Consider the following 56,163-nt stretch of genomic DNA (forward strand, 5'->3'; position numbering starts at 1 on the left):
GGCCGGCCGACGCTGACCGCGCTGGACCGCAGCGCCGTGCGCGAATCATCCCTGAATGGAGGCGACGGCTGATGGTGGTGTTGGCCCGGGAGGCGCTGCACGCCTCCGTCATCGACCCGGTCTCGGCGTCGATGAACTTCCTCAACGAGATCGCCATGCGCTACCCGGACGCGATCTCCCTGGCCGCCGGCCGCCCGTTCGAAGCGTTCCACTCCGCCGCCGACATCGACAAGCATATCCAGGTGTACCTCACCCACCTGCGCGAACGCGGCGTGAGCGCGGCCGTCAGCCGGGATCTGCTCACGCAGTACGGGCGGACGAACGGGCACATCGGCGACCTCATCGCGCGGACCCTCGACGTCGACGAGAACATCCAGGTCCCGGCGGCCGCGGTGATGGTCACCACCGGCTGCCAGGAGGCCATGGTCATCGCCCTGCGCGGCCTGTGCAGCGGGCCGGACGACGTCGTCCTGGCCGCCGAGCCCTGCTACGTGGGGCTGACCGGGGCCGCGCGCATCCTGGGTGTCGAGGTGGTCGGGGTGCCGGAGTCCGACGACGGCCTGCGCCCGGAGACGGTTCGTGCGGTCGCGGCGGCGACCAGGGCCCGCGGCAAGAACCCGAAGGCGCTGTACCTGGTCCCGAACTTCGCCAACCCGTCGGGGATCTCGCTGCCGGTCCCGGTCCGCCGGGCGCTGCTGGCGGCGGCCGCCGACGAGGATCTGCTGATCCTGGAGGACGACCCCTACGGTTTGTTCGGCCTGGACGACGAGCCCCGCCCGACGCTGAAGAGCCTGGACCGCGACCAGCGCGTCATCTACCTGGGCTCGTTCGCGAAGTCCTACTTCCCGGGGGCCCGGGTGGGCTTCCTGGTGGCCGACCAGCCGGTGGTGGACCGGGCGGGCCGCCACACGATGCTGGCGGAGGAGCTCTCCACCATCAAGAGCATGCTGACCGTCAACACGTCGGCCCTGTCCCAGGCGGTGGTGGGCGGCATGCTCATCGACGCGGGGTTCAGCCTGCGGGCGGCGAACCAGGCGAAGATCGCCTTCTACCGCCAGAACCTCAGGACGCTGCTGGCCGCACTGCAACGACATTTCGCGGGTACTGCCGTGCGGTGGAACAGTCCCAGCGGCGGCTTCTTCGTGGTCTGCACGGTGCCGGTCGACGCCTCCGAGGAGCTGCTGGAGGTCTCGGCCCAGGAGTACGGCGTCCTGTGGACCCCGATGCGCTTCTTCTACGTGGGCGGTGGCGGCACCCACGCGATCCGCCTGTCCTGCAGCGCCGTGGAGCCACCCCAGATCGAGGACGGCGTCCGCCGCCTGGCCGCGCTGCTGTCCCGGTGACGGTCGTCGAGGTCTGGCTGATCGACACCCGCCTGCCGTTCCGATCGGACCTGGACCCGGGCGAGGTCAGCCGCCGCGACGCCTTCCGCGCGCCCGACGACCGCCGCCGCTTCGACGCCGCCCACTCGGCCCAGCGCCGCATCCTGCGTCAACGACTGCCGGAGATCCACTGGAGCTACGGCCCGAACGGCAAACCGTTCTTGACCGGTGCACCGCTGCAGGTCAACCTGACCCACGCGGGGGAGTGGGCCGCGATCGCGATCACCGCCACCCGCCCGGTCGGCATTGACCTGCAGGACATCGTCAACGGCCTCGACCACACCGCGATGGCCCGCCGCTTCTTCCCGCCCGAGGAGGCCGACCTGGTGACCCGGTGCGGGCCGGAGCTGTTCGCGCGGCTGTGGGCCCGCAAGGAGGCGGTGGTCAAGGCGGCCGGCGATCGCATCCCCCGCAACCTGGGGCTCCCGGTCGCCGGCAGCCCGCCGCCGATCGTCGACCTGCACGGTGTGCCGCACGCGCTGGCCGATTTGGAAGCGCCGGAGGGTTTCCGGGCCGCGGTCGCGCTGGCCGGCCCGGACGGCTTCAGCATCCGAACGCACTGACGCACAGGTAGCGCAGCGCCGGGTCGTAGTCGGCCAGCACCACGGGGCCGTCGTCCAGCGCCGCCAGGGCCTCCCACACGCCCGTCATCGGCTGGCCGGGGTCCGCCCGCACGATCCGGTCCGCCTTGATGTCGGCCTCGTAGCCGATCAGGTGCGCCCCGAGCACGACCGTGGCCGCCGAGACGTCCCCGAGCGCGTCGAGCACCTGCACCGCGTCGGCATCGGCCAGGATACGGGGCGCAGGAATATCCACAGTGGACGGTCCGAGGTGGAGGGCGACCGCGCAGTGGGCGGCCGGGACCTCGACCGGGACGGCCGGGTCGTAAGGGAGCGACGACTGCTCGGCCACGATGAGCAGCGAGTGCTCGTACAGGCCGGAACGAGCGTAGTCGCGCAGTAGCCGCAGCGCCGTGTGCGCGCCGGCCCGGCCCTGGTCCGACACCGCGAACGCCTGCGGCGAGCCCGGGCACAGGTGGCTCAGGTAGGTGGCGGTGGCCCGGCCCGGGTGCAGGTCCGGGATGTCGTAGGCGAGCACCAGCGCCTGCACCGGCTCGGCGGGCAGCAACGCGGCCGCCATCTCGCCGTACGCCTGCCCGCCGGCCATGCCGGTCGGCGCGTCCAGCCCGTACGGGCGCACCATGTCGCCGAGGTACGTGGCCAGCAGTGCCGCGTGCGCCGGGTCGCCCGCCCGCGCGGCCGGCCCCGGGAACCGCCGCGACTCGGCGCGGCGCAACCCCCACGGCACGCTCACTCCTCCGGCAGCAGGTTGCCGGCGACGTAGTGCGCGAGGGTGCCGACGGTCTCGAAGTCGTCGCGGCCCAGGTCTTCGACGCTGATCTCGCGTTCGAGCCGGTCCTCCAGTTCGAGGACCAGCTCCAGGCCGGTGGTGGAGCTCATGCCGAGGTCGTCCATGAGCGTGGTGGACTCCGACGCGTCGGGCACCTCCCGCTTGAGCACGCGCGGCAGCAGGGCGCAGATCGTCTCCACGACGTGCTGTCGCAGCGCCGGGTCGACGGTAACGGTGTCGGACACGGTGGTTCCTCTCAAAATCAGTGCTCGAAGACCATGGCGGAGAACGTGGCGCCGCGGCCGGCCCCGGCGGCGGCGATCACGTAGCGGTCCCCGGGCCGCAGCAGGCCGCGCTCGACCGCGGTCCGGTGGTTGACGAACGCGTCGGCGCAGAACAGGTGCCCGTAGTCGGCGACGTGGTCGAGCAGCACCCGGTCGAGCGGGTACCCGATCCGTTTGCAGGTGCGCTGCCACGCGATCTGGTTCACGTTGTGCGGCAGGATGACCGCGATGTCGGCCAGCTCCAGCCCGGCTCGCGCGGCCGCCGCGGTGACCGCCTCGCCGAGGGCGTCGTGGTAGATCCGCTGATACTCGGCCGCCACCTCCTCCGCGTCGCCGTCGAACTCGCCGCGCAGCCGGGCCACATAGGACAGCAGCCGGTCCCGGTCCCCCGATGCGGATACCAGGCACGCGGCCGCCCCCTCGCCGAACATCGACGTGTCCGGGACGAACTGGGTCTCCTTCGTGAACGTCTTCTCCCCGGCCAGCACGATCGCCAGCCCGTCGTCGCCGTCGGCGGTCAGGAGCCGCCCGGCCAGATCGACCGCGAGGAGCCCCGAGGCGCAGGCCTGCTGCCCGACCGCGAACGCCTGCGCGTGCCCGAGCCCGGCCGTGTGAAGTGCTTCGTGCAAGGGATTCCGGGGGTACGGCACGACGACGGGATGGGTGCGCGCGTACAACACGTACCGGACCCGGCCGCGCTGCTCGTCGCTCAGCGCCAGGTCGGCGAGGGCCAGCGCCAGCAGCCCGGTCAGCGTCTCGTCCGACCGCGCGGCGGTGCCGAGCTTGTGGTAGCGCCGGAACACCCGCACCTGCATCGGCGTCAGGTCGAACGCTTCGGCGTAGGACTCGATGCTCACCCGTCCTTCGGGCACGAACGTCCCGACCGCGACCAGGGCCGTCATGGCGTCTCCGCAGCCGTTGCCAGCATCTGCAGGGCTTGGCGCACGGCCAGCTCCTCCGCCCGCCGGACGAACGCCTCGGCGCCGGCCGCGGGCAGCCGGGCGGCGTCCGTGAACACCGTCAGCAGCAGCCCGCGGCCGCCGCTGTCGGTGTCGCGGTCGTCGTCGATGTCGACGCTGAGCGGGTCGAACGGGTCGTCCTGGGCGACCGTCCACCGGAACGTGCCCGGCGGCGCGGCCCGGACCTCGGCGGCCGCCGGCGCGGCACCGGTGAAGCCCTGCCGGCTGGCGACCCGCCGGTCGTTGCACCACAGGCCCGCGTCCGGGTCGGCGCCCGCTTCGGCGAAGGCGGCGGTGACGGCGTCCGGGTCGAGGTAGGCGTACTTGTAGGCGCCCATCGCGGCCGCCCCGACCCGCCGCAGTGCTTCAGCGAACGGCCGCCCGGCCACGTCGGCCGCGCACAGGCCGCGCTGGGCCACCATCGCCACGACCCGCTCGAAGCCGCGCCGGAAGCGGTTGCTCACCATCGGCCGCAGCACCGCGGGACCGTCGCCGGGCAGGGCCTGGGCCAGGAGCGTCATGAGCACCTGGGAGGAGTCGGCGTCGGCCCGCTCCGACAGCACGTGCACGGCGAGGGGGAGGGCGGTGGTGCGGAACTCCCCGCGCAGGTACGGCCCCGCGCCGGTGACGGCCGGGGCGGGGACGCGGGCGATCGTGCGCCGCCAGTGCCGTACCGCCGAAGCGTTCTGGTGCTGACCGGCCGGACCGGCCTGCCAGCGGGCCTGTTCCAGGGGCGGGGTGCCGGTGTCGGCGGGAGCGCCGGCGCGATCGGCGACCTCGGCCAGGAACAGTCGCCCGCCCAGACCGTCGGTGACCAGGTGCGGCATGACGGTCGACCGGTGGCTGGGGGCGCCGCGGTGCCGGACGACGGCCATCCGCAGCGGCCACGCCTCGACCAGGTCGAAGGGGCGGGCGCGGTCCCCGGCGTCGAGGGCGATGACGAACGCCTCCGGGTCCTCGCCGTCGGGGCAGTCGTACACGTCCAGCCCGACGGTGCCGCGGTCGGCGACGCTCTGCAACGGCCTCCCGTCGGGGGCGAAGCGCAGGCGGGTGCGCATCGTGGGGTACCGCCGCAGCATCCACCGCAGCTCGTCCGTCACCTCGGCCAGGGTCGTGCCCGCGGCCAGCCGGGACCAGCCGCCGATCGGCAGCCAGGAGCGCTGCCGCCGCATCGTCAGCCAGATCTCGCGCTGCCCCCACGACAGCTCGCCGACGCCCGCCCCGGACCCGGTGAACCGCACCGGGAGCCGGAGTGCGGGGACCAGTGGCGGCGGCGGGGTGCGCAGGTCAGGCATTCGCCATCGCGGCCAGGTGCCGCTGGCGCATGAGGAACTTGCGGACCTTGCCGGTCGGCCCGACGACGAGGTCGTCGTCGGGGAAGACGACGACCTGGCGCAGCGTGGCGCCCGCGGCCGGGGTGAGGGCGCCGCGGACCGCCTCGGTGTGGTCGGCTTGCGGGTCGGCGAAGCCGCCACCGGCCGACCGCGTCTCGACCGACGAGGCCTGTGTCGCCTGACTGTCATGGAGGGAGAGCAGCACGTCGGTGACGACGCGGCCGTCCGGGGTGCGGGCGGACACGACGGTGCAGTCGCGGACCGCCGGTACCGCCCGCAGGATCCGCTCCTCCGACATCGCCGTGTAGAGCCACTCGCCGCCGCCGAGGTCGATGCTGTCGACGGCCCGGTCGACGTGGTAGTAGTAGCCGTCCTCGTCGCGGTACATGAGGTCGCCGGTCAGGTAGTAGCCGGCGAGGCGGTTGCGGTAGGTGTTGCCGTGGTCGTTCCAGTAGCCGGGGGCGAGCGTCGGCGACTTGAGGCCGAAGTGCCCGACCGCGCCGACCGGCACCTCCCGCCCGGTCTCGGTGTCGAGGAGCGCGACGTCGGCGAAGACGTGCGGCACGCCGACGCAGCGGCCGTAGCGCTCGGTGTCGCTGCGGTGCGTGATGTGGAACGCGGAGTGGCCCATCTCGGTCGAGCCGAGGCCGTCGACGAAGCTGGAGCCCTTGACCCGGCGCACCCCCTCGCGGGTGACGACATTGCGGCTGCCGGCGTTGACCAGGTTGCGGATGTGCGGCTCGTGCGCGCAGTCGCCGGTGTTGAACCACAGCGACACCGAGTCGATGCCCCGGGCCGCCAGGTCGTAGCGGGCCAGTTCCGCCCACGTGACCGCGAACCCGAAGACGCCGGATGGCCGCCACCGCTCGATCGCCTCGAGGACGGCCGCACCGTCGTCCTGTCGCGACAGGAACAGCAGCTCCGAACGGTTGCTCAGGGCATGGTTGACGGTCATGATCCCGGCCGCGTGCGGCGCCGGCAGCGCGCTGAGGATCCGCTCGGTCCCCTGCGCCCGCGGCCCGCTGAGCCGGATCCGGCGGGTGGCGTGGAAGAGGCTGGCGTGCGAGTGCACGACCGCCGTCGGCATCCTGGTCGTCCCCGACGAGTGCGTGATCGCGATCGGGTCGTCCGCGTCGTGCCGGAACGCCACCGGTGCCGTGGCCGGGTCGCCGCTGCCGGTCTCGGCCACATCGTGCACCGCGACCCCGCCGAGGTCGGCCTCACCGAGGCGCTCCCGGTGGGCGGCGTCGGTGAGCAGGGCGACGCCGCGCAGCCGGCGGATGTACTCGGCCGCGATGTCGCCCGGGATGTTGGGGTTCATCAGGGCCGGGACGGCGCCCAGCCAGGTCAGGCCCATCCAGTTGAGGAAGCAGTCGGCGGCGTTGGTCACGTAGATCGCGACCGGGTCGCGGCGGCGGATGCCGGCCGCGTGCAGCCAGGCGGCCCGGGCCGCGGCCCGCGTGTACAGCTCGCCGAGCGTCAGGCCCTGCCAGGCCGGGATGTCGTCGACCGGGGTGTCGAAGGTCATGCCGGGGCCGTCCAGCGCCGCGCCGTGCTCGATGAGCTTGTGCAGCACGTTGCCGGCCCCGACGTCCGGGTCGGCGGCCAGCGCGGCCCGGATATTGGTGGGTGCCATGCTCGACTCCTCTACTGCTTCGCGACGTCTTCGATCGCGGCGCGGATCTGGGCCCGGGACGGCTGCAACGCCAGGTCGAGGTCGCGGGCGAACGGCAGGACGGCGCCGTCCGGGCGGGTCACCCGGCGGGGCGGGGCGACCAGGCGCATGCCCTCCGCGGCCGAGGCCAGGATCTCCCCGGCCATGCCGCAGGCGCGGTTCGAGTCGTCGACGACCACCAGGCGGCCGGTGCGGTCCAGGGACGCGGCCAGGCCGGCCCAGTCGAACGGATACAGGGTGCGCGGGTCGAACACCTCGACGGAGACGGTGCCGGTGAGCTCGTCGGCGACGGCCAGGGCGTCGTGGACCAGGTGGCCGATCGCGACCACGGTCACGTCGTCGCCGGGGCGGTGGACGCGGCCGACGCCGAGGGGGACGGGGGCCAGCCGGGCGAGGTCGACGTCGGCCCGGACGCCGACCGCGCCGGCCGGTGCGAAGACGACCACCGGGTCGTCGTCGCGGATCGCGGACGCCAGCAGGCCGTAGGCGTCCGCGGGGGTGGCCGGGACGACGGTCTTCACACCGACGTGGGCGAAGAGGCTGTAGGGGTGGTCCGAGTGCTGCCCGGCCCAGCCGCCGCGGGAGCCGGAGCTCGGCAGCAGGTACGTCACCGGCACCTTCGTCTGACCGCCGGTCATCAGCGAGAACTTGTGGGCCTGGTTGGCGATCTGTTCGAAGGACAAGAACAGCAGGGCCGGGATCTGGTACTCGATGACCGGTCGCTGCCCCGCCAGGGCGGCACCGGTGGCGAAGCTGGTGAACGCCTGCTCCGAGATCGGCATGTCGATGACCCGGTCCGGGCCGAACTTCTTGTTCAGGCCGGTGGTCACGTTGCTCACGGCGACGCGGACGTCCTCGCCGAAGACGCACACCGCGGGGTCGCGCTCCATCTCGGCGGCGAGGGCCCGGTTCAGCGCCTTGAGGTATGACAGGTTCGTCATCAGACACCGGCCCGGGTGCGCAGGCCGTCGGCGTAGAGGTGCTCGAGGGCGCCGCCGGGGTCGGGGTGCGGGCTGTGCCGGGCGAAGTCGACGGCGGCGTCGAGGACCGCCTCGAGCTCGGCGTCGATGCGGGCCCGCTCCGTGGCGTCGAGCCGGTCGCCCTGGATCTCCACGGGGTCGCGGGCCGTGCCGTCGGCGACCTCGGCGTCGGTGCGGTAGCGGGGGCGGGCGGCGTGCTCCCAGGTGTGGTGGGCGTCGAAGCGGTAGGCGACGCACTCGAGCAGCGACGGCCCCGCGCCGGCCCGGGCGCGTTCGACGGCTTCGCGGGCCTCGGTCAGTACCAGCGAAGGATCTGTGGCATCGATCTTTTTGGCCGGAATGCCGAAGGCTTCCGCGCGGCCGGTGATCGTGCCCGCGACCGCGTCGGCGAGCCGGGTCGTCGTCGCGAAGCCGTTGTTCTCGCAGACGAAGACGACCGGGAGCTTCCACAGGGCGGCGAGGTTGAACGTCTCCAGGACCACGCCCTGGCTCACGGCGCCGTCGCCGAAGTAGGTGAGCGCGACCCGGTCGAGGCCGGCCCGGCGGGCGGCCCAGGCGGCGCCGGTGGCGATCGGGACGGCCGCGCCGACGATCGCGTTGGCGCCGAGGATGCCCAGCGCGAAGTCGGCGGCGTGCATCGAGCCGCCCCGGCCCCGGTTCAGACCCGTTTCCCGGCCGGCCAGCTCGGCCATGACCCGGGCCGGGTCGGCGCCCTTGGCCAGGACGTGGCCGTGGCCGCGGTGGGTGCTGGTGATGACGTCGCCGGGCCGCAGCGCGGCACAGGTGCCGGCCGCGATGGCCTCCTGCCCGAGGTACGGGTGGATGCCGCCGACGATCGTGCCGTCCCGGACGAGCTCGATGGCCCGCTCCTCGAAGCGGCGGATCAGGCGGACCGTCCGGTACAGCCCGGCGGCGTCAGTCACGTTCGTTCTCCTTCAGACCGCGACGGCTTCCGCGCCGGCGCGCGCGTCGATCTCGGCGAGGATGCCGCTCCACAGCTTCACCCGGGCGCGCAGGGCGAGGTTGATCGTCTCGGCGCACTCGTCCCACTTGCTTTCGTCGTCGCCGCACAGGTCGGTGACCATCTGCATGGCCATCGGCGTGTGCTCCTCGCCGTCGACCTCGATGTGCCGGGCCAGGTAGTCGACGAACGTGTCGAGCTGCCCGACCTGCTCGTTGACCTTGACGACCTGCTGGAACATGTCCGGGATCAGGTCCTCGCGGCCGAACGCGAACGCGGCCGCCTGGCAGTGGATCGGCGCGGTGTCGATGAGGTGCCAGGTGAGCGCGACGAACTCGGCGGCCGGCGCCGGCACCCCGGCCCGCACCATCGCGGCCGGCACCGGGGTGCCGGCCCGGAGCAGCTCGATGAAGCCGTCGATGACGGTGCGGTCGGCCCCGGACTCGGTCATGCCCTCCAGGTAGAGCTCGAAGTGGCTGATGAATCCGCCGCGCAGCTCGTCGGACTCCTCGACGAGCACGATGTCGTTGATGAGCCGGCGGCTGCCGGTCGGGCCGGTCGGCACCCACGGCACCTCGACGCAGGTGAGGTTGCGCTGCAGCGACTTCAGCAGCGACATGAAGTCCCACACGGCGAAGACGTGGTGCTCCAGGAACGTGCGCACGGCCGGCAGGTCCTGCAGCCGGGCGTAGACGGGGTGGGTGACGACCTCGGTGCGGGCGTCGGCGATCAGCTCTTCGAGCCGGTCGATGCCCGGGTGCCGGCGGCCCCAGTCGTAACGGGACATACGAACTCCTTCGGGGTGATCAGGCGTTCCGCCACAGCACGGGGCAGAACTCCGGGTCCGCGTAGTCCGGCCGCCCGTCGGGGGTGCGGCGCACGAGGACGTCGTGGTTGTACTGCACGAGGTCCCCGGTGGACAGGCGGAAGGCGCGGTACTCGTTCGCGCCCGGCTGGAGGTGGAACGAGACCGCCCGGCGGGGGTGGGCGCTCACGTTCGCGCCGCTGCCGTGATAGGTGCGGCAGTGGTGGAAGCTCATGTGTCCCTTGGGGATGACCATCGGGACCTTGCGGACCTCGGCGTGGTTGTGCGCGGCGTTGCGGGCCAGCATCACCTCGAGGTCCTCGTTGACGCGCTCGGCGAAGTGCTTCGTCGTCGAGTCGTCGGCGCCGATCTCCTGCCAGCGGTGGCTGCCCTCGACCATGGTGATGGTGCCCATGTCGAGGCCGCAGTCGTGGAACGGGATGAACGCGGTGAGCATGTCGTCGGACGTGCACGACTGCCAGTAGTGGCGGTCGAAGTGCCACGGCACGACGTTCGACCGCTCCCCGGCGATCGGCGGCTTGTAGATGAGCGTCGACTGGAAGACGCGGATCTCGTCGGCCCCGGCGAGCCGGGCCGCGACCGCGCCGATGATCGGCTTGCGCAGGATGCGCCCGATGTCGTCGCTCTCGTAGTGGATGTAGTCGTGGTGGCGCTGGACCGGGCCGTCCTCGGGCTTCCAGTAGGCCAGGCGCGGCGGGCGCACCGGCAGCTCCCGCGCGCGTTCGCCGGCGTAGAACCGCTCGCTGGCCGCGACCAGCTCGTCGACCTCGGCGTCGGTGAACAGCTTGCGGGTGAGGTAGTAGCCGGTGCGGGCGTACTGCGCGACCTCCTCGTCCGTCGGCAGGAGGGCCAGGTCGACATCCGGCGTTATCGAGGTGGTCACAGCGCGGTCCCTTCGGAGAGTGTGGTGTCGCGGACCGCGGCCAGCTCGCGCTCCTTCGCCGCATACAGCGCGGGGATGTTGCTGAGGCCGAACGTGCGCGCGCCGTGGCGGTCGATGAGCTCGTTGAAGTACGTGCGCCGGATGTGCGTCGACTTCGCGAAGATCTGGTACATCTGGCCCCAGTGGTCCCGGTCGACGAGGATGCCCAGCGGGCGCAGGTCCGCGACGGGCACGTCGGTCTCGCCGAGGCGGCCCGCGAGCATGTCGTAGTAGCTGCCCGGGGTCTGCGCGAACCCGACGCCCCGCTCGCCGAGGGTCCGCACCGCGGCGGCGATGTCGTGGGTGCTGAACGCGATGTGCTGCACGCCGGCGCCCTCGTGCCAGGCCAGGAAGTCGTCGATCTGGCCGGCCTGGCGGCTGATGTCGGGCTGGATCAGGGTGAGCGTGACCCCGCCGGACGGGCTCTGCACCACCTTGGACTGCATGCCCTGCTCGCCGACCTCGATGTACTCCTGGAAGATCATCGAGAAGCCGAAGACGCGCTCGTAGTAGGCGACCGTGGTGTCGAGCTCGCCCGCCGGCAGGCACACGGCCGCGTGGTCGATCTCGTGCAGCAGGTCGTCCTCGTGCTCCGGAACAGGATCGGCGGGCGTGGCGATCAGGCCGGGCAGGAAGTTCGGGTCGGTCCGGTCGCGCTGGACGAGCCGGTGGGTCACGTCGCCGAAGCCGGACACCTCCGCGAACACCACCGCCGAGTCGCCGTGGGTGGCCGTGCGCGGCGGTGACACGGGCGTGGCGCCGGCCGCGACCGCCTCGGCGTAGGCCGCCGCGGCGTCGGTGCAGCCGATCGCGACGATCGCGACGCCGTCGCCGTGCTGGGCCACGTACCGGCTGGCCCGGTGGCCGCCGGAGAGTCCGGAGGTGAGCAGGACCCGGATGTCGCGCTGGCCGAGCAGCACGCTGCGCTGCCCGGTGAGGCCGGTCTCCGGGCCGCCCTGCCCGAAGACCCGGAAGCCGTACTGCGCGCAGAGCTGCTCCGCCGCCACGTGCGCGTCGCCCACATACAGCTCGATGTGGTCGGTGTCGGTGATGTCCATGTGCCGTCCCTTTCGGGTTCTGTTTCGAGCGGGTCAGCCGGCCTTGGTCCACTGCGAGCTCGGCGGTCCGAAGACGAGACTGACGTTGTGCCCGCCGAAGCCGAAGGAGTTGGACAGCGCGTGGGTCACCGGCGCGGTGCGGGGTGTGCGCAGGTGGTCCAGGTCGCAGGCCGGGTCGGGGTCGTCGAGGTTGTGCGTCGGCGGCAGCACGCCGCGGCGCAGGGCCTCCACCGTCACCGCCGCCTCGGCCACCCCCGAGGCGCCGAGCATGTGCCCGGTGACGCCCTTGGTGGAGCTGACCGGCGGGGTGTCCGGGCCGAACACGGCGCGGATCGCGAGGGACTCGGCGACGTCGCCGAGCTTCGTCGAGGTGCCGTGCGCGTTGACGTATCCGATGTCGGCGGGGGCGAGCCCGGCGTCCGCGATCGCGCGGCGCATGCACTCGGCGGCGGCGGCCCCGTCGGGCCGCGGCGTCGTCGGGTGGTAGGCGTCGTTCGTCGCGCCCCAGCCCAGCAGGTCGGCGTAGCGGGCGGCGCGGCGGGCGTCGGCGTGCTCGGGCCGCTCCAGGACGACGACCCCGGCCCCCTCGCCCAGCACGAGGCCGTTGCGGCGGCGGTCGAACGGGCGGCTCGCCTGGGCCGGGTCGGCCCAGCCGCGGGCCAGGGCGCGGGCGTTGCTGAACGAGTCGGCGATCGTCCGGAACAGCGGGGCCTCACTGGCGCCGCAGACCACGACGTCGGCCTCGTCGCAGCGCAGCAGCCGCAGCCCCTCGCCGATGGACTGGGCGCCCGCCGCGCACGCGGTGCCGACGGAGGAGCTGTAGCCCCGCAGCCCGTACTGCATCGCGATGCGGGCCGCGCCCATGTTCGGCAGCATCCCCGGCAGCAGAAACGGGCTGACCCCGGCGCGGCCGCGCTTGTCCCGCAGCACCGCCTGCGCGTCGAGCGTCGCCATGCCCCCGGTGCCGGAGACGATGACGGCGACGCGGTAGGGCTCGACGTCCCGCCCGGCCACGATCCCGGCGTCGGCCATCGCGATCCCGGCCGCGGCCAGGGCCATCACGATGTACCGGTCGACGAGGCGGGCGTCAGGGCCGGGCAGCACCGACAGCGGGTCGATCGGCGGTCCGAACGCGGCCACGTCGACGCTGCCCTTCAGCGGATGCTCGTCGGGCGGGCTGGACAGCCCCGAACGTCCTTCGCACATCGCGTCGAAGACCTCGGCGGGGGTACTGCCGACAGACGTCACGAGTCCGATACCGGTGACGGCCGCATGCCCGCTCATGATGTGCCTCGTTCTGCTAGGAGGGTTCCGGAGGCGAGGTCCGCGCTGAGGTCGATGAGCAGCACCCGGCGCGCGTCCCCGTCCGCCAGGAGCCCCCGCGCGGTGTCCAGCCCGGCGGCGGTGTCGCAGACGCAGCTGACCGGCCCGTGCAGCCCCCACGTGGCGGCGATGTGCCCGAGCACCGCGTTGGGCACCGACTGGAAGAAGAACAGCGGCCCGACCCGGGCCCCGTCGTCCACGGCTTTGGCGACGTGCACGGCGCTGTCGATGTCGCCGAGGTCGCTGACGAGCACGAGGGCGGTCTGCTCGTCCTGGGTGGACACCTGCCGCAGGCACTGCCCGGCGACGGCGGCGACGAGCGGGTTGAAGTCGGAGTGCACGAACCCGGCCAGCTTCGGCGGCTCCGCGTCCGCGGGCCACTGGGCCGTGGCAAGTGCGACTAAGCCGCTCATGGCGCGGTGCCCAGCAGGAGGGCGGTGTTGGAGCCGCCGAAGGCGGCGTTGAGGCTGAGCGCGTAGGCCGGGCTCGCCTTGGTCTCGGTCAGCACCAGGTTGAGCGCGCAGTCCTCGTCGGGCTCGAGGAACCCGGCGTTGACCGGCAGGCGGCCGCCGCGCAGCGCGTGCAGGGTGACCGCCAGCTCGAGGATGCCGGAGGCCTCGAGGGCCTGGCCGTGCAGGGCCTTCGTCGACGACACGGGCACCGTCGCCGCGCACTCACCCAGAGCCGTGCGCAGGGCCAGGGTTTCCGCGGCGTCGCTCTGCGCGGTGCCGGAGCCGTGCGCGTTGACGTACCCGAGGTCCGCCGGCCCGATTTCGGCCCGGCGCAGGGCGTCGGTGACGGCCCGGGCCAGGCCGCGACCGCGCGGGTGCGGCTGGCACGGGTGGTGGGCGTCACCGGCCCGGCCCCAGCCGGCCAGCCGGGCGAGGGGCTCGATCCCGCGGGCCCCGGCGGCGGCCGCGGACTCGAGGACCACCGCCCCGGCCCCGTCGCCGAGCAGCAGGCCGCGGCGGCCGGCGCTGAACGGGCGGACGAAGCCGTCGGCGGCGAGGGCGCGGCCGGCGTCGAAGAGGGCGTACTGGTCGGGCTCGACGAGGTATCCGCCGGCGACGACGACCCGGTCGGTCTCGCCGCGGCTGATCGCCCCGGCCGCGTCGGCGATCGCCGTGCTCGCGGCGACGCACGCGGAGGTGTAGGCGCGGGCCGGGCCGAGGCCGGTGTGCTCGGCGAGGCCGGCCGCGAACGCCGAGCCGCCGTGCCGGGGCCGCTGCGCGGGCTTCGCCCGGGCCAGCCGGGGATCGCCGTGGACGGCGAGGAACAGCGGTGCCCCGGCCCGCTCGGCGGTGCCGAGCTTGGCCTCGTCACAGGCCTCGTCGACCAGCCACCACAGCTCGTCGTCGAGGTCGGGCGAGCCCGGGACGGTGGCGGCGACGCCGACCCGGCGGCCGCTGACGTCGAACCGGGTGACGGGCGCGAACGCCGGCCGGCCGGCGTCCAGGCCGGCGGCGAGCGCGCCCAGGCCCCGGCCGAACGCGCTGAGCACGGCCAGGCCGGTGATCAGCACATCCGTCTTGCCTGCCCTGGTCATCAGGTCACCGGGCGCCGGTCTCGGCCGGTAACTCGGACAGGACCGCGACGGCACCGTCCACGGTGGACATCCGGGCGAGGTCCTCGTCGGAGAGCTCCAGCACGGTGCCGTAGTGCTGCTCGAGCTGATGGATCAGCCAGGCCAGCTCGAGGGAGTCGATGCCTTCAGCCACGTCCTGCGGCCGCCGGTCCCCGTAGGTGGCCAGCATCGCGAGCACCTGATCCCGGCTTGGAGCGGCTTGCGTCACGTCAGCTGCCCGCGGTCGCGGCGGCGGACCGGCGCTCGGCGACGGCGCCGATGAACTCGCCGACCGTCATGCCCGCGAGCTTCTCGGCCTCGTCGTCGTCGAAGCGCACCCCGAAACGGTCCTCGACCCGCACCGCGAGCTCCGCCAGGGACAGCGACTCGAGGTCGGCGCCGGCCGGGCCGAGCGCGGTGTCGTCGTCGATGTCGTCGGTGCTGTAGTTCATCTCGGTCAGCGAGTCCAGTAAGAACTGCTTGATCTCGCTGTACGTCTCGTCGCTCATGTTTCGGGGTTTCCTTCCTTCACGGACGCCGCGACCAGTAGGGCGCGGTCGCGGACGAGCTTGCCGGTGGCCGTGCGGGGCAGCTGCTCGACGACCTTGAGCACGCGCGGGCGTTTGAAGGCGGCCAGCCGCACCGCCAGCTCCGCTTGGACCCGCTCGGCCGTCGTGCCGTCGCGCAGCATCACGTAGGCCTCGATGGCCTGCTCGTACGTGACGACGGCGGCGGCGACGCCGGGCAGCGCGGCGAGGGTGTGCTCGACCTCGGTGAGGTCCACCTTCAGCCCGCCGACGGAGACCTGGGAGTCGTTGCGACCCTGGATGCGGAACCGGCCCGTGGCCGCCTCGACGGTGCCGGCGTCGCGGGTGTGCAGCCAGCCGTCGGCCCAGCGGGTCGGGTCGGCGAGCCCGAGGTACGGCGACGCGGCCAGGGACACCAGCAGCTCCCCGCCCTCCTCCCGGACCCGCAGTCCGGGCGCGGGGGTGAGGGCCGGGCGGTGCTCGCCGAAGAGGTCGGTGGCGATGACGCCGACCTCCGTCATCCCGTACATGTTGCCGAGGCGGACGCCGAAGCGGTCCGTGAACGTCTCGTACACCGTGGCCCGGACCAGCTCGCCGCCGGTCGTCATCCCGGTCAGCTGGGGCAGCGCCGGCGGCCTGGACCCGGACGACAGCAGCTCGATGTGGAAGGGCACGCCGAGCAGCGTGGTCGGCTCGGGCCCGGCGGCGACGGCGGCGAGGATGCCGTCGGCGGTCATCCGGGCCGGGATGACCACCTGGGCCCCGGCGTGCAGGCCGTACAGCAGGCCGCCGACGAGGCCGAGGACGTGCACCATCGAGGCCAGGCAGACGATGCGCTCGCCCGGCTGCGGCACCCCGGCCCCGATCGCCACGTACCGCTCGAGCTCCTCGACGAGGTTGGCCGCGGTGCGCGCGATGACCTTCGACGGGCCGGTGGAGCCGGAGCTGAGCTGGACCAGGGCGTGCGGGGTGTCGGCGGGCCGGCCGGGATAGGTGGCGACGCGCTCCTGCACGTCCTGGAAGCCGCGCAGCGGGCCGCCGGTGGCGTGTTTGGCCGACACGACCGCCTGCGGGGCCAGCCGCTGCAGGGCGGCGTCGATCTCGAACGGGGTGAGCCGGTGGTCGAGCAGGGCCGCCCGGGCGCCGAGGCGCCAGCAGGCGAGGAGGTTGGCGACGAAGGCGAGGGACGGGGCCAGGCAGATCGCGACCGAGTCGCCGGGACCGCCGCGGCCGATGCCGGCGGCGGCCAGGACGGCCTGCCGCTGCTCGACGAGGCGGCGCAGCCGCGCACGGGTGACCGGGGCGTCGAGGACCAGCGCCGGGGCGTCGCCGCGGTGTTCGCCCAGCGGGCCGCCGGTCAGCAGCACGTCGTCGACCCAGCTCGGGTCGAGGACCGGTGCGGTCACCGTGACACCCTCTTTCCTGAACGCGATTCGGGCACGGCCGGTCAACGGCCGGAGGCACCGCCGTTCGCCACGTGGGGCGGGCGGTGCGCCGGGGCCGCTGGAGCTGACCGGGCGCAGGGTGGTATTGCCGAGCAGACCGGCCGTCGTCGGCCGTTCTGGTCGGCGTGGACACCCCCGTGATGAACACAGCCGCAGAAGTCGAGGCGCGTGCTGGCGCTCAGGTCCGTCGTCGTTGCCGGAACGCGAGTGCCCGCTATGCGAAAGAAATTCGGGCACCTCGACAGGGATAGACCTTACGCAATTGAAGGCGTTTTACAAGAGTGGGCATCCGGAGCATGTGACGGGATGTCCGTTCTGTCACACCACCTCCGCAGAAAACTCGTTTGGATCGTTACGATCGACATTTCGGCAACCGCACTGGTCAGGGCGGGTGGCGGCCACATGCATTGTCCGCGCAATCGGACATTCGCCCCCATGTTCGCCCGGTTCGGGTCGAGCCGAGTTGTTTCACCAGCAATTGTGGGGCCGAACGTTCGTTCACGGCCGGTGCGGATATAGGGCTTGAGCAGGTATTCGCGCGAACCGGTTACTCGGGATTGTGGAAGTTACAGGGCCCACTCAGTGGCTCATTGACAAGCGCCATCATCCCGTTCATACAATGGCCGGGCTCGCGCCGACTTCGGTTTTCGGGCTCACTTTCCCGGTACAGTAATTCGGAGATACGCGACTGTGAAAGCCGATACGGGTTCCGCATATCCGTCCGCACCGGCCGGCCCGGGCCTCAACGCCGCGGTCGAGCGCTATTACGACACCACCCTCGACCTGTACGAAGACCTGTGGGGCGAGCACGTCCACCACGGCTTCTGGGACGCGGGGGAGCGCCCCGGCAGCGACGAGGAGCGCCACGCCGCCACCGACCGCCTGGTCCGCGAACTCGTCGAGTACGCCCGCATCCCGGCCGGTGCGCGAGTGCTCGACGTCGGCTGCGGCATCGGCGGCCCGGCGCTGTACCTGGCCGGCCCGCACGGCTGCACGGTCGAGGGCGTGACCCTCAGCGCCGCCCAGGCCGCCCGGGCCAACGAGAAGGCCGCCGCGGCCGGGCTCGGCGACCGCGCGCGCTTCCATCAGCGCGACGCGCTCGACAACGACTACCCCGACGCGTCCTTCGACGCGCTGTGGGCCGTGGAGAGCCTCATGCACATCGCCGACCGGGCGGCGTTCTTCGCCGAGGCCCGGCGGCTGCTGCGCCCCGGCGGGACCCTCGCGATCGCGACCTGGTCCGTCCGCGACGGCGAGCTGAGCCCGCCGGAGCGCCGCGTCGTCGACCAGATCCTGCGCCACCAGGTGATGCCGAGCTTCTCCTCGCTCGAGGAGCACGAGCGCCTCGCCGTCGCGGCCGGCTTCACCGACGTGTCCTCAGTGGACTGGAGCGTGCACGTCGCCAACTCCTGGGAGCCGACCTTCGCCCAGGTCAAGGAGCTCGACAACGGCCGGGCCATGATGCGCGACCTGGCCCGCGACCGCGGCGTGGACGTGCTCGGCTTCTTCTACGCCGGCCCGCTGATGCTGCAGGGCTTCAGCACCGGCGCGATCACCTACGGCGCGGTCCGCGCGGTCAAGCCGGCAACCGGTGCGGTGGCCGGGCCGGCCGGGGACTGACGATGTCCACGCCGACGCAGCGGGCCGTCGCCGAACTGCTGCGTGAGGTCACCGGGGAGGACGAGGCCTGGCGGGCCGGCGTCGGACCCGCGACCCGGCTCGACGGTGACCTGTTCCTCGACAGCCTCGAGGTGGCGGCGCTCGGCGCGCGGCTGGCGGCGGTCTACGGACCCGGCGTGGACCTCGCCGGGTACCTCGCCGGGCTGTCGTTCGAGGCGCTGCTGGAGCTGGACCTGGCCGCGCTCGCGTCCTATGTGGACAGCTCAGGCGGTACCATATGAGCCGCTTCCTGTTCTTGTCCCTGCCCCTCATCGGGCACGTCAACCCGATGGCGGCAGTCGCGGCGGCCCTGCTCCGGCGCGGCCATGCGGTGCGGTGGGCCGGCTCCGAGTCGTTCCTGCGGCCGCTGCTCGGCGAGGGCGCCGACATCCATCCGATCCCGCTGCGGGCCCACCGGGGGCAGGCCGAGCGCGGGCTCGACGCCACCCGCACACGCTGGGCCGGCTACATCGTCCCGCACGCGAAGGCGACCCGCAAAGGCGTCGAGGCGGCGGTGGCCGCGTTCGCGCCGGACGTGCTCGTGGTCGACCAGCACGCGATCGCGGGCGCCATCGTCGCGCACACGCACGGGCTGCGCTGGGTCTCCGCCGCGCCGACCACCATGGAGCTGACCCGGCCGTTCCGCCGCGCCCTGCCCGGGGTCGAGGCCTGGATCCACGAGCAGATGGCGGCCGCGTGGACCGCCGCCGGGCAGCCGGGTCCGCCGCCGCACGACCTGCGCTTCTCGCCGCACGGCACGATCGCCTTCACCGCGGGTGGTCTCGCCGGGGATACGTCCGATGTGGACGGTCTGCACCTCGTCGGACCGGCCCTGGCCGCGCGGACCCCCGACCCGGACTTCCCGATGGACCGGCTGGACCCGGCGCGCAAGCACGTCCTGGTCAGCATGGGCACCCTGTCGATGGACATCGCCAAGGACTTCTACCGCCGGGTCGACGAGGCCCTGCAGCCCCTCGGCGACCGGCTGCAGGCGATCGTCGTCGCCCCGGAGCGCACCCTCGAATCGGTCGCCGACCACGTGCTCGTCCGCCACCGGGTGCCCCTGCTCGACCTCCTGCCGCACCTGCACGCGGTCGTCTCCCACGGCGGGCTCAACACCGTCTCCGAGGCGCTGGTCCACGGCGTCCCGCTGCTCATCGCGCCGATCAAGGGCGATCAGGCGCTCAACGCCGCCGCCGTGCAGCACGCCGGGGCCGGACTGCGGGTCTCCTTCGACCACATCCGCCCGGACGCGCTGCGGACCCGGCTGCTGCGGCTGCTCGACGACCCGGCCTGGGCCGCCGCCGCCCGCGCCGAGGGCGGACGGCTCCTCGCCGGCGGGGGCGCCGAGGCGGCGGCCACGATTCTCGAGTCACACCACCACGATTGAGGCGATCCCCGTGAAAGTACTGCGCGACACCTGGCTCATCTTCCAGCGCCACATCCTGCTCATGGTCCGCTCGCCGCTGTGGGTGTTCCTCGGCATCGCCCAGCCCGTGGTGTTCCTGGTCCTGTTCGCCCCGCTGCTCAAGCCCGCCATCGGCTCGGCCACGATGCTCGACGCCTACCGGGTGTATGTGCCGGGCATGCTCGTCGCGCTGGCCATCGGCGGCGGCCTGTACGTCGGCTTCGGCCTGCTCGGCGACCTCGCCAACGGCTCCATCGAACGGGCCCGGGTCACCACCGTCAGCCGGGTCGCGCTGCTGCTCGGCCGGGCCCTGCGCGACGTCGTCACGGTGCTGGTCCAGTCGCTCATCATCACGCTGCTGTCGCTGCCGTTCGGACTGATCATCAACATCGGCACCATCCTGCTCGGATACGCGATCCTCGCCCTGATCACCCTCGGCGCCGCGGCCATCTCCTACGGCATCGCCATCAAGGTGAGCAACCCCAACGTGCTCGGCCAGGTCATCAACAACCTGGCCATGCCGCTGATGCTGCTGTCCGGCACGCTGCTGCCGCTGGCCCTGGCGCCGTTGTGGCTGCGCACGATCGCCAACTACAACCCGTTCTACTGGGCCGTCACCGCCATGCGGGAGCTCTACACCGGCAACCCCGGCAACCACATCGTGGGCTCGCTCGTGTTCTGCGGCGCCGTCGTCGTCGCCGCCGTCGCGTGGTCGGCCAACCTGTTCGCCCGCTCGGTCAAGTAGGACTGGAGGACACTGCAATGATCAAGACCAAGGGCCTCAAGAAGTCCTACAAGACCAGGGCCAAGCGCAAGACCACCGAGGTCGAGGCGGTCAAGGGCATCGACCTCGACGTCGCCGAGGGCGAGATCTTCGGGTTCCTCGGCCCCAACGGCGCCGGCAAGACCACGACCCTGCGGATGCTGGCCACGCTCATCCCGATGGACGACGGCGAAGCCACCATCGCCGGGGCGAACCTGCGCACCGAGCCCGGCAACGTCCGCCGCGCCATCGGGTTCGTCGCACAGGGCGGCAGCACCTCCGACGACGTCACCGCCCGGGAGGAGCTGATCCTGCAGGCCCGCATGTACGGCCTGGGCCGCTCCGAGGCCGCCCAGCGGGCCGCCGAGCTCATCGAGTCCTTCGAGCTGACCGAGTTCGCCGACCGCAAGTGCAAGACCTACTCCGGCGGTCAGCGCCGCCGCCTCGACATCGCCCTCGGCGTCATCCACCGCCCGCGGGTGCTGTTCCTCGACGAGCCGACGACGGGCCTGGACCCGCAGAGCCGCGCACACATGTGGGACGAGGTGCGCCGGCTGCGCACCGAAGGCATGACGGTCTTCATCACCACGCACTACCTCGACGAGGCCGATGCCCTGTGCGACCGCATCTCCATCATCGACCACGGCGAGATCGTCGCCGAGGGCACGCCGGACGCGCTCAAGCGGGAGATCTCCGGTGACGTGGTCACCGTCGGGGTCGGCGACGACCTGGCCGAGAAGGCGGCCGAGGTGCTCAAGGGCCAGGAGTTCGCCCGCGAGGTCGACCTGCGCGACGACGGCGAACTGTGGCTGACCGTCGAGTCCGGCGACACCGCGATCCCGCAGATCATGCGGACCCTCGAGGGCGCCGGGATCTCGCTGACGACGATCGAGCTGCACCGCCCGACCCTGGACGACGTGTTCCTCACGAAAACGGGCCGCTCGCTGCGCGACTGACGGCTTGCGGTTCTTTGGATCTCGCGGACCTTAGGGGTCTCTCCCGGATGCATCTGGGTCGATCTCGCTGCGAGGGTCGGGGGCATGACAGCCATTCCCCGCCGCACCCTGCTCGGCGCGGCCGTCGCCGGCGGCTTCCTGCTGGCGACCGGCCGCCCCGCGCTCGCGGCCGACCAGCCCTGGTACACCCCGCTGGAGCAGGCGATCGCCGGACTGCCGGACGGCAGCGCCACCGCCGCCCAGGTCCGCATCGCCCGCGCCGGGCAGTGCTGGGCGGGCCGCTCCGGCGTGGCCGACCTCGCGACCGGGGCGCCGGTGCCGGCCGGGGCCCGGTTCCGCATCGGCAGCGTCACCAAGGTGTTCACCGCCACCGTCGTGCTGCAACTCGCCGCCGAGGGCCGGCTGCACCTCGACGCGCCGCTCAGCCGGTACCTCCCGGGCTTCTTGTCCGTGCCCTACGACGCCGTGACCGTGCGGCACCTGCTCGACCACCGCACCGGGCTGCCCGCCCCGGACCTGTCCGACGACATCGAGTGGCAGATCGCGCACCGCTTCGACCACTACACGGCCGAGCGGCTGGTGCGGATGGCCCTGACGGGCGAGCGGGAGTTCGCGCCCGGCACCGCGCAGCACTACACGAACATGGGGTACATCGTCGCCGGGGTCCTGATCCGCCGCATCACCGGACACTCCTACGCCGACGAGATCGCCCGCCGGATCCTGCGCCCGCTCGGCCTGCGCGGCACCGCGTTCCCCGGCGACGACCCGGCGATCCACGGGCCGCACGCGCACGGCTACCAGGTGGTCGGGGCCGACCTCGTCGACGTGACACTGTGGAACCAGTCCATCACCCCGGCCGCCGGCGACCTGATCTCGACCGCTGCGAACCTCGACACGTTCCTGCAGGCACTGCTCGGTGGCCGGCTGCTGCCGCCGGCACAGCAGCGGGAGCTGTTCACCCGGCCGCCCGCCGATGTCCTCGAGTTCGGGACGGGCGCCGTAGCCACCTACGGCGCCGGCCTGAACCGGCTCGTCGTCCTGCCCGACGGGCGCGAGATCTGGGGCAAGTCCGGGGCGCGGTACGGCTACAGCGCGGCCGTCGCGGGGACGGCCGACGCTGCGTCACGGCTGGTGTACTCGGTCAACTCGACGGACGCCAAGGCTTCTGGGCAGGCGGCGGCCATCACCCGCATCACGCTGGCGGCGCTCGGCCTGCTCTGAGTGCTGTTCAGCGGCCCGGCGGCCGGTCCGAACCGCGTCTGGCGTGAGCCTCGCGCGCCCGGCTGCCGGGCCGTTTCACGGATGAGCTTCGTCCTGCCCGGCCGGGGGTGTCAATCACGGCTTTTTCAGTTAACTGTCGTGATCGTCGTCCACTGTGGACGCCTCGGCTCGGCGGCGGTCAGGGGAGCCGGACCGACTGGGGGTGGTGAAAGACATCCTGCGGGTCGTACTTCGCCTTGATCTGGCGCAGCCGCGGGTAGTTGGCGCCGTAGTAGGCCGCGGCCCAGTCGCGCAGCTCCCGGTCGGCGTAGTTCTGATACACCTCACCGGTCAGGTGCGGCCGCAGCGCCTCGTGGAAGTCGTCGACCCAGGCGACGTTCGCCTCCGTCTCCTCCTCACCCGACCACTGGGCGATGATTGACGCGTAGTGGAGGGCGTCGCGGTGCACGAACGCGGTAGCGTCCTTCGGGACCCGCTTGACCGCGCCGCCGGCGAGCAGGTCGAAGCGCACCATGGAAAACCCGGACGGCGCCCGCCGAAACCCCTCAATGAGTACGGCGAACGCGTCCTCGTCGAAGCCGTCCTCCGCGAAGTAGCCGCCGAGCCACTTCGACTGCAGTCCGTAGACGATCTCGTCACCGAGCACGGTCATCACGTCGAGGTACGTGGTCTCGCCGATGCTGCTGAACAGCGGATCGCCCAGGCTGAGCACTGGGGCAAAATGTTCGTGGGCCTCTTCGGGCGGCCCCACGTACATGCCGTACATGGCGATGACGGGCTCGCCTTCCGGATACGGCTCGGTGGTGAGCAGCAGGCAGAGGGCCAGCCGCTCGTCGGCGCGGTCGGCGTAGAGGTCACGGTAGGCGGCGAAGATCTCACGGCCGCGGTCGAGGGGCCAGGCGACGATGCCGCCGATGACGGTGTCGGGGATAGGGTTGAGGCGGTAGGTGAGCGAGGTGACCACCCCAAACCCGGCGCCGCCGGCACCGCGGAGGGCCCAGAACAGGTCCGCGTGCTCGTCCTCGCTGACGCGCAGCGTCCGCCCGTCGGCGTCGACGATCTCCACCCGTTCGAGGTGGTCACATCCGAGCCCGAACGTGCGCCCGAGCGGTCCGTACCCGCCGCCGAGGCTGTACCCGGCGTTGCTGACGGTAGGACACTCCCCACCGGGCCCGACAACTCCGTAGGGCACCGTGACCAGATCAATATCCCGCCACCCAACCCCAGGCCCAACGGTGACGGTAGGTGAGCCGGTACCGATCTCGCCGTCTTCAGCGGTACCAGCGTTGGCAGTGCTTGCGTTAGCAGTACCAGCGTCAGCGGTATCTGCGTTGCTTGCGTCGTTGATACCTGCGTTGCTTGCGTCGTTGGCTTTTTGCCCCGTCTTGGTCGGATTCGCCGTTTTTGCATCTTTCGCGCGGTCTATCGCCGGGTTGAAGGAGATCTCCCGCATCCCCCCGACGTCAATGACCACGCCACCCTCCACAAGGGACAACCCACTCGCGTTGTGCCCCCCACCCCGAACAGCGATCGGCAACCGCTGATCCCGCGCAAATCGGACGACCGCGGCGACGTCCCCGGCATCGGCGCAACGAGCGATCAACGCCGGCCGAGTCCGGATACGGGCATTGAAAAGCCCCCGAACCGCCTCATACTCGGTGTGGTACGGCGTGACAAGCAATCCGCGAAACCCGTCCAACGGCGAGAGATCAAGGCGCACGCGGCCGATCTTGTCACCGGGAGGGATCGACGGCAACCACAGCTTCGAACTCAGCCACGAGCTGTCCGCGAAACCCGTCCAACCGCGAGAGATCAAGGCGCACGCGGCCGACCTTGTCACCGGGAGGGATCGACGCAACTACAGCTTCGAATTCAGCCACGAGCTGTCCGCGAAACCCGTCCAACCGCGAGAGATCAAGGCGCACCCGGCCGACCTTGTCACCGCGAGGGATCGACGGCAACCACAGCCTCGAACTCAGCCACGAGCCGCCGCAATCGCCCCACAACGGGCCGATTCCCGAGCTTCCCCTCCAGGATCTTGAGCACTTCCCGGTAGTTCCACAGCAACTCCCCAGCGCTGCGCACACTACCCCCGAACAACTCCGGCCCGAACCGGTGCAGATCGTCCACAAGGGACTGCAAGCTGCACACTTTGTCGGCCGCGATGACCAGCAGCGACTCGGGCCCAGCCTCGCTACTCATCCGCCCGAGGTGCTCCCGCTTGCGCTCCCACCACGTCAACCGGTCCCGCTCGTCGACGTCGGCATCGGTGCAGTCGTGCACGATCTTGTACACGTCATCCCCGAACGCCGCCCGCAACGCCCCCCGCCCCGTCGGCTGATCTTCGAGCACGTCGTGCAGCAGCGCCCCGATGGCCGCCGTCTCGCCGCCGCCTTCTTCGAGCACGATCGCGCACGTGGCGAGCAGGTGCGACACGTACGGCGTGCCGGTGTTGTGCCGAACCTGGCCACCGTGCCGGCGTGCGGCGTACGCCAACGCCTCCTCAAACCGCGGCGACAGCACCGGCCGTCCCCCTCGCACGTGAGTCCTGCCGTCCCCCTCGCACGCCAGTCCTACCGTCCCCCTCGCACGGGAGTCCCACCGGACGCACGCCAGTCCTACCGTCTTCCTCGCATGGGAGTCCTACCGGACCATTCTCACCCGGCGGTGCGATTTGACGTGGTTCGGGCGAATTTGGATGTCTGCGATCGGCCTCCGCGCGCCCCTTTTTCCAAGCTCAAGCCTAGCCGACCCGTCCTAATCGATCTTTTAGTTGATCTCCGCTGGGTCGCGCTGGGTGATTGGCCCGTTACCCGAGCATTGTTGCTATGGCCTGCAGTTGGTGGACCACCTCGGTGTTGGTCAGGCGGTGGCCCAGTTGCAGGCCGCCTCTTGGGGATGGTTCGTCCGGGCGGTAGTACACCTGGGATGTTCGCTTCTGCCTTGGGCCGCGTAACACCAGCGTTGCGCACGGGTGGGTTCGGTCGGTCACGGCCTGGTGGACTGTTGTTGCCGTGGTCTCGTATTGGCCGTCCAGCGGGGCTCGGGTCACCGTGCGGAACGGTTCCAAAGCTACGGTTCCCCTGGCGCGGACGTACGCTATCCGGCCGCCCGCGTATGGCTGGTAGGTGTAGCGGCGCCAGACCGGGGACCCGGGCGCGGGAGTGGGGGACTCGGCCAGTTCGATGAAGTGTTGGCTGCCGCCCAGGAGGATGGAGCTGAACGGGAAGCGGTGGTCGTGAGGGCGGGAGATGTGTTGGCGTTGGGGTGGGTCGGCCGGCCAGTAGTGCAGGGTCAGGCGGCTGCCGTCGTCGTGCTCGGCGGCGACGATTTTGGTGAAGCCGTTGACGTGGCGGTATGGGCGGCCGGCTGGGGGGTGGCCGGACCGGAAGTCGGCGGTCAGGCGGTCCAGCAGGGCGGCGACATCGTAGCGTTCTAGCAGCAGCGTGGCACCCACGGCGCATCCCTACTCATGGTGCGGTGGAGTTGATATCCGAGAACCCAGGCCTCAGATATACAACTTCGACCGGCGGCTATGAGAGGGCGGGGCGGTTACCGCTTGGTGAAACGCTCGGCGGCTTCCTGCACGCGCTTGAAGGTGTCGCCCGTCGCTTCGCGTAGGAGGCGGGCGGGGCTGCGGCCGGCGATGCCGGCGGCGCCTACCTCGCGGAGCCAGCCGGCGGCGGCGCCCAGGCGGTTGGCGCGGGCGAAGGTGTCGGCCACCTCGACGGCGCCCTGGAGGCGGGTGCCGAAGTCGGACCAGCGGCGGCGGTCGGCACGCCACAGGCGGAACTCGCGCACGGTGCCGGCGCCGGCGATGTATGCGGTCAGCTCTTCGCCCAATAACGAGACGCAGCGGTCGATGCCGCTCGTCGACAGGACCCCCACGGTCATGCCCTAAACGCTACCTGTCCTGCGCCAACTCGGCGAGCGCCAAAAACCGGAGCCGGACAAAGCACCCGAAATACGCAGAGAGTATCCGGGACAAAAATACCCCGTCGGGCGATAAATCCGACATGTCGCGGCGCGGAGCGCCCGACATGTCGTCGTCCGGATGGGTGTGTGAGCGCGGTGTCGTGATGTGGAGCGCCCGACATGTCGCCGCCGGCCGAGTGTCCGAAGGCGGTGTCGTCGTGCGCGGCGGCCCGGCATGGCGGTAGTGGTCGGGCCGCGTCAGGTCAGCCGAGATAGAAAGCTGAGACGTCCGACGCCAGCAGATCCAGGACCGGGAGGCCGCTGTCCAGGGCGGCCGCGAACGCCGACCACGAGTCCAGGTGGAAGCCGCCGACCTCGGGAAACGCCTCGCCGGTCAAGTATCGGGGGAGCAGCAGCGCATTCTGCACCAGCCAGTGCACATAGCCTCCCTCCTCGCCCCAGCCGGGCAGGCCGCGGGTGGAGGAGAGGTAGGCGCGTAGTTCGTCGGCGCTGGTCCAGCGGACCATCCGGGACTCGTTGGTCAGGTGCTTGATGTACGGGTTGAACAGCAGGGTGCCGCCGAGGCCGAAGTGTTCGCGGAACTGCTCCCACAGCAGCCGCTCGTCGCTGCCGGCGTAGGCCATCACCTCGGCGGCGGGTTCGTGTTCGAGCAGGGAGTGCAGGTAGGACCAGGTGGTCAGGGGGGTGAGGAGGCGGTTGGCGTCCTTGCTGAGCAGGGTCTGGACGATGGCGCCGGCGTTGCGTTCCAGGTCGTGCAGGGCCAGGTGCGGGACGACCTTGATCGCGGCGAGGACGCTGTAGAGGGACGGGTTGCGTTCGCCGTAGAAGACGCGGGCGACGGACCACGGGTCGGTGGGGCGTTCCAGGGAGACCTGGGCGGTGGCGACGTAGTCCTGCAGGGAGGCGACCTGCGGGGCGGCGGCCGGGTCGACGCGGCGCATCCAGCGGGTCAGGTCGGCGGCGAACTGGGCGCCGATCGTCTCCCGGTCGGTGACGCCGAAGTCGTCGAGGCAGACGACGACGCGCACGCCGCGGGCGCTCAGGGCCGCGGCGGTCAGGGCCTGGACGGCGTTGATGAGGCTGGCCCGGGCGCGCAGGCGGACCGGCCAGAAGAGCAGCCGCGGGCGCTGCGGGTCGGCGGCCCAGTCGACGCCCCAGCCGTAGCGGCGTTCGAGCTGGCGGAGCAGTGGCAGTACCCCTTCCGGGGCCGTGTTGCCGGGCTGGGAGAACAGCTGGCGCTCCCAGTCCAGGTGGCGCACCCGCCGCCGGGGGTCGACGCGGGGGCCCGCGGCGGGGATCTCGAGGCGGTCGGCGAGGCCGGTGAACAGGTCGTCGCCGTGGATGTCGGTGAAGAACTCGACGAGGCCGGCGAGGCGGTCGGGCAGGCGGATCGGGGCGGCGTCGTGAACGGCCCACAGGACGCGGACGGGGCGGTTGGCGGCGACGGCGCGCAGGGCGCCGGCGACGGTGTCGTCCCAGCCGCTGTATCCGACGACGACCACGACGTCGCCGGTGATCAGTTCGGCGAGGGCCCGCGAGGTCGGCTCGGAGGCGTCGGCGTCGGGGGCCGGGTCGTGCAGCAGCGGCGAGCGGACCTCGTCGCTGACCGGGCGCCAGAACCCGTGGAGGTGGAACACCTGCACGGCGCCTTCGCCTTCGGGGCGGCGGTCGGGGCGGCCGTCGGGGTTGACGGGGACGCTGACCGCCTGCCGGCCGGTCTGGCGGACGGCGACCTCGAAGAGCGGGTCGAAGTTGGTGGTGAGGATGCTGTTGCCGAACTCGTCGGGGCGCCCGGCGAGGAGCCGGCCGACGGCGCGGACCCCGGCCGGCAGCTCCCACCAGTCGAGGCTGTTCTCGACGCGTTCGCCGAGGCGCAGGTCGACGCGCTGCCAGATGCCGTGAGTGGCCAGGGGCGACAGGCTGAGGTCGGGGGTGCGGTAGCCGGCGAGGACGGCCTGCTGAGCGACGACGTCGAACTCGCCGGGGGAGCGGCGGGCGGTGAAGACGCGGCGGTACGCGAGGTAGATCTCGATCGGCAGGGCGTGCGGGTCGAGCGACTCCCGGGCCTGGCGCAGCGACTGGGTCAGTTCGCCGTCGTCGCCGAGGCCGGCGGCGTAGCGGTCGGCCAGTTCCACGAGCTCGTCCAGCCCTGGTACGGCCGGCATCGTCATCCCGGCCCCGAGGATGAGGGTCACCGTGCCGCCGTGGCGGATCGCGGACACGACCTCGTCGATCAGGCGCAGTTCCATGACACGCTCCCCGTCACTCTCCGGCCGCCCGGGCGTGCAGGGTGGTCCACAGGTCGCGCGGGCGGCTGGACAGCGCCTCGCGCACGTCGACGTCGCTGAGCAGGAGCAGGCCCCCGTCGATGTCGGCCTCCAGCTGGTCGGGGCCCCAGCCGATGTATCCGGAGAACAGCCGCATCCCGGCGATGACGGGTGCGAGGGGCTGGGGGTCGGCGGACAGGGCGATGACGCCGAGCCGGTCCCGCACGGGGCTCCAGCGCAGCGGCGGCTCGACGTCGGGGCGCAGCCGGGCCAGGGCGATGAACCCTTCGTAGCGGCTGAGCGGGCCGGCGTCGAAGAGGACCGCCGGGGTGGTCAGCAGCCGGCGCCAGCCTTGCGGGATGTCGGCCGGCAGCGGGTCGACGGTGGGCCGGTTGATCCGCACGCCGACGGCGCCCTTGGCCCGGTCGTGGCGCAGGATCAGCACGGCGGCCTGGCGCAGGTCGCGGTCCTCGACGGCGGCGGTGGCCACGACGATCCGTCCGACGAGGTCGCGGTGGTGGCGGGCGGCGTTGTGGACGAGGGCCAGTTCGTCGCCGGCGGAGCGCAGTTCGGGCAGTTCGAAGCCGCGTTCGCGGAGCCGGAGGGTGACTTCGCGCCAGACGGTCCGCACGTCGAGGGGGGTGGGCCGGTCGGGCAGGCCGCCGCGCAGGACGCGCAGGAGCTCGCCGGTGAACGCGGTGTAGGGCTCCCCGGGCGGGGCCTGGGCCGTGCGGTTGCGCGGCGCGGAGACGAGCAGGCACGTGTCGTCGCTGCCGGCCTGGTCGGCGACGGCCTGGGTGCCCGACTCCCCGGCGGCCAGGTGGCCGGCGGCCCGCCCGGCGTAGCAGCAGTCGAGGATGACCAGGCGGCGCCGGGCGCGGCTGCCGGCGACGGCGCGGCGGATGTGCTCGAACGGCAGTCCGGCCTCATACGGTACCGCCGGATCCGTGTCTCGCAGGCCAAGGACGAGACTGCCGTCGACCGGGTCGACGAGCCCGTGCCCGGCGAAGTAGACGACCAGCATCCCTTCGGGGGCGGTCTCCTCCGCGGCCCGGCGCAGTTCCCGGGAGACCTCGCGGGCGTCGTCGGGGTCGTGCAGCACCGTGCAGTGCTCGGGGGCGAGCCCCCACAGGTCGGGGTCCTGGAGGACCCCGGCGAGCCCGTTGAGGTTTCTGGTGATCGCCGGTACTTCGGGCAGGGTCGCGTATCGCGCGCCGCCCACGAGCACTGCCCGCGACGCCCGCGGGTCGGCCAGTTCCACCACGGTGCCGCCCGGCTCAGCCGTCGAGGGCCCGGGCCGCGGCGGCGACGGCCGCCGGGTCGGCGGACTCGATGCGCACCGACGTGCCGTCGGGGTCGATGCGGGTCAGGATGACGGCCGGGGCGGCGGGGCGGGTGCTGCGCCACTGGGAGACGGCCAGCAGCAGCTGCGCGACGGACAGGCCGGTGCCGAGGACCAGGCTGATGATCTCGACCGCGCCGGACAGCTGCCCCTCCTCGGCGCCGGTCGACAGCCCGACCTCGGACTGGACGATGCCGGGCTCGCCGACCAGCCAGCGCTGGAGGTTGAGCAGCTCATCGATGTCGGATGCGGGACCGCCGGCTATGGGCTCGAGGTGGATCTGCAGCTGCACGACTTCGAACAGTATCGAACCCCCGCACCCGTGTCACCCGCACCTCACCCGTAGAGGGCCCGGGCCGCCTTGCGGGCCCGGCGGCGGACCCGGGGCAGGTCCTCGAGGGCGCGGCGGCCCTGTTCGTCGATGCGGGCGTGCAGCAGGCCGTAGGTGAACGCGTTCTCGCCGGCGCCGTAGGCCTTGATGCCGTAGGCCTTGAGCAGCTCGCCGGTGACCGTCGCGTCCTGGTGGGTGCCGAGGGTGTCCTGCAGGTCGGTGACCCGGTCGGCGAGGGCGGTGGCCTTCTTGCCGGCGAGCGGGGTGACCAGCTCGGCCGCGTATCGGGCCCGCTTGTAGGCCTTGCGGGACTCGTGCATCTCCACGTCGGAAGTGGCGGCGTCGAGCCGGCTGTCGGCCCGCCGCAGCGCCTTGTGCGCGCGCCGCATCAGCCGTTTGCGCGGGGCGGGGCGGGTGCGGCCGACGAGCGCGTCCACGTCGCTGAGCAGGGCCGTGTAGCGAGGACTGTCCAGGCCCGCGGTGAGCGCCCGGCGGGCCTCGGCGGCCTGGGCCGCCAGCTGGGACGTGATCCGGGCCGCGACCGGGCCGAGGACCAGCTCCGGCGGCTCGGCACGGATGAGGTGGTCGAGCCGCTCGCCCATCACATCGGTGTCACGGACGCCGCCGAGCAGTCCGGTGACCCACTTGACCTCCTCGTGGAGGGTGTCGAGGTCGCCGGTGAGCTCCGCGCTGAACGAGCGCAGGGTCGAGCGCAGCCGCCGGGTGGCGACGCGCATCTTGTGGACGGCCTCGGCGTCGCCCTCGCGGACCTGGGGGTCGTGCTCGATGAGCGCGTCGCGCTGGGCGGCGAGGTACGCCGCCAGGGCGGAGTCAGGCGCCTTTTCGGCCAGGGGGTAGTCGGGCCCGAGGGCCTGCTGCAGCTTCGAGGCGCTCTTCGACGGTTTGGCGCCGGCCTTGCGCAGGGCGGCGTCGAGGCGTTCGAGGGCCTTGGTGTCGCCGTCGACGAGCTCGACCTCGAGCTCGTGCCACTCGCGGGCGGCACCGCCGTTACGCAGCGACTCGGTGCTGACCGTGTCGTCGGCGAGCAGGGCGAGGGTGCGCCCGTCGGCGGCGCGCAGGGCCCGTTCGACGCGGTGGGTGCGGATGCGGGCGACGGGGGCGAGGGCCTCCCCGCGGGTCAGGGCCCGGACCTGGTCGGCGACGGCGCGGGGCGGGGTGCGCTGGGTCTTGTTCGCGGGCACCTGCAGCTCGCTGCGGTCGCCGCCGGCGGGGCGCTTCAGGTGCCAGCCGGCGTCGTTGCCGCCGGTGCGGCGGCGCAGCGTGACCCGGCCGCGGGCCAGGTGCAGCTCGGCGGTGTCGTAGTAGACCGCGTCGAGGCGCTGGTCGTCCGGCTCGCCGACGGCCGCGACGCCGCCGACCCCGGTGAGGTCGGGCATGGCGAAGCCGTCGGGCAGTTCGTACTTTCGTTCAACTTCAAGCTTTGCGGCCATGTGAGCCATTCTCGCAATGAACCTGTCACTACGCCCAGATGAACGTGGGATAAACAAGGTGTGCACCCCGACTTGCTCTCGCTGCTCGACGCGCACCTCGCCGAGATGACGGCGCTCCGCCACGTGCTGTCCGCCCCGCGCCCCGTCCACCCCGGCGAACGGTGGGCGGCGGCCGAGGAGACCGTTCGCTCGGCCGAGCGGTACCGGCTGGCGGTGGAGGCGGTGCTGACCCCCACCACGTAATCTTGCGGCGTGGGGGTCGTCGCTGCGCGGATACGCTTCGCGATCCAGTTGCTGCGGGACTGGCGGCTCACCGTCGCGTGGGGCAAGTCGCTGCTGCGCTCGGGCGTGACCAGCTTCGCCGTCCTCGCCGTGACGTTCTGGGCGCTGCCCGGCGTGCGGGCCAGCGGCGGACCCTGGGCCCTGGTCGAGCTCACGGTCCTGCTCGCCGCCATCGGCACCGTCATGCGGCTGGTGCTGCTGGGCGTCGCGGTGCTCGTCGGCGGGATCGGCGTCCTGGCCGTCGGGGTGATCATCCAGGCCGTCGTCATGTTCACCGCGCTGCGCATCGCCGACGGTGTCAGCGTCGACTCGTTCACCGACGCCTGGATCGCCTCCTGGCTCGCGGCCGCGCTCACCGCGCTCGTCAACTGGCTGGCCGACGCCGGCTCCGAGGACGTGTTCCTCGGCCAGGCACTGCGCCAGATGGCCCGCCGGCACCGCGGCCGCCCGGCCACCGAGCCGGGCGTGCTCATCGTGCAGCTCGACGGGCTCTCCGCGCCGCTGCTGTCCTGGGCGGTCAAGGCCGGCAACCTGCCCAACCTCGGCAAGTGGGTGCGCACCGGCACCCACGCGATGCAGGCCTGGCACACCGGCCTGCCGGCCACCACCCCGGCCAGCCAGGCCGGGATCATGCACGGGGACTTCGCGCAGATCCCGGCGTTCCGCTGGTACGAGAAGGACGAGGCCCGCCTCGTCGTCACCAACCGGCCCCGCGACGCCGCCGACATCGAGGCCCGCATCACCACCGGCCGGGGCCTGCTCGCCGACGGCGGCGTCAGCATCAGCAACGTCTTCTCCGGCGACGCCCCGACCAGCCTGCTCACGTTCAGCAACGCCGCGCTGCCGGGCCGCTCGGCCCGCGGCTACCTCGCGTTCGTGGCCAGCCCCTACGGCTTCGCCCGGGCGCTGGTGCTGTCCGTCGGCGAGATGCTCAAGGAGATCCAGCAGGCGCGGCGGCAGCGGTTCCGCAACGTGTATCCGCGGGTGCCCCGCACCGCCGCCTACGTCGCCCTGCGCGCCGTCACCAACGTGCTGCTGCGGGACCTGAACGTTTCACTGATCGCGGAGCAGATGAGCCGCGGCGCCCCGGTCATCTACTGCGACTTCGTCGACTACGACGAGGTCGCCCACCACGCCGGCCCGCTGCGCCCGGAGGCCCTGCAGACCCTCGAGGGCCTCGACCGGGTCCTCGGCACGCTGCACAAGCTGGCCCGGGTCGCCGGCCGCGACTACCGGATCGTGGTGCTCTCCGACCACGGGCAGAGCCAGGGCGCCACGTTCAGCCAGCGCTACGGCGTGACCCTGGAACAACTCGTCGCCGACCTCTCCGGCAACAACATCGCCTCCGCCACCCCCGGCCCCAACGACGAGGAGTGGGGCCGGGCCAACACCCTGCTGGCCGGGGTGTCGCACCAGACCCGCTCGTGCGGGCCGATAACGCACGGCCCGCGCGGCGAGGTGGTCACGATCGCCTCCGGCAACCTCGCCATGCTGTACCTCACCGGCGTCCCCGGCCGCGCGCTGCTCACCGACGTCGAGGCGCTGCGCCCCGGGCTGATCGAGGGCCTGGCCAAGCACGCCGGCATCGGCCTGGTCGTCGTCGCCACCCCCGACGGGCCGGTCGCGATCGGGGCCGGCGGCAAGCACTTCCTGCGCGACGGCGAGGTCGAGGGCGACGACCCGCTGCTGCCCTACGGCCCGCACGCCGCCGCCGACCTGCGGGCCCACCAGGAGATGGCGCACGTCGGCGACCTCGTCGTCGTCAGCCGGGTCGACGCCGGCACCGACGAGGTCGCCGCGTTCGAGGAACTCGTCGGCTCGCACGGCGGCATCGGCGGCTGGCAGACCGAGGCGATCCTGGTGTATCCGGCTGAGTGGCCGTTGCGCGCCGCGCCGCCGCCGGGAGCGGTCGCAGTACACCTGCAGCTTGTGGCTTGGCTCGAAGCACTCGGCCTCCGGGCGCCCATGCCGGTGCCGCCGGCCCACGACAAAGACCTTCCCTTGTCGGCCAAAGTTCGAGGTGTTTAGATGCACGCATGTCTGAGGCCGCGTTACGCCCCTGGAATTGGGAAGATCCGCAGGAGCTGGCCGCCACGGTCGACTCGTTCACCGAGGACCTGGCCCGCGTCGCGAAGCTGGAGCCGCTGCTCGCGTTCGAGACACTGGACCGCGGCCACTTCGACCAGCTCGGCCTGACCGGCATCGAGTTCGCGGCGTTCAAGACCAACCACCCGCAGGCGCTCGGCACCGACCTCGTCTCCCTCACCGCCGAGGACGGGACGACAAGCCAGAGCCGGCAGGTGTACCGGGTGGACGGCGCGTCCGTCTTCACCGAGCTGGACATCACCGGGCCGCTGCCGATCGCCGACGACACCGCCGGCTGGGTCTACGCCGAGCATCTCATCGAGCACGTGACCCTGCGCGCCGGGATCGCCTGGCTGACCGAGGTCAAGCGGGTCCTGCGCCCCGGCGGCCTCCTGCGCCTCACCACGCCGGATCTGCGGGTGTACTGCGAGAGCTACGTCAACGGCGACGGCTTCTTCGGCAAGCACCGCCGCCGCATGAACCGGGCCCTCACCGGCGTCGCCCCCGCCATGCCGGCCCGCGGCGCGTTCATGTTCAACCAGCTGTTCTACGTATATGGGCACGCGTGGCTCTACGACCGCGAGGAGCTCACCTACGCGCTCACGACGGCCGGATTCGCCGAGGACGGGATCACGGTGCGGGCGTATCGCGAGGGCGCCCTCCCCGACGTGGCCGACCTCGATCAGGTGCTGCGCAACGACGAGACCATCTACATCGAGGCTACGGCGTGACCTCCGCGCTCGCTTTCTTGGTGCGCTTCTTCTCGACCCAGCTCGCGACCTGACCGGCGACCAGCACGATCACGATCGCGCAGACCACGCCCTGCCACGGCTGCGGGAAGACGTTGCGGCTCAGCAGGCCGATCGCCGAGTAGGTGGCCGACCACAGCAGGGCCGCGGCGACGTTGGAGACGATGAAGGTACGCCACGAAAGCCCGACGATCGCGGCCGCCAGCAGCACCGGAATCCGGCCGCCGGGCACCAGCCGGGACACCAGTAACGCCGACACCGGCCGTCGCCGCAGCCGCTCCCGCACCGTCTCGGCCAGCTTCCACTCCGTGCGCAGCAGCCGCAGCCGCCGGGTCAGCGCCTCCCCGCCGGCCCGGCAGATCGCGAACGTGACGGCATCGCCGAGGTAGGCCCCGAGCCCGCCGACCGCGATCACCACCGGCACCGCCAGGGGACTGTAATGCGCGCCGAGGACCGCGGTCGCGCTCACCGCCGCCCCGGTCGGCAGGACCGGCAGGATCGACCCGACGGCCACGACCCCGAACATGATCGCGACCGCGGCCACCAGCCCGCCGAAGGTGATCAAAGTGCGAGACTCTCGCCGGGCGCGAGCACGCGCACGTCCGTCTGCGGGGCCGCGCTCCTGGTGTACTCCGCGAACTCGGCCCCGGGCCGCTCGAACCGGTCCGGTTGTATCCGCTTGCAGCCGATCGGCCAGAGCGTGCCCCAGTGGATCGGTACCGCCTGCCCGGGCTCGACCAGCCGCATGGCCTCGGCCGCCCGCGCGGGGTCGAGGTGCCCGGGCCCGAGGGTCCAGCCCCAGCCCCAGACCGGCACCAGCGCCAGATCCACCGGCCCGAGCTCCTTCATCTCGTCGAACAGCCCCGTGTCGCCACCGAACCAGGCCGACTTGTCGCCGCTGACCACATAGCCGAGCGCGACCGCCCGGACCCGCGACTTCGGCGTCCGCCCCCCGTCGTGCGCGGCCGGCGCCGCCCGGACCGTCACCTCCCCGACCCGCGTCTCCTGCCCGGCTTTGAGCTCGACGAAGTCCCGCTCCCCGAGCCGCCGCCGCAGAAACCCGGCCGCCCCGTGCGGCACGATCAGCCGCGTCGAAGGGGGCATTGTCCGCAGCGACGGCAGGTCACAGTGGTCGGCGTGCAGGTGCGACACGACAACCGCATCCGGCGCCCGGTCGAGCCGCGGCCGCGGCCCCCGCCGCCGGTGCAGGTGCGCGAGCCGGTCCCGCAGCACCGGATCGGTCAGGATCGTGACCCCGCGCTCGCGGATGGCCACGGTCGCATGCCCCCACCAGGTGACGTCCATCCAGCCATTATGGTCCCGGCAACCCGCACGCTCCGCGTTACGCCACGTGGGGGCCCGGTGACCGCCCCGCCCGCGCACATGAACGTTGCTTCTCCGCCGTAGGCCCGCGCCCCGCTACCACCGAATGACGACCACGACGAACCCGCCGGTTGATTCGCGGACCGCAACTGACGAACCGCGGCCAGACTACATAGATGCGGTGCCCCTTCAACCGGGGGTGGGGCCAGCGTTATACGGGCTCGGCCACAGGCTCGGTGGCCGGCTTCTGGGTTTCCCAGGCGGGGCGAGCGGCGCGGACCACCAGGAGCACGAGCACGCCCGTGGCCAGAGCGACGAAGCCGGCGATGGCGACCACGTGGTTCACCGCGTCCGTCGGGGCGTGGTGGGACTCGAGGCGGTTGGCGAAGATGGAGCCGAACACGGCCACCCCGAGGGCGAAACCGAGCTGCCGGAACGTGTTCAGCGCGCCGCCGGCCATGCCGCTGCGCTCGTGGGGGACGGTGGCCAGGGCGGCTGAGGCCATGGTCGGCAGGACCGCGGCCACGCCCAGGCCGACGACGATCAGGCCCGGGATCAGAGCCGTTCCCGTCGACGAAGGGGTCAGCCTCGCCTGCAGGAGCGCGCCCGCGCCGATGAGCAGCATGCCCAGGCCGATCGTCCAGCGCGGGGACACGCGCTGCAGGAAGCGGCCCGCGAACGCGCCGCCGACGAAGGAGGCCGCGCTCATCGGCAGGGCGCCGAGGAGGCCGGCGTCGACGGGGCCCCGGCCCAGGAACTGCTGCAGCCAGACGGTGGTGAACGGCAGGTACGCGAACGCGGACGCCTGGGCCAGGAGGCCCGCGAGCATGAGGACGCTGAACGAGGGTTTCGCGAACAGGTGCAGGTCGAGCATCGGGTGGTCGGTGCGGCGTTCGAGGACGATGAACGCGACCAGGGCCACGGCCGAGACCGCGAACGCGGCCAGGGTGCTCGGGGCGGCCCAGCCGGTGTCGCCGCCGCGGATCAGGGCGAACGTGACGGCGGCGGCGCTGAGGGTGAAGGTGACGGTGCCGGGGAGGTCGAGGCGGGCGTCGCTGCGGCCGCGGGACTCGGTGACGCCGCGGACGGTGAACCAGATGGCCAGGAGGCTCACCGGCAGGTTGACGAGGAAGATCCAGCGCCAGCCGAGGTGTTCGGTGAGCAGGCCGCCGGCGATCGGGCCGGCCGCGGCGGCGGCGCCGTTGACCGCGCCCCAGACACCGAACGCGACACCGCGGTCGCGGCCGGTGTAGGCGACGCTGAGGATGGCGACGGTGGTGGCGAGCATCGCCGCGCCGCCGAGGCCCTGCAGGAACCGGGCCGCGATGAGCAGGCCGGCGTTCGGGGCGGCCGCGCACAGCAGGGAGGCGAGGGCGAACACGACGGTGCCGCCGAGGTACACCTTCCGCCGTCCGTGGCCGTCGGCGAGGGCGCCGGAGGCGAGCAGGACCGCGGCCAGGGCGAGGGCATAGCCGTCGAGGACCCACTGCAGCCCGCCCAGCGACGCGCCGAGGTCGCGGGAGACGGCGGGCAGGGCGACGGTCACGATCGTGACGTCGACGAGCAACATGAACGTGCCGATGGACACGGCAGTCAGGGCAGACCATTTACGCATGCCGTGTAGATTCCCGGCTGCGCCCGCTTCCTCATATGAAAGTGGCCGCACCTAGCGGATCTCGACATGCGCTACCGTGTAGTGGTGGAATTCGACATGCTGGACCGCCAGGTCATCGACGCGCTCCGGCTGGACGGGCGGGTGTCGTTCAGTACCCTCGCCGAAGTTCTCGGCGTTTCCGACCAGACGGTGGCCCGGCGTTATCGGCGGCTGCACGACGCGGGTGTGCGGGTCGCCGCCCTCCCCGACGGGGTCCGGCTCGGCTACGACATGTGGATGATCCGGCTGCAGACCGCGCCGGACAGCGCGGGCGCGATCGCCGACGCCCTGGCCCGCCGGCCCGACACCACCTGGGTCACGCTCGGCTCGGGCGGCACGGAGATCACGTGCATGGTGCAGAACCCGGGCACGGCCGACCGCGAGGCCCTGCTGCTGCAGAAGCTTCCGCGCACCCCGCGGCTCGTGTCGGTCCGCGCGCACTGCCTCATGCACCACTTCGCCGGCGGCCCGGTCGGCGGCGAGGCCCGCGCCAGCACCCTCACCGTCGAGCAGTCCGAGCGGCTGCGCTACCGGCCGTCCCGGCTCGACACGCCGCCCGAGCTGGCCGCCGAGGACGGCCCGCTGCTGGCCGCGCTCAACCGCGACGGCCGGCTGGGCTACCCGCAGCTGGCCGCGGCCACCGGCTGGTCGGAGTCGACGGTCCGGCGGCGCCTGGATCACCTGCGGGCGACCAGCGCGGTCTTCTTCGACGTCGAGCTCGACCCGGCCACGATGGGCTTCAAGGCGCGGTTCGTGCTGTGGCTGACGGTGACGCCGGCGCACCTGGCCGCGGTCGGGGCGGAGCTGACCCGGCACCCGGAGGTGGTGTTCGCGGCCGCGACGACCGGCGAGACGAACCTCGTGGCCATCGTCATCTGCGACAACATGGCCGACCTGTACGGCTACGTGACCCATCGGATCGGGCCGCTGCCGGGCGTTGAGCGGCTCGAGTCGGTGCCCGCGCTGCGGCACGTGAAGCAGGTCGCCGCCGTCGGCGGTTAGTGCCGCACGGCGAGCCCGGCGAAGGCCGGGGCCGGGGACGTGGCGTGCGCCGCCAGGGCGTCCGGGGCGAGGGGCCGGGAGAACAAAAAGCCCTGCCCGAAGGTGTACCCCAAGTGGCGCAGCATCCGCGCCTGCGGCTCGGTCTCGATGCCTTCCGCGACCGTGCTCAGATCCAGCGCCTGAGCCATCCGGATCACGGCCGTGGCCACCGCCTCCTGCCGGGCCACGGTGGTGATCGCGTCGACGAACGAGCGGTCCAGCTTCAGCGTCGTCACCGGGCAGGTCAGCAACAGGCCCAGCGACGACGCGGCCGTGCCGAAGTCGTCCAGCGCGATGCGGATGCGGCGCTCGCGCAGCTCCTGCAGCGTGGCGATCGCGGCCGCGTCGACCACCGCGGTCTCCGTCACCTCGATCGTGAGGTGGACCGGGGCCAGGTCGGCGTCGGCGAGGGCGCTGAGCACGTCGGTGACGAAGTCGGCGTCGGTGAGCTGGCGGCCGGCGACGTTGACGGAGACGTAGGACGGCGCGGCGGCGCCGAGCTCGCGCTGCCACCGGGCCTGCTGGGCGCAGGCCTCCCGCATGACGAACCGGCCGAGCGGCACGACCAGCCCGGTCTGCTCCGCGGCCGGGATGAAGTCGCCCGGCGGGATGGTCCCGAGCTCCGGGTGGCGCCAGCGCACGAGCGCCTCGGTGCCGACGGTGCGCCCGTCGTCGAGGCGGACGATCGGCTGGTACTCCAGGTAGAGCTGCCCGGCATCGATCGCGTCCCGCAGCCGCGCGCCGAGCTCGGCGTGGGCGACCATGCGGGTCGTCATGCCCGGGACGTAGACGAAGTGGCCGCCCTTGCCGCGGTCCTTGGCCGCGTACATGGCGAGGTCGGCGTTGCGCAGCAGGGTGTCGACGTCGTCGCCGGGGTCGGAGGTGGCCACCCCGACCGAGGCCCGCACCAGCAGTTCGTGCCCGGCCGCCCGCACCGAGCCGGCGAGGGTGTCCCGGATGCGCTCGGCGACCCGGACCCCGGCCTCGGCGGTCACGTCGTGCAGTATCGCCGCGAACTCGTCGCCGCCGAGGCGGGCGATCACGTCGTCGTGGCGGACGGCGGCCCGCAGCCGGTCGGCGACGGTGGTCAGGACCTCGTCGCCGACGGCGTGCCCGAGCGTGTCATTGATGAACTTGAAGTCGTCCAGGTCGATGAGCAGCACGGCGGTCGGGGCCGGCCGGTCCAGGGCGGAGCCGAGCAGCTCGGTGAAGTGGGCCCGGTTGACCAGGCCGGTCAACGCATCGTGGGTGGCCTGGTGGCGCATCCGCCGCTCGTGGGTGCGGACCTCGGCGAGCAGGCGCTGGTTGTCGCGGAGGGCGACCAGCTGGCGGACGCCGACGACGGCGCTGACCGCGATCGCGCCGGAGGCCACGGCGGCGATGTCGCGGTGGTCGGTGTACGCGACGAACGCCAGCAGCACCAGCGTGCCCCCGACGGCGAAGTACGGCAGCTTGCTGTACGCGCGCGGCGGCCGGACCGGGCTCCGCAGCTCGGCCGGGCGCCACTGGGCCCGGGCCGCGCACGCCACGATCAGGGCCGAGATCAGGTTCAGCACCGGCTGGACCCCGGCCCACTGGGGGCGCTCGGCGATCAGCGGCGACACCGCGGAGCTGAACCCGCCGACGACGAGGGTGGTGGCGAGCAGGGCCATCGAGCGGCGGCTGACGGTACCGCTGCCGAGCATCACGACCTTCAACACGGCGGCCAGGGTGATGAGCAGGGCCGTGCCGACGATCGACAGCCCGATGACGACCCGCAGGTCGCCGTTGTGCTCGGCCACCGGGCGCAGCGCGAGGTGCCACAGGAACAGGGCCGTGGTGATCAGGACGGTCAGGCCGTCCAGGGCCAGGCGGGCCCACTCGGCCCGGGTGCGGGCGTGCACGGGCAGGCGCAGCAGGGCGTACAGCGTGACGAAGATGCCGGCGACGAGCAGCGGCGAGGCGATCTGCAGCAGCCGCGGCGCCCACGCGGCGTCCGGGTTCATCCGGGCCGGGGTCATGATCGCGGTACCGACGGTGACCCACGCGCTGCCGATCCCGAGCCGGCGCCAGAAGCGGCGGGCACTGCCGGCGATCCCGGGCGCGTCACCGGTCAGCCAGCCGGCGAGCGCCGAGAACGCCAGGCCGAGCGGGCACAGCACGCATACGATCCACATCGGGGCCGCGACGCCCCCGGCGTAGAGACCCGTCCACGCCACGGCGGCGAGCAGGCAGGCGACGACCGCCAGGAGTGCCCGCCGCGTTGCCGTGTCCGCTGCCACGTTCTTCCATCGGCAGGTGAGTTTGCTCAGTTGAGCACACGGGCGGGCCGATAAGACGCCGTGAGCTTCAACGGCCGCCTGTTCACATGGGTGTCCCTGGTGGCCGTGGGTGTCGTCGACAGCGTGTTGCTGGCCACCTGGGGCAACCCGCACGGCTCACCCGGGTGGATCGTCCCGGTCGCGGCGCTGCTGCTCAACGGCGTGGTACTCGGGCGGCAGGCGTTCGCACTGAAAGTACACACGCGGACTTTGCAGCGTTTGGACGGCACACTCGCAGCGCTGCGCAAATCGATGGTCCGCGATCAGATCCTGGCCGACATCGGCACCGGCCTGCTGACCGCGCCCGACACCACGGCCGTCCACGAGCTCGCCGTCGAGGGCGCGGCGGCGCTGCTGGCCGACACGCCCGACGCGCTCGCCGTGGTGCTCGTCCCCGACGTCGACGAGCTGGTCGTCACGGCCGCCGCCGGAACGGATCTCGACGGTACCGACACGGGCCTGGTCGGCCGCCGCCTGTCCCCGCCACCGGCGCTGCGCACGCTCATGCAGTCCGGCGAGGTGCTCGGCGTCGGCTCGATCGCGGAGCTGGGCGTGCCCGGGGTGGCGTCCGGGCGCACCGCCCTGATCCTGCCGCTGGTCGTGAACGGCCGCTTCTTCGGCGTGCTGGCCACCACGTCGGAGCGCACCTTGCACGCCGACCTGCGCCGGGCCCTGGAAACCCTGCGCACCCAGGTCGCGCTGGCCCTGGACGGGGCGGCGCTGACGGCCGAGCTGACCGTGCGCGCGCTGCACGACCCGCTCACCGGCCTGGGCAACCGGGCCCTCATCGGCGAGCGGCTGACCCAGGCCCTGGCCCGCGCCCGCCGCACCAACCGCCGCGTCGGTGTCCTGCTGATCGACCTCAACGGCTTCAAGCCGATCAACGACACGCTCGGTCACGAGGCCGGCGACGAGCTCCTGCGCGCGGTCGCGGGCCGGCTCACCCACTGCGTGCGCCTCGAGGACACCGTCGGCCGGCTCGGCGGCGACGAGTTCGTGGTGGTGCTCGAGGACCTGCCGGACCTGGCCGCGGCCGCGACGGTGGCCGAGCGGGTGGTCGAGGCGATCGGCACCCCGATCGTCGTCGGCGGCCACCGGCTCCCGGCCAGCGCCAGCGTCGGCGTCGCCATGTCGAACGAGGCCTCGCTCCCCGACGAGCTGTTGCGGCAGGCCGACAGCGCGATGTACGCCGCGAAGAGGGCTCGTCGCACGGGGGCGTTCGAGATTTACACTACCGTTCTTTAGTACGATCTCGTATATTACGAATCCGTGGTACCTCTGTTGCTCGACCTGCAGCGCGCGACCCACGTGACCCTCCACCACCTGACGACCGTCCTGGCCGACCTGCGGCTCTCCCCGTCGGAGCTCAACGCCCTGGCCAACCTGGCGGTCTTCCCGGACGGCGCCGGCACGGTGTCGGAGCTCGGCGCCGCCGCCGGGGTCCGCCCCACCACCCTCACCGGCATCGTCGACCGCCTGGAGCAGCGCGACCTGCTCACCCGCGAGCCACACGCCCGCGACCGCCGCACCGTCGTCCTGCGTCTGACTCCCGCGGGCACCACGGCGGCCACCAGGGTCCTGGACGCGATGACGTCACTGGAGCGGCGGGCCCTGAGCTCGCTGCCGTCCTCGGCTGCGGCTGATTTCGCGGTGGTACTGCAAGCGCTGTCGGACGGTGCCGCATGACGTTCGACGCGCTGTTCGCCGTGGTGACCACCGCCTCCGGCGGCCGTTTCGCCCATCGGGACCACGTGTACCTGACGTGGTTGGCGATCGGCGAGGTCGGTGCCTCAGCGGCCGTCGACCTGGTAAGCGCCGGAATTCAAGAGACGGCGCGGTACGCGGGCCAGCCGAGGAAGTACCACGCGACGATGAGCCGGGCCTGGGTCGAACTCATCGCCGCCCGCATGCCCGCCGAGCCCGAGCCGTTCGACGCCTTCGTCGCGCGTCACCCCGAGGTCCTGGACAAGCGCTTGCTGAACACGCTGTACCGCCCCGGAACTCTGGCCACGGAAGCAGCACGCACAGGCTGGGTCCCGCCGGACAGGCAATGAGCCCGGACGGCCGGCATCGGCCGGGTCGTCACGAAGCCGACGGTGCCGGGACCTCAATAGACTCCGGCCGTGACCTCCTCGAGTGCCTTCTGGATCGCCGCGGTGCGAGCCCGCGAGACCGGACGCGGTGACGCGCTGTTCACCGATCCCTTCGCGCAGCATCTGGCCGGTGCTCACGGCCACGCCATCATGGCCGCGTCGGAACGCGCAGGCGGCGGGGAGAACGCGTTCATTCCGGTGCGGGTCCGGTGGTTCGACGACCTCACGATGACGAGCGCGGCCGCGGGTATCCGCCAGATCGTCCTGCTCGGCGCCGGCCTGGACACCCGGCCGCACCGGCTCGACCTGCCGGCCGACGTCGACTGGTACGAGGTGGACCGCCGCGAGATCTTCCAGCACAAGGAGCCGCTCCTCGCCGGGCATGCCCCGCGATGCCGACGCCACACCGCTATCGCCGACTTGGGCGGCGACTGGGCCCCGCCGCTGCGGCAAGCCGGCCTGGACCCGACGGCCCGCACCCTCTGGCTCGCCGAGGGCCTGTTCTTCTACCTGACCGAACCGATGATCGTTGCCATGCTGCACACCGCCGCGGCACTATGCGGACCCGCCAGCATCGTCGCGGCCGACATCACCGGCACGACGGGCCTCGACTCCCCGGCCATGCAGGGCTACCGGGACTGGTGCGACCGCAACGGCGTCCCGCCACCGTTCGGCACCGACGAGCCGGCGGCACTGCTCCACGCCGGCGGCTGGCGAGCCGACCACATCTCCACGCCTGGAGCACCGGACGCGAACTACGGCCGGCTACCCGCCCAACCCGGCGGCCCCCAACCCGGACGCACCCATCTCGTGACCGCCGTCGTCGCACGACGCTGAGGCGAGTGCCGGCCGGCTCGCCGGCCTGTGCCAAGTTCACGGCAACACACGTCGAGGACCGCAGCCGTCCGTACATGACCTCCCAGCCCGCGCTCGCCCAGCCCCGCGGCCGGCCGGGCGGTCACGGCCTCGGGACGTGCTCTGGTGCCGTCCTCGTTGCGGTGCTGCCGGTTCAAGGCAGTGCCGCGCCGGGAAATCCCCGTCCGGTATGGACTTCGTAGGTGAAGATGCCGGCGCGGACGCCGGGGTCGTCGTCCATGATGGCCCGCACGGTGTCGGTGTCGGCGGCGAAGATGCCGATGCCGCTGAGGGCGGTCTCGTCGATGACGGGGACGACGACGGCGAGCAGGCCGGCGTCAACGAGGGCCATGTTGCGGCGGCCGTGCTCCCAGATGATCGGGTCGACGTCCGGGCGGACGCATCTGTCGGTGGCGTGCAGCAGAATGGGCGTGTAGGCGGCGGTCTTCTGCAGCCGGCCGCGCATGGCGTCGTCGGTCGGGAAGACGAGCGGCCGGCCCGCCGCCGCGTTGGCGGCGTCGATGCGGCCCGCGAAGCCGTCCAGCGACCAGCCGCCGGCCACGGCGTCGCGCATGCCCTGCCAGCCCTCGCCGTGCCGGTCGAGGTGGCGGTGGGTGAGCACGACCCGGGTCCGGTCCGGGGCGAGGGCGGTGAAGACGATCTCGATCTCGCTGGCCTTGGCCGGATCGGTCTCGAGCTGCCAGTGCGGGGTGATGTCCCAGCTGAAGCAGACCCGGAAAGGCGGCTCGTAGGCCAGCACCCGGGCCCATCGGCATTCGCTGCCGTCGGTGCCGCGGTCGATGATGTGCCCGCCGACGTACGGCTGGAACTCCATCTTGGCGAGGGGGGCCGGCAGGATGTGTTTGTCCTTGTCCCACCAGGTGCCGATCTCGGCGGTGAACACGTGAAAGGCACGTCCGATCGGTACGTCGACGTCGGTGGCGACGCGCACGGTGGTGTCGTCGATGCGGCTGTCCATGGTCATTGGCTGCTCTCCGGGCGTCCGGCGGCATCCCGGAAGGCGGTCAGGGACCGGCGCCAGAATGCATCGAAGTAGGCACGTATCTCGGCTACCGCGTCGGGGTCCACGCGGTAGACCCGCCTGGTTCCCTCGGCCCGGTCGAGGACCAGGCCGACGCCCTTGAGGAGCTGTAGGTGCTGCGACACCGCCGAGCGGGAGATCGGCAGATCCCGGGAAATCTCGGTAACCGAGGCCGGCCCGAGCGTCAGCCGTTCCAGGATCGTGCGCCGCATGGGCTCCGCCAGGGTCTCCAGCATCACGGATACGTTAGTCATCACTAACGATAGTAGTGACTAACGGAATAGGGGCGCAAGAGGCGTGACTCGCCCCGGCCCGCAGGCGGAGCGCATCATGACCAACCTCGACGCCGTCCATGTGACCGCCGCACACGAGGCCCTGAAGCGTGCGCCCGCCTGAGCCGGAGAGCCGGCACACGTGCGGGGCGGCCGGTCGGGTTCCCGCGGTTCACGTCTCGCCGTCGCACCACACCCAGCGTGCGGTTCACGACCGGGGCGATCCGGGCCGAGCCCGACGGGATGCACGTGGTGCTGCCCCGGCTGGTCCGGCTGAGGCTGACGAGTCCGCCCGCAAGCTCGCTCGCCGTCTCGACAACAGCAGCGCGCGGATCGTATCCGCCACTGTGCGCCGCGACGGCGGACGCCGGCACGTGTCGTTCACCGTCGAGGTCGAGCGGACCGAACGCACACCCGCCCGACCGGGCAGCGTGGTCGGTGTCGACGTCGGGATCAAGCACCTTGCGGTGCTGTCGACCGGCGACTGATCGACAACCCGCGTCACCTGATAGCAGCGCAGCAGCGGATACGCTCGATCGGCGGGGCGCTGTCGCGTAAGACGGGCCCGGACCGACGTACCAGCCGCCGCGCCTCGAAACGCTGGGAACGGGCCGCTTCCGGCTCGGCCGCGCGCACGCCCGGGTGGGCCATCTGCGCCGCGAGGAGCTGCACAAACTCACCACCCGCGTGGCTGCCGAGCACGGCACGATCGTGGTCGAAGACCTCAACATCACCGGCATGCTCGCCAACCGCGAGCTGGCCCGGCACATCGCCGACGCCGGGTTCGCCGAGATCCGCCGCCAGTTGGCGTACAAGACCGGATGGAACGGCGGGTGGCTGCTGGTTGCCGACCGCTGGTATCCGTCCTCCAAGGCCTGCTCGGGCTGCGGCACGGTGAGAACCGAGCTGGCCCTGCACGAGCGTGAATACGAATGCGAGGCGTGCGGTCTGGGCATCGATCGAGACCGCAACGCCGCGCTCAACCTGGCCGCACTCGCGGCCGAGTTCGACACCGCCGGGAGTGGCCCGGTGACTGGACGTGGAGCCGACCAGAAGACCCGCGTACGCGGGCAGGTAGCCGTAAAGCGTCAACCCGGCACGACGCCAGTCGGTCAGACCGGAGCCGTCCCGCCGCCAGGCAGGACTATCGATCGTGCGCTCACTCAAGCGGGCTGAGAGGCAACGGAATCATGGCAATGGCAGCCAGGCGAGTACGTCGCGGATCTTCGCGTCCCAGAACTGCCAGTCGTGGTCGCCGGGGGAGAAGTCGGTCTTCAGCGGGACGCCGTGCTCCGCGCAGGCGTCGCGGAATCGCAGGTTGGAGGAGTACAGGTGGTCTTCGGTGCCGCACGTGGAGTACAACCGCGGAGGATTTTGCACGGTCTTGAGCAGGTGCAGCAGGTCGTTGTCGGTGCCCTCGATGATGGGCGGGTCGCCGAAGATGCGGTCCCACATCTTCGGGTCGTCGGGTGCGAGCATTTCGCGGGCGCGGGTGGCGATGTCCAGGACGCCTGACAGGCTTGCGGCGGCACCGAACCGGTCGGGGTGGCGCAGTGCGAGCTTGAACGCGCCGTATCCACCCATGGAGAGTCCGGCCACGAACGTCTTGGCGGGATCGTCGGAGAGGCGGAACAGGGCGCGGGCCGTGCGTGGCAGCTCCTCGGCGATGAACGTCCAATATGGACGGCCCCAGACCTCGTCGGTGTAGAAGCTGCGCTGGACCTGGGGCATGACGATGGCGAGCCGCATCTCTGCGGCGTAGCTCTCCAGTGCTGTGAACCGGGTCCACGCCGTGTCGTCGTCGCTGAGTCCGTGCAGCAGGTAGAGCGTCGGGAGCTCGGCCGGCCGGTCGGAGGATGCCGGTTTGGGCAGGAGAACGGTCGCCGACGTGGCGAACCCGAGGGCGTCGGAGAAGAAGTCACATCGAATGCGGGCCATCGGCATGCTCCCATCGTAACTCATTTTGGTGGTAGCTGTCTGCCCCGGCGTTTGACCGTGAGGCGGCGAGCTTTCACGCGGGCGCCGCAGTCCGCCATCGCGCACCAGCGGCGCGAGTGGTTGCGGCTGCGGTCGAGGAACAGCCAGCCGCAGCCACCCTCGTCGAGCGGGCATCGGCGCAGGTCCTCGACGTTTTCGGCGGTCATCAGGTCGACGGCGATCGCGGCCAGGCGGTCCTGGACGGCGAATGCGGCGACATCGCCGACCCGCAGCCGGCCGATCGTCGCGGCGTCGGCCGGCAGTGTCATGCCGCCCCTGGCCACCGCCGCCGCGTAGCGTGTGCCGAGCTGCTCGAGGGCTGGCTGAACAGGCAGAACAGGTGCTGTTTCGTCGTCCAGCCGATGCAGCAGTACCGCAAAAAGGGCCTCTCGAATCGCCAGGACGGCGGCCAGCGCCGCGTCACCCTGCCAGGCGAGGCGGATCTCGGGAGCCTCCCGCGCCTGCACGACGCCGGCGTGCTGGGCCCATCCCAGCAGCTCATCGGGGGTGCTGAGATGCTCCTTCTCCGGCTCGGCCCCCGGCACCCGCGGCTCCACCGTGTTCACCAGGTCGAGCCCGGTGTGCCCGCCGACGAGGCGGAGCGCGGGGTTGTCCGTCGCATCCATGTGTGAGAGGCTACCACCGTCACCGCAGATACTGGAATCATCGGGATGGGAGAGCTCGCATGCTCGAACACCGACGCGCGAACCTGGCCCTGCTCGCTCTGTCGATTTCGACGTTCACGTTCGTCACCACCGAGGTGCTGCCCGTCGGGTTGCTGACCCTCATGGCCGACGACCTGCACCGATCGAGATCGCAGGTCGGACTGCTGATGACCGGATACGCCGCGGTGGTCGTGCTCATGTCGATCCCGCTCGCCCGCGTGACCCAGCACGTCCCGCGCAGACTCCTGCTCGGCGCGACACTCGGCGTGTTCTCCGCGGGGACCCTGGTGTCCGCGCTGGCCCCCGGCTACGGGGTGCTGCTCGGTGCCCGACTTGTCGTCGGGCTCAGCCAGGCGCTGTTCTGGTCCATCGTCGCCTCGACCGCGACCAGCATGTTCCCACCGTCGCGGCGCGGCCGGACCGTGGCCCGCATGTCACTCGGCGCCGCACTGGCCCCGGTGCTCGGCGTACCGCTGGGGACCTGGCTCGGCCAGCAGGCGGGCTGGCGCGTCGCGTTCCTCGTCATGGCCGCGGTCGGCGTCGCGACCTGCGTCATGGTGGTCGTGTTCCTGCCCAAGGTGGCGCCGGAGGCCGAGTCCGCATCCCGCGGGGTGACGCCGTCCATGCGGCGCTACGTCGTGCTGATGCTCGTCACGGCGATCGGGGTGACGGGCGCGATGACGTCACAGACCTACGTCACGCCATACCTGCTCGACGTCACCGGCTTCGCGGCCGCCACCCTCGGCCCCTTGCTGCTGCTGACGGGCTCGGCCGGTTTCCTGGGCGCGGCAGTGGTGGGACGGTTCCTCGATCGGTACCCGTGGTATGCGCTCCTCATCCCCTGGGTCCTCATCGCCTTGTCGTTGCTGCTGCTCTACTCGCTCGGCACGCTGAAGGTCGTCGCGGTCGCGGCTCTGGCCCTGGTCGCGTTCGGTTACAGCGCCATGGCCGCGGCCGTGCAGAACCGCATCCTCCTGGTCGCCCCGGGCAGCACGGACGTCGGCTCGGCGGGCGGCAGCTCCGCGTTCAACGTGGGCATCGCCACGGGCTCGTTCCTCGGCGGCGCCATCATCGACTCCAGCGGTGTCCGGATGGTCGCCCTGGCCGGCGCCGTCATCGCCGCCGTCGCCGTGCTCGTGCTCCTGGCCGAGCCCCGCATCGCCCGGGAGCGCGGCAAAGCGGGCCGATCGGCAGCTCCGGCCGCGGAGGGCGAATCCGCGGCGGTGTTGCGGGAGGCGGTGGTGTGAGCGACGCGTGAGAGGACGGAGAGGGCGGTCCAGCGCTCCGCCGGAGACGGTGTCATGACCGTGGTCGGCAGTGGTGGATGGTGGTGTTGTGCGCGGGAGTACACGCGCCTTGGCTCGGGTTCCGCGACGGTCCGGGCGACTGTGGACTTCGCGTGCGGCGTTGACTCGGTGGCGTCGCGTGGGCGTCGTGCGACCCCGTCGTGGGTGCGGTCCAGGCGTTGTAGCTGAGCGGTGGCTGTGCGTGGGAGTGTGGGCTTCGACCGGCGTCGGACTGGCTGGGCTGAGCTGCGTCCGGGCTCGTGAGGGGAGTTGGGCCTTTGGGAGCTGTGTTTTGGCTCGGCATTGTCGGTGTCGAGCGCCGCTGCCGAAGTGACAGCACCACGAGCGACTTCAAGGGCCGCGGGCGGCTTGGCCGGGTCCTCGGCCCGCAGTTCCATGAGCACCTCGCCGGCGTGGGCCGGGTCGCCCGGTTTACGGTGCAGGATGATCCCGCCCTGGCGCCAGGTGACCCCGCTCCGGCCTGGCGCGTTCTGGCCTGGGGTCGGTCGAGCCGTTTCCGTCCGCGTCAGTTGAGCCGCTCGGGCCTGCTTCGAGCCGTTCCGGTCCGGCGTTGGGCGAGCCGCTCCTGCCCGCTTCGGTCCGGCGTCGGTGGAGCGGCTTCGGGCCGGTGTTCGGCTGGGCCCGCTCGGGCTCGGTGCCAGTGAAGTTTGACCTGCCGTCCAGTTGAGCTGGGCCTGCGGTGCGGGCTGGAGGTGTAGCGCGGCGGGAGGGGAGGGTGTCGCTTGGTGGTGGGCGTACTGGGGCGTGACTCGCTGCGAAGCTGGCGTGGCGGATCGCAGCGGGGCCGGGACAGCGGCCGGCTGGTGGGGATGGGGTGCGGTGGGGAAGGGAAGGGGGCGGGGGGAGGGAGAGTATTCAAGGTTGGAGGCTTGTCGGGCGGTGCTGATACGTCACGCGACGGTTGCTGGTTGTCGGGTTTTCGACACTTCTCGGGGTATTTCGGGCGGCACTGGATTGGTTCAAGAAAGAGATCCGGAAAGGGGCTGTCGGATCTGTTACATCCTGGGGGTGATCCGGCGCGGTGGGAGCGGGTAAAAGCGGCGCTGAGCTGCGGAAATGTGGGTTTGGCGGTGATTGGTTAACGGGCCGTTCGGGTGGTCCTCGTGATCGCATTCTGTGCCTACCATCGGCATTGCGTGGGCGGCTTGGGTCGTCCTGGGTCGTAAAGGTTTCTGTTGACAAGATCGGAGGCCGGGTCGTTGCTGGACACCGCCGCGCCCCGATCGGTTGCCGCCGGGGGCGAGAACGCCGCCCCGACCCGCAAAGCGTCCCGCAAAGCGCGGCGGGCTGAGCGGCGGCGGGGCAAGGCTGAAGCCAAGCAGGCGCAGACGCACCGGGCCTACGAGGACTGTCACGAGCTCGCCGGGCCGCTGACCACGCCGAAGAGCGCCCAGCACCCCGTCGTGTGGAAGCACGTGGGGGGTGCGTGGCGGCGGGTCATGCTCTCGCTGCTCATCGGGGCCAACCTGCTGACCGGTGTCGTGTTCGCCGGGTGGCTGCTGCTGCCCGAGCACATCCCGACCGGCGACCCCACGGACTGGCACATCATCGTGGCGCGGGTCGCGTTCTGCTTCGTCGTGCTCGTCGAGGCCGTGCGGATGCTGCAGAACCTGGCGGTCTGGGTGTTCGCCTGGAAGGCGCGCGACCCGGTGCCGATGGTGCCCGAGAAGGGGCTGCGCATCGCGATGCTCACCACGATCGTGCCGGCGAAAGAGCCCATCGACGTGGTCGAGCGGTCGCTGAAGGCGATGCAGCGGGTGCGCTACGACGGCCAGGTCGACATCTGGATCCTCGACGAGGGCGACGACCCCCGCGTCAAGGCCATGGCCAAGCGGCTCGGCGTCAACCATTTCTCGCGCAAGGGGCGGCCCGAGTTCAACCAGGAGCACGGCGCGTTCCGGGCCAAGACGAAGTCCGGCAACCACAACGCCTGGCGGGCCACGCACGAGCACGTCTATGACGTCGTCGCGCAGATGGACCCCGACCACGTGCCCCTGCCCAGCTTCCTCGAGCGGACCCTGGGCTACTTCCGCGACCCCGACGTCGCGTTCGTCGTGGCGCCCCAGGTGTACGGCAACATGTACGCCAACTGGGTCGTGCACGGCGCCTCGGTCCAGCAGTACCTGTTCTCCGGGCTCATCGAGCGCGGCGGCAACGGGCTCGACGCGCCGCTGCTCATCGGGACCAACCACCTGTACCGGCCGCTGGCGTGGGCGCTGATCGACGGCTACCAGGACTCGATCATCGAGGACCACCTCACCAGCATGGTCGTGATGGGCGCGAAGAACCCGCTCACGGACCGCAAGTGGAAAGGCGTCTACACGCCCGACGTGGTCGCGATCGGCGAGGGGCCGACCAGCTGGACCGACTACTTCAACCAGCAGAAGCGGTGGGCCTACGGCGTGTGGGAGATCCTCCTGCGCAAGGCGAAACCGCACCTCAGGAAACTCAACGCCCCGCAAAAAATATGCTACGCGCTGGTCCAGTCCTACTACCCGAGTGTCGCGCTCTCCGCGGTGTCCGGGATCGTGGCCACCGGGGTCTACCTCACGCTCGGCATCAACGCGGCCACCATCGAGTGGCGGTGGTGGCTCGGGCTGTGGGGCGCCAGCATGGGCAGCTGGGCGATCCTCTGGTTGTGGCTGCGGCGCTACAACCTCGCCCGCCACGAGCGCAAAGAGATCGGCGTGCACGGCATGTTCCTCGCGCTGTTCGCCGTGCCCGTCTACGCCGCGGCCGGGCTCGCCGCCCTCGCCCGGCGGCCGCTCGCCTACGCGGTGACGGCGAAGGGGCGGCTGCGCAGTGTCGACGGGCCCCGGACGTTCCGGACCCACGCGGTGTGGGCCCTCGTCGGCGTCGCGCTCCTCGTGACGAGCACGCTCATGGGGTACAACTCCATCGCCCTTCGCTTCTGGGCCTCGCTCAGTGTCGTGGTCGGCGTCGTCCCGCCGCTGCTGGGCTATGCGTCGTATCTGCGCCATCGCGGCGACGAGGAGCCCGCGGAGGACCCGGTGACCGCCGGCATCCTCGTCACCATCCGGGCCACCGCGGCCAGCGGCGTGGCGATCGACGACCTGCCGACGGTGCACGGCTTCCCGGCGGTGCCCCACGCGGGCTTCCCGATCATGCGACAAAACCATGAGAACCTGCGACAGAACCCCGAAACCATGCGACAGCAAGGAAACCACGAAAAGCAACAACCACAGGGGAGTCCGGCGTGATCACCCTGCCGCGGCTCATGCTGGTCGCGCTCATGGTCATCGGCGGCTACGTGTTCGTGGTGGCGCCGCGGGTCGAGGCCTACACCAGCTCGACGACGACGTGGCAGGAGCAGGTCGACGAGCCCGTGCCCGTCTTCACCCAGAAACACGAGCAGCCGCCGGAGATCTTTCCGCAGGACAACAAGGCGTTCTTCGGCATCTTCACCGAGAAGGGCCCGGGCGACCTCACCGACTACAACGGCTTCGTCAAGGCCGCCGGCAAGCCGCCGCAGGTGATGATGTTCGCGTCCGGCTGGGGCGCGGAGCAGCACTTCAACCGCCAGCCGTTCGACCGGATCGTGAACCGCGGCATGCTGCCGATGCTGGGCTGGGAGCCGTGGAACTACCGGGCCGAGTCCAAGACCGACAAGGACCGGGGCACGCAGCCGCAGTACCAACTGAGCAAAATCAGCGCCGGAAACTTCGACGGCTACATCACCGAGTGGGCCAAGGGCATCAAAGCGCTCGGCTATCCGGTGGCGGTCCGCTTCGCGCACGAGATGAACGGCTACTGGTATCCGTGGTGCGAGTCCGCCAACGGCAACCAGCGCGGCGACTACGTCAAGGCCTGGCGGCACGTGCACGACCTGTTCGAGCAGCTCGGCGCCGCGAACGTCATCTGGGTCTGGAGCCCCAACGTCGTCTACGAGAACGCGACGCCGCTGTCGCAGCTGTACCCGGGCGACGACTACGTCGACTGGGTCGGGCTGTCCGGCTACTACGGCACCGCGGGCATGGAGACATACCAGACGTTCGACCAGATCTACCGGCCCACGCTGAGCGAGCTCAAGACGCTCAGCAAGCGCCCGATCGTGGTCACCGAGACCGCCGCCACCGATGCGCAGGGCCGCAAGGCCGAGTGGATCGCCGACCTGCTGCGGACGCTGCCGCGGCACCCGGAGATCATCGGTTTCCTGTGGTACGAGTCGGTTAAGGAGACGGACTGGCGCATCGCCGCCTCGCCCGCCGCGTCGGCCGCTTTCGCCAAGGGCGTCGACCAGCCATACTTCGGGGCCAAGTGGGACCCCGACATGACGACGCGCCGGCTGGTCCCCAGTCGTGATTGATAGAGGAGCAACACCGTGGTGAGCGGTTATGTCGTCGGTATCGACCTCGGCACGTCCAACACGGTCGCCGTGATCCGCTCGCCCGACGGGCGGCGGCGCCCCGTGCTGTTCGACGGCGCGCCGCTGATGCCGTCGTCGGTGTTCCTCACCGACAACGGGCAGCTCGCGGTCGGCCGGGACGCCCAGCGCCTGGCCCAGCTCGACCCCGGCCGCTATGAGCCGAACCCGAAGCGGCGCATCGACGAGTCCTCGGTGCTGCTGGGCTCTTCGGAGATTCCGACAGTGCATATGCTGGCGGCGGTACTGCGTGCAGTGGCCGTCGGTGTCGCCGAAGTGACCCGATACGCGCCGCCGGTCGTGCTCACCTACCCGGCCTCGTGGGGGCAGACCCGGCGCAAGGCGCTGCACGACGCCGCCATCACCGCCGGGTTCAACGACGTCAGCATGCTGCCGGAGCCCGTCGCCGCGGCCCGATACTTCATCAGCGCCCTCAACCACCCGCTGCCCCCGGGCCAGGCCGTCGTCGTCTACGACTTCGGCGGCGGCACCATCGACATCGCCGTGGTCCGCAACGACCCGGAGGGCTTCACCGTCATCGGCTCCGGCGGGCTCGAGGACGTCGGCGGCCTCGACCTCGACGCCGCCCTCGTGGAGCGGCTCGGCGAGGTGCTCGCGGCGTCGCAGCCGGAGGTGTGGAAGCGCCTGCAGGACCCGCGCACCGCGCAGGAGCGCCGCGACCGCCGGCTGTTCTGGGAGGACATCCGCGGGGCGAAGGAGATGCTGTCCCGCACCACCGTGGCCCCCGTCTCCGTCCCCGGTGTCGAGTCGGCGCTGCACCTGACCCGCGACGAGCTCGAGCAGAAGATCGGGCCGATGATCGCGCGCACTGTCGCCGAGACCGCCCGCGTCGTGCGCGACTGCGGCCTGACCGCGAACGGTCTCGCCGGCATCCTGCTCGTCGGCGGCTCGTCCCGGGTCCCGCTGGTGGCCCGCATGCTGCACCGCGAGCTCGGCGTCGTCCCGACCGTCCTGGAGCAGCCGGAGCTGCCGGTCGCCGAGGGCGCCGTCGTCCACCCGTCGGAGCTCACCAACGACGGCCGCCTGGCCGTCGCCACCGGGACCGCCTCGGTGCCGGTGAGCGCCCCGCCGTCGGGCACGCAGTCGATGATCTACCCGGTGTCCGGGGTGCCGATGTCGGCGGTGCCGATGTCCGGGCCGCCCGCCTCGGCGCCGCCGGTGTCGGGGCCCCCCATGCCGGTCTCGGCCGCGCCGGTCTCGCCGGCCGTCAACTACACGCCGCCACCGCCGCCGCAGCCCCCGGTGATGAACCCGCCGAAGAAGAGCCGCCGGGCCGCCCTCATCGCCGGGGTCGGCGCGGCGGTGCTGCTGCTCGCCGGCGGGGCGTTCGCGCTCAAGGCCTACAACGACAACAAGACGACGCCGACCGACAAACCTTCGCAGGTCGCGCAGATCGGCCAGTGGAAGGACGTCACGAAGATCCCCGGCAGCTACACGATCGAGGGCGCCGGAGCCGCCGTGGTCAAGGACCAGCTGTATGTCATCGGCGGCTACACCGGCGAGGCGCCGCGGACCCAGATCGACAACGTGACCATCTACGACCTGAACCGGGGCAGCTGGACGAACGGGCCGAAGCTGCCGAAGCCGCTCAGCCACATGGCCGTGGTGCAGGACGCCAACCTGAGCATCTGGGTGCTCGGCGGCTGGGAGACCAGCGGCGCGTCCAAGAAGACGTGGCAGCTCAAGCTCGGTGCGACCGCGTGGGAGGAGGGGCCGGACCTGCCGGAGGCGCGCCAGGACGGCGCCGCGGTCGAGGACAGCAAGGGTCTGGTGTTCGCCGGCGGCACCGGCCCCGACGGGACGCCGAAGTCCGACATCTACGCCCTGGGCACCACCGGCTGGACGACGATCGGGCAGCTGTCGGTGGCCCGCGGCAAGCTCAGCGCGGCCACCGACCGGGCCACCACGATCTGGTTCATCGGCGGGCGCAGCCAGGACGGCGACACCACCAACACCTACGACACCATCGACCGGCTGATCAACCGCAAGCCCGACAAGAACGCGAACATCAAGCTCGACACGCCGCGGGAGGCCCCCTCGGCCGTCTGGATCAGCGGCATCGGGCTGTGCGCGCTCGGCGGCAACAAGGGCTCGAAGGTCTACGACTGGTGGTGCGAGAACGCCGACAACACCGCCAAACTGCCGAAGCAGGTGCTGCCGCGGGCCGGGATGGCGGTCGCGAACGTCGG

54 protein-coding genes (1 of these 54 running past the window's edge) are annotated in these 56,163 nt (G+C 71.9%); 21 read left to right on the top strand and 33 right to left on the bottom strand.

Annotated elements, in window-relative coordinates:
* The first annotated feature begins 71 nt into the window (after positions 1 to 71).
* Positions 72 to 1,343, top strand: coding sequence for a PLP-dependent aminotransferase family protein (locus tag ACIA8L_RS18845; RefSeq protein ID WP_395905995.1), 1,272 nt, complete (start codon positions 72 to 74; stop codon positions 1,341 to 1,343).
* Positions 1,340 to 1,945: a 4'-phosphopantetheinyl transferase family protein gene (locus ACIA8L_RS18850; RefSeq protein ID WP_395905997.1), complete on the top strand. Its 606-nt coding sequence runs from the start codon at positions 1,340 to 1,342 to the stop codon at positions 1,943 to 1,945. The genes ACIA8L_RS18845 and ACIA8L_RS18850 overlap by 4 nt, the downstream gene beginning before the upstream one ends.
* Here ACIA8L_RS18850 and ACIA8L_RS18855 read toward each other — a convergent pair.
* From ACIA8L_RS18855 to ACIA8L_RS18930, 16 genes are read right to left on the bottom strand one after another with little or no spacing between them, the layout of a single operon-like run.
* Positions 1,926 to 2,690 (bottom strand): 2-hydroxy-acid oxidase, encoded by a 765-nt coding sequence (locus tag ACIA8L_RS18855; protein WP_395905999.1) that lies wholly within the window; start codon positions 2,688 to 2,690, stop codon positions 1,926 to 1,928. The genes ACIA8L_RS18850 and ACIA8L_RS18855 overlap by 20 nt on opposite strands.
* 2 nt (positions 2,691 to 2,692) lie before the next feature.
* Positions 2,693 to 2,977 carry an acyl carrier protein gene (locus ACIA8L_RS18860; protein ID WP_395906001.1) on the bottom strand — a complete coding sequence of 95 codons (285 nt, stop codon included), beginning with the start codon at positions 2,975 to 2,977 and terminating at the stop codon, positions 2,693 to 2,695.
* 17 nt (positions 2,978 to 2,994) lie between these two features.
* A complete protein-coding gene (locus tag ACIA8L_RS18865; protein WP_395906003.1) occupies positions 2,995 to 3,918 on the bottom strand; it encodes a 3-oxoacyl-[acyl-carrier-protein] synthase III C-terminal domain-containing protein in 924 nt (307 codons plus the stop codon).
* Entirely contained in the window at positions 3,915 to 5,270 is a 1,356-nt protein-coding gene (locus ACIA8L_RS18870) for a condensation domain-containing protein (RefSeq protein WP_395906005.1), read from the bottom strand. The genes ACIA8L_RS18865 and ACIA8L_RS18870 overlap by 4 nt, the downstream gene beginning before the upstream one ends.
* On the bottom strand, positions 5,263 to 6,945 hold the full coding sequence (locus ACIA8L_RS18875; RefSeq protein ID WP_395906007.1) for an AMP-binding protein: 1,683 nt from the start codon (positions 6,943 to 6,945) through the stop codon (positions 5,263 to 5,265). The genes ACIA8L_RS18870 and ACIA8L_RS18875 overlap by 8 nt, the downstream gene beginning before the upstream one ends.
* 11 nt (positions 6,946 to 6,956) lie before the next feature.
* A complete protein-coding gene (locus ACIA8L_RS18880) occupies positions 6,957 to 7,925 on the bottom strand; it encodes an alpha-ketoacid dehydrogenase subunit beta (protein ID WP_395906009.1) in 969 nt (322 codons plus the stop codon).
* Positions 7,925 to 8,887 carry a thiamine pyrophosphate-dependent dehydrogenase E1 component subunit alpha gene (locus ACIA8L_RS18885; RefSeq protein ID WP_395906011.1) on the bottom strand — a complete coding sequence of 321 codons (963 nt, stop codon included), beginning with the start codon at positions 8,885 to 8,887 and terminating at the stop codon, positions 7,925 to 7,927. Before ACIA8L_RS18885 ends, ACIA8L_RS18880 begins: the two co-directional genes overlap by 1 nt.
* Positions 8,888 to 8,899: 12 nt before the next feature.
* Positions 8,900 to 9,712 (bottom strand): DUF3050 domain-containing protein, encoded by an 813-nt coding sequence (locus ACIA8L_RS18890; RefSeq protein WP_395906013.1) that lies wholly within the window; start codon positions 9,710 to 9,712, stop codon positions 8,900 to 8,902.
* A 19-nt stretch (positions 9,713 to 9,731) separates the two neighbouring features.
* Positions 9,732 to 10,634: a phytanoyl-CoA dioxygenase family protein gene (locus ACIA8L_RS18895; RefSeq protein ID WP_395906015.1), complete on the bottom strand. Its 903-nt coding sequence runs from the start codon at positions 10,632 to 10,634 to the stop codon at positions 9,732 to 9,734.
* The gene (hppD, locus tag ACIA8L_RS18900) at positions 10,631 to 11,731 is read right to left on the bottom strand and encodes a 4-hydroxyphenylpyruvate dioxygenase (RefSeq protein WP_395906017.1); all 1,101 of its coding nucleotides are present in this window, start codon (positions 11,729 to 11,731) and stop codon (positions 10,631 to 10,633) included. The genes ACIA8L_RS18895 and hppD overlap by 4 nt, the downstream gene beginning before the upstream one ends.
* A gap of 33 nt (positions 11,732 to 11,764) precedes the next feature.
* Entirely contained in the window at positions 11,765 to 13,015 is a 1,251-nt protein-coding gene (locus ACIA8L_RS18905; protein ID WP_395906019.1) for a beta-ketoacyl-[acyl-carrier-protein] synthase family protein, read from the bottom strand.
* On the bottom strand, positions 13,012 to 13,467 hold the full coding sequence (locus ACIA8L_RS18910) for a beta-ketoacyl synthase chain length factor (RefSeq protein WP_395906021.1): 456 nt from the start codon (positions 13,465 to 13,467) through the stop codon (positions 13,012 to 13,014). Before ACIA8L_RS18910 ends, ACIA8L_RS18905 begins: the two co-directional genes overlap by 4 nt.
* Entirely contained in the window at positions 13,464 to 14,600 is a 1,137-nt protein-coding gene (locus ACIA8L_RS18915; protein ID WP_395906023.1) for a beta-ketoacyl-[acyl-carrier-protein] synthase family protein, read from the bottom strand. Before ACIA8L_RS18915 ends, ACIA8L_RS18910 begins: the two co-directional genes overlap by 4 nt.
* 4 nt (positions 14,601 to 14,604) lie before the next feature.
* Positions 14,605 to 14,847, bottom strand: coding sequence for a hypothetical protein (locus tag ACIA8L_RS18920; protein ID WP_395906025.1), 243 nt, complete (start codon positions 14,845 to 14,847; stop codon positions 14,605 to 14,607).
* Position 14,848: 1 nt separating this feature from the next.
* Positions 14,849 to 15,127, bottom strand: coding sequence for an acyl carrier protein (locus tag ACIA8L_RS18925; RefSeq protein ID WP_395906027.1), 279 nt, complete (start codon positions 15,125 to 15,127; stop codon positions 14,849 to 14,851).
* Positions 15,124 to 16,551: a class I adenylate-forming enzyme family protein gene (locus ACIA8L_RS18930; protein ID WP_395906029.1), complete on the bottom strand. Its 1,428-nt coding sequence runs from the start codon at positions 16,549 to 16,551 to the stop codon at positions 15,124 to 15,126. Before ACIA8L_RS18930 ends, ACIA8L_RS18925 begins: the two co-directional genes overlap by 4 nt.
* Positions 16,552 to 17,280: 729 nt before the next feature.
* Here ACIA8L_RS18930 and ACIA8L_RS18935 point away from each other — a divergent pair.
* The 6 genes from ACIA8L_RS18935 to ACIA8L_RS18960 all read left to right on the top strand — a co-directional run bounded on the left by ACIA8L_RS18935 (position 17,281) and on the right by ACIA8L_RS18960 (position 22,597).
* Positions 17,281 to 18,210, top strand: coding sequence for a methyltransferase domain-containing protein (locus ACIA8L_RS18935; protein WP_395906031.1), 930 nt, complete (start codon positions 17,281 to 17,283; stop codon positions 18,208 to 18,210).
* 2 nt (positions 18,211 to 18,212) lie between these two features.
* Positions 18,213 to 18,491, top strand: a complete 279-nt coding sequence (locus tag ACIA8L_RS18940; protein ID WP_395906033.1) for a hypothetical protein — start codon at positions 18,213 to 18,215, stop codon at positions 18,489 to 18,491.
* A complete protein-coding gene (locus tag ACIA8L_RS18945; RefSeq protein WP_395906035.1) occupies positions 18,488 to 19,639 on the top strand; it encodes a glycosyltransferase in 1,152 nt (383 codons plus the stop codon). Before ACIA8L_RS18940 ends, ACIA8L_RS18945 begins: the two co-directional genes overlap by 4 nt.
* Before the next feature lie 10 nt (positions 19,640 to 19,649).
* Positions 19,650 to 20,402, top strand: a complete 753-nt coding sequence (locus tag ACIA8L_RS18950) for an ABC transporter permease (RefSeq protein ID WP_395906037.1) — start codon at positions 19,650 to 19,652, stop codon at positions 20,400 to 20,402.
* Positions 20,403 to 20,419: 17 nt separating this feature from the next.
* Complete coding sequence (locus ACIA8L_RS18955) at positions 20,420 to 21,376, top strand: ATP-binding cassette domain-containing protein (RefSeq protein ID WP_395906038.1); 957 nt, start codon at positions 20,420 to 20,422, stop codon at positions 21,374 to 21,376.
* A gap of 84 nt (positions 21,377 to 21,460) precedes the next feature.
* Entirely contained in the window at positions 21,461 to 22,597 is a 1,137-nt protein-coding gene (locus tag ACIA8L_RS18960) for a serine hydrolase domain-containing protein (RefSeq protein ID WP_395906040.1), read from the top strand.
* Between the two features lie 178 nt (positions 22,598 to 22,775).
* Here the strand turns inward: ACIA8L_RS18960 and ACIA8L_RS18965 are convergent, their stop codons facing one another.
* The 9 genes from ACIA8L_RS18965 to ACIA8L_RS19005 form a co-directional block, all read right to left on the bottom strand.
* Positions 22,776 to 24,317 carry an FAD-binding oxidoreductase gene (locus tag ACIA8L_RS18965; protein ID WP_395906330.1) on the bottom strand — a complete coding sequence of 514 codons (1,542 nt, stop codon included), beginning with the start codon at positions 24,315 to 24,317 and terminating at the stop codon, positions 22,776 to 22,778.
* A gap of 13 nt (positions 24,318 to 24,330) precedes the next feature.
* Positions 24,331 to 24,522 (bottom strand): hypothetical protein, encoded by a 192-nt coding sequence (locus ACIA8L_RS18970; RefSeq protein ID WP_395906343.1) that lies wholly within the window; start codon positions 24,520 to 24,522, stop codon positions 24,331 to 24,333.
* A gap of 13 nt (positions 24,523 to 24,535) precedes the next feature.
* Positions 24,536 to 25,120 (bottom strand): HD domain-containing protein, encoded by a 585-nt coding sequence (locus ACIA8L_RS18975; RefSeq protein WP_395906042.1) that lies wholly within the window; start codon positions 25,118 to 25,120, stop codon positions 24,536 to 24,538.
* A 286-nt stretch (positions 25,121 to 25,406) separates the two neighbouring features.
* A complete protein-coding gene (locus ACIA8L_RS18980; RefSeq protein WP_395906044.1) occupies positions 25,407 to 26,054 on the bottom strand; it encodes a hypothetical protein in 648 nt (215 codons plus the stop codon).
* Positions 26,055 to 26,149: 95 nt separating this feature from the next.
* Entirely contained in the window at positions 26,150 to 26,491 is a 342-nt protein-coding gene (locus ACIA8L_RS18985) for a hypothetical protein (RefSeq protein WP_395906046.1), read from the bottom strand.
* A gap of 284 nt (positions 26,492 to 26,775) precedes the next feature.
* Positions 26,776 to 28,782: an SIR2 family protein gene (locus tag ACIA8L_RS18990; RefSeq protein WP_395906047.1), complete on the bottom strand. Its 2,007-nt coding sequence runs from the start codon at positions 28,780 to 28,782 to the stop codon at positions 26,776 to 26,778.
* A 13-nt stretch (positions 28,783 to 28,795) separates the two neighbouring features.
* A complete protein-coding gene (locus tag ACIA8L_RS18995; RefSeq protein ID WP_395906049.1) occupies positions 28,796 to 30,064 on the bottom strand; it encodes a YqgE/AlgH family protein in 1,269 nt (422 codons plus the stop codon).
* A 13-nt stretch (positions 30,065 to 30,077) separates the two neighbouring features.
* On the bottom strand, positions 30,078 to 30,434 hold the full coding sequence (locus tag ACIA8L_RS19000; RefSeq protein WP_395906051.1) for a hypothetical protein: 357 nt from the start codon (positions 30,432 to 30,434) through the stop codon (positions 30,078 to 30,080).
* Positions 30,435 to 30,478: 44 nt separating this feature from the next.
* Complete coding sequence (locus ACIA8L_RS19005) at positions 30,479 to 31,924, bottom strand: CHAD domain-containing protein (protein ID WP_395906053.1); 1,446 nt, start codon at positions 31,922 to 31,924, stop codon at positions 30,479 to 30,481.
* A gap of 60 nt (positions 31,925 to 31,984) precedes the next feature.
* Here ACIA8L_RS19005 and ACIA8L_RS19010 point away from each other — a divergent pair, with 60 nt between their 5' ends.
* From ACIA8L_RS19010 to ACIA8L_RS19020, 3 genes are read left to right on the top strand one after another with little or no spacing between them, the layout of a single operon-like run.
* Complete coding sequence (locus tag ACIA8L_RS19010; protein ID WP_395906055.1) at positions 31,985 to 32,167, top strand: hypothetical protein; 183 nt, start codon at positions 31,985 to 31,987, stop codon at positions 32,165 to 32,167.
* Between the two features lie 9 nt (positions 32,168 to 32,176).
* On the top strand, positions 32,177 to 34,234 hold the full coding sequence (locus ACIA8L_RS19015; protein WP_395906057.1) for an alkaline phosphatase family protein: 2,058 nt from the start codon (positions 32,177 to 32,179) through the stop codon (positions 34,232 to 34,234).
* 8 nt (positions 34,235 to 34,242) lie between these two features.
* A complete protein-coding gene (locus ACIA8L_RS19020; RefSeq protein ID WP_395906059.1) occupies positions 34,243 to 35,022 on the top strand; it encodes a class I SAM-dependent methyltransferase in 780 nt (259 codons plus the stop codon).
* Here the strand turns inward: ACIA8L_RS19020 and ACIA8L_RS19025 are convergent.
* The 3 genes from ACIA8L_RS19025 to ACIA8L_RS19035 form a co-directional block, all read right to left on the bottom strand.
* Positions 35,012 to 35,605 carry a DedA family protein gene (locus tag ACIA8L_RS19025; RefSeq protein ID WP_395906061.1) on the bottom strand — a complete coding sequence of 198 codons (594 nt, stop codon included), beginning with the start codon at positions 35,603 to 35,605 and terminating at the stop codon, positions 35,012 to 35,014. The genes ACIA8L_RS19020 and ACIA8L_RS19025 overlap by 11 nt on opposite strands.
* Positions 35,602 to 36,345, bottom strand: coding sequence for an MBL fold metallo-hydrolase (locus ACIA8L_RS19030; RefSeq protein WP_395906063.1), 744 nt, complete (start codon positions 36,343 to 36,345; stop codon positions 35,602 to 35,604). The genes ACIA8L_RS19025 and ACIA8L_RS19030 overlap by 4 nt, the downstream gene beginning before the upstream one ends.
* Before the next feature lie 229 nt (positions 36,346 to 36,574).
* Positions 36,575 to 37,978 (bottom strand): MFS transporter, encoded by a 1,404-nt coding sequence (locus tag ACIA8L_RS19035; protein WP_395906065.1) that lies wholly within the window; start codon positions 37,976 to 37,978, stop codon positions 36,575 to 36,577.
* Between the two features lie 84 nt (positions 37,979 to 38,062).
* Here ACIA8L_RS19035 and ACIA8L_RS19040 point away from each other — a divergent pair, with 84 nt between their 5' ends.
* Entirely contained in the window at positions 38,063 to 39,019 is a 957-nt protein-coding gene (locus ACIA8L_RS19040) for an Lrp/AsnC family transcriptional regulator (RefSeq protein ID WP_395906067.1), read from the top strand.
* Here the strand turns inward: ACIA8L_RS19040 and ACIA8L_RS19045 are convergent.
* Positions 39,016 to 41,319, bottom strand: a complete 2,304-nt coding sequence (locus ACIA8L_RS19045; RefSeq protein ID WP_395906069.1) for an EAL domain-containing protein — start codon at positions 41,317 to 41,319, stop codon at positions 39,016 to 39,018. The two genes, ACIA8L_RS19040 and ACIA8L_RS19045, sit on opposite strands and share 4 nt — an antisense overlap.
* A 60-nt stretch (positions 41,320 to 41,379) precedes the next feature.
* Here ACIA8L_RS19045 and ACIA8L_RS19050 point away from each other — a divergent pair, with 60 nt between their 5' ends.
* The 4 genes from ACIA8L_RS19050 to ACIA8L_RS19065 all read left to right on the top strand — a co-directional run bounded on the left by ACIA8L_RS19050 (position 41,380) and on the right by ACIA8L_RS19065 (position 44,288).
* Positions 41,380 to 42,603 carry a diguanylate cyclase domain-containing protein gene (locus ACIA8L_RS19050; RefSeq protein ID WP_395906070.1) on the top strand — a complete coding sequence of 408 codons (1,224 nt, stop codon included), beginning with the start codon at positions 41,380 to 41,382 and terminating at the stop codon, positions 42,601 to 42,603.
* 24 nt (positions 42,604 to 42,627) lie between these two features.
* The gene (locus ACIA8L_RS19055) at positions 42,628 to 43,044 is read left to right on the top strand and encodes a MarR family winged helix-turn-helix transcriptional regulator (RefSeq protein ID WP_395906072.1); all 417 of its coding nucleotides are present in this window, start codon (positions 42,628 to 42,630) and stop codon (positions 43,042 to 43,044) included.
* Entirely contained in the window at positions 43,041 to 43,412 is a 372-nt protein-coding gene (locus ACIA8L_RS19060; RefSeq protein ID WP_395906074.1) for a hypothetical protein, read from the top strand. The genes ACIA8L_RS19055 and ACIA8L_RS19060 overlap by 4 nt, the downstream gene beginning before the upstream one ends.
* 69 nt (positions 43,413 to 43,481) lie before the next feature.
* Entirely contained in the window at positions 43,482 to 44,288 is an 807-nt protein-coding gene (locus ACIA8L_RS19065) for a class I SAM-dependent methyltransferase (protein ID WP_395906076.1), read from the top strand.
* Between the two features lie 172 nt (positions 44,289 to 44,460).
* Here the strand turns inward: ACIA8L_RS19065 and ACIA8L_RS19070 are convergent, their stop codons facing one another.
* Both ACIA8L_RS19070 and ACIA8L_RS19075 read right to left on the bottom strand, forming a co-directional pair.
* A complete protein-coding gene (locus ACIA8L_RS19070; protein ID WP_395906078.1) occupies positions 44,461 to 45,291 on the bottom strand; it encodes a hypothetical protein in 831 nt (276 codons plus the stop codon).
* Complete coding sequence (locus ACIA8L_RS19075) at positions 45,288 to 45,584, bottom strand: ArsR/SmtB family transcription factor (RefSeq protein ID WP_395906079.1); 297 nt, start codon at positions 45,582 to 45,584, stop codon at positions 45,288 to 45,290. The genes ACIA8L_RS19070 and ACIA8L_RS19075 overlap by 4 nt, the downstream gene beginning before the upstream one ends.
* A gap of 636 nt (positions 45,585 to 46,220) precedes the next feature.
* Between ACIA8L_RS19075 and ACIA8L_RS19080 the strand changes: the two genes are divergently transcribed.
* The gene (locus tag ACIA8L_RS19080; protein ID WP_395906332.1) at positions 46,221 to 46,796 is read left to right on the top strand and encodes an RNA-guided endonuclease TnpB family protein; all 576 of its coding nucleotides are present in this window, start codon (positions 46,221 to 46,223) and stop codon (positions 46,794 to 46,796) included.
* 12 nt (positions 46,797 to 46,808) lie between these two features.
* Here the strand turns inward: ACIA8L_RS19080 and ACIA8L_RS19085 are convergent, their stop codons facing one another.
* A complete protein-coding gene (locus tag ACIA8L_RS19085) occupies positions 46,809 to 47,558 on the bottom strand; it encodes an alpha/beta hydrolase (protein WP_395906334.1) in 750 nt (249 codons plus the stop codon).
* Between the two features lie 20 nt (positions 47,559 to 47,578).
* Positions 47,579 to 48,223, bottom strand: a complete 645-nt coding sequence (locus ACIA8L_RS19090; RefSeq protein WP_395906081.1) for a CGNR zinc finger domain-containing protein — start codon at positions 48,221 to 48,223, stop codon at positions 47,579 to 47,581.
* Between the two features lie 59 nt (positions 48,224 to 48,282).
* Here ACIA8L_RS19090 and ACIA8L_RS19095 point away from each other — a divergent pair, with 59 nt between their 5' ends.
* The 4 genes from ACIA8L_RS19095 to ACIA8L_RS19110 form a co-directional block, all read left to right on the top strand.
* On the top strand, positions 48,283 to 49,509 hold the full coding sequence (locus tag ACIA8L_RS19095; protein ID WP_395906083.1) for an MFS transporter: 1,227 nt from the start codon (positions 48,283 to 48,285) through the stop codon (positions 49,507 to 49,509).
* Positions 49,510 to 50,744: 1,235 nt separating this feature from the next.
* Positions 50,745 to 52,790 carry a glycosyltransferase family 2 protein gene (locus ACIA8L_RS19100; protein ID WP_395906085.1) on the top strand — a complete coding sequence of 682 codons (2,046 nt, stop codon included), beginning with the start codon at positions 50,745 to 50,747 and terminating at the stop codon, positions 52,788 to 52,790.
* On the top strand, positions 52,787 to 53,896 hold the full coding sequence (locus ACIA8L_RS19105; RefSeq protein WP_395906087.1) for a glycoside hydrolase family 26 protein: 1,110 nt from the start codon (positions 52,787 to 52,789) through the stop codon (positions 53,894 to 53,896). Before ACIA8L_RS19100 ends, ACIA8L_RS19105 begins: the two co-directional genes overlap by 4 nt.
* An 18-nt stretch (positions 53,897 to 53,914) precedes the next feature.
* A protein-coding gene (locus ACIA8L_RS19110; protein ID WP_395906089.1) for an Hsp70 family protein crosses the window boundary here: on the top strand, positions 53,915 to 56,163 show its 5' portion. Its footprint extends 88 nt past the window's final position; 2,249 of the gene's 2,337 nt are visible here — the first part of the coding sequence; the start codon lies at positions 53,915 to 53,917; its stop codon lies beyond the right edge, outside the window.

The organism is Dactylosporangium sp. NPDC051541 (genome assembly GCF_044454505.1).
Lineage (GTDB): Bacteria > Actinomycetota > Actinomycetes > Mycobacteriales > Micromonosporaceae > Dactylosporangium.

What these genes read in the sequence shown, in the direction of transcription:
- ACIA8L_RS19005 (WP_395906053.1), bottom strand. Translation starts at nt 31,924, where the DNA reads ATGGCCGCAAAGCTTGAAGTTGAACGAAAGTACGAACTGCCCGACGGC.
- ACIA8L_RS19090 (WP_395906081.1), bottom strand. Translation starts at nt 48,223, where the DNA reads ATGGATGCGACGGACAACCCCGCGCTCCGCCTCGTCGGCGGGCACACC.
- ACIA8L_RS18925 (WP_395906027.1), bottom strand. Translation starts at nt 15,127, where the DNA reads ATGAGCGACGAGACGTACAGCGAGATCAAGCAGTTCTTACTGGACTCG.
- ACIA8L_RS18910 (WP_395906021.1), bottom strand. Translation starts at nt 13,467, where the DNA reads ATGAGCGGCTTAGTCGCACTTGCCACGGCCCAGTGGCCCGCGGACGCG.
- ACIA8L_RS19035 (WP_395906065.1), bottom strand. Translation starts at nt 37,978, where the DNA reads ATGCGTAAATGGTCTGCCCTGACTGCCGTGTCCATCGGCACGTTCATG.
- ACIA8L_RS19075 (WP_395906079.1), bottom strand. Translation starts at nt 45,584, where the DNA reads ATGCTGGAGACCCTGGCGGAGCCCATGCGGCGCACGATCCTGGAACGG.
- ACIA8L_RS19095 (WP_395906083.1), top strand. Translation starts at nt 48,283, where the DNA reads ATGCTCGAACACCGACGCGCGAACCTGGCCCTGCTCGCTCTGTCGATT.
- ACIA8L_RS19060 (WP_395906074.1), top strand. Translation starts at nt 43,041, where the DNA reads ATGACGTTCGACGCGCTGTTCGCCGTGGTGACCACCGCCTCCGGCGGC.
- ACIA8L_RS19030 (WP_395906063.1), bottom strand. Translation starts at nt 36,345, where the DNA reads ATGGACGTCACCTGGTGGGGGCATGCGACCGTGGCCATCCGCGAGCGC.
- ACIA8L_RS19070 (WP_395906078.1), bottom strand. Translation starts at nt 45,291, where the DNA reads ATGACCATGGACAGCCGCATCGACGACACCACCGTGCGCGTCGCCACC.
- ACIA8L_RS18865 (WP_395906003.1), bottom strand. Translation starts at nt 3,918, where the DNA reads ATGACGGCCCTGGTCGCGGTCGGGACGTTCGTGCCCGAAGGACGGGTG.
- ACIA8L_RS18880 (WP_395906009.1), bottom strand. Translation starts at nt 7,925, where the DNA reads ATGACGAACCTGTCATACCTCAAGGCGCTGAACCGGGCCCTCGCCGCC.
- ACIA8L_RS18870 (WP_395906005.1), bottom strand. Translation starts at nt 5,270, where the DNA reads ATGCCTGACCTGCGCACCCCGCCGCCGCCACTGGTCCCCGCACTCCGG.
- ACIA8L_RS19020 (WP_395906059.1), top strand. Translation starts at nt 34,243, where the DNA reads ATGTCTGAGGCCGCGTTACGCCCCTGGAATTGGGAAGATCCGCAGGAG.
- ACIA8L_RS18960 (WP_395906040.1), top strand. Translation starts at nt 21,461, where the DNA reads ATGACAGCCATTCCCCGCCGCACCCTGCTCGGCGCGGCCGTCGCCGGC.
- ACIA8L_RS18955 (WP_395906038.1), top strand. Translation starts at nt 20,420, where the DNA reads ATGATCAAGACCAAGGGCCTCAAGAAGTCCTACAAGACCAGGGCCAAG.
- ACIA8L_RS18845 (WP_395905995.1), top strand. Translation starts at nt 72, where the DNA reads ATGGTGGTGTTGGCCCGGGAGGCGCTGCACGCCTCCGTCATCGACCCG.
- ACIA8L_RS18905 (WP_395906019.1), bottom strand. Translation starts at nt 13,015, where the DNA reads ATGAGCGGGCATGCGGCCGTCACCGGTATCGGACTCGTGACGTCTGTC.
- ACIA8L_RS18945 (WP_395906035.1), top strand. Translation starts at nt 18,488, where the DNA reads ATGAGCCGCTTCCTGTTCTTGTCCCTGCCCCTCATCGGGCACGTCAAC.
- ACIA8L_RS18940 (WP_395906033.1), top strand. Translation starts at nt 18,213, where the DNA reads ATGTCCACGCCGACGCAGCGGGCCGTCGCCGAACTGCTGCGTGAGGTC.
- ACIA8L_RS18875 (WP_395906007.1), bottom strand. Translation starts at nt 6,945, where the DNA reads ATGGCACCCACCAATATCCGGGCCGCGCTGGCCGCCGACCCGGACGTC.
- ACIA8L_RS18915 (WP_395906023.1), bottom strand. Translation starts at nt 14,600, where the DNA reads ATGACCAGGGCAGGCAAGACGGATGTGCTGATCACCGGCCTGGCCGTG.
- hppD (WP_395906017.1), bottom strand. Translation starts at nt 11,731, where the DNA reads ATGGACATCACCGACACCGACCACATCGAGCTGTATGTGGGCGACGCG.
- ACIA8L_RS18990 (WP_395906047.1), bottom strand. Translation starts at nt 28,782, where the DNA reads ATGGAACTGCGCCTGATCGACGAGGTCGTGTCCGCGATCCGCCACGGC.
- ACIA8L_RS18985 (WP_395906046.1), bottom strand. Translation starts at nt 26,491, where the DNA reads ATGACCGTGGGGGTCCTGTCGACGAGCGGCATCGACCGCTGCGTCTCG.
- ACIA8L_RS19085 (WP_395906334.1), bottom strand. Translation starts at nt 47,558, where the DNA reads ATGGCCCGCATTCGATGTGACTTCTTCTCCGACGCCCTCGGGTTCGCC.
- ACIA8L_RS18890 (WP_395906013.1), bottom strand. Translation starts at nt 9,712, where the DNA reads ATGTCCCGTTACGACTGGGGCCGCCGGCACCCGGGCATCGACCGGCTC.